The organism is Pseudomonas sp. PDM18 (genome assembly GCF_014852585.1).
Lineage (GTDB): Bacteria > Pseudomonadota > Gammaproteobacteria > Pseudomonadales > Pseudomonadaceae > Pseudomonas.
Map to the genome: position 1 here is coordinate 57,394 of NZ_JACVBX010000014.1, position 57,080 is coordinate 114,473.

Annotated in this window: 50 protein-coding genes (2 of these 50 only partly in view); 26 read left to right on the forward strand and 24 right to left on the reverse strand. The window is 65.5% G+C overall.

Annotated elements, in window-relative coordinates; translation table 11 throughout:
- Positions 1–1,008, reverse strand: partial view of a glycine-betaine demethylase subunit GbcA gene (gene gbcA, locus IB274_RS24490; protein ID WP_192435447.1) — the 5' portion only. The gene continues 282 nt to the left of window position 1, outside the view; the window shows 1,008 of its 1,290 coding nt (coding positions 1–1,008); it begins with the start codon at positions 1,006–1,008; its stop codon lies beyond the left edge, outside the window.
- Positions 1,009–1,434: 426 nt separating this feature from the next.
- On the opposite strand from gbcA, the gene gbcB reads away from it, so the two are divergent.
- Positions 1,435–2,538: a glycine-betaine demethylase subunit GbcB gene (gene gbcB / locus IB274_RS24495; protein ID WP_192435448.1), complete on the forward strand. Its 1,104-nt coding sequence runs from the start codon at positions 1,435–1,437 to the stop codon at positions 2,536–2,538.
- Between the two features lie 235 nt (positions 2,539–2,773).
- On the opposite strand, the gene fusA is transcribed toward gbcB, so the two are convergent.
- Positions 2,774–4,822, reverse strand: coding sequence for an elongation factor G (gene fusA, locus IB274_RS24500; protein WP_192435449.1), 2,049 nt, complete (start codon positions 4,820–4,822; stop codon positions 2,774–2,776).
- A gap of 911 nt (positions 4,823–5,733) precedes the next feature.
- Here fusA and IB274_RS24505 point away from each other — a divergent pair.
- A complete protein-coding gene (locus IB274_RS24505; RefSeq protein WP_017521552.1) occupies positions 5,734–6,051 on the forward strand; it encodes a heavy metal-binding domain-containing protein in 318 nt (105 codons plus the stop codon).
- Between the two features lie 185 nt (positions 6,052–6,236).
- Here the strand turns inward: IB274_RS24505 and IB274_RS24510 are convergent, their stop codons facing one another.
- The 3 genes from IB274_RS24510 to IB274_RS24520 form a co-directional block, all read right to left on the reverse strand.
- Positions 6,237–7,280 (reverse strand): low specificity L-threonine aldolase, encoded by a 1,044-nt coding sequence (locus IB274_RS24510; protein WP_192435450.1) that lies wholly within the window; start codon positions 7,278–7,280, stop codon positions 6,237–6,239.
- Between the two features lie 106 nt (positions 7,281–7,386).
- Positions 7,387–8,067, reverse strand: a complete 681-nt coding sequence (locus IB274_RS24515) for a hypothetical protein (RefSeq protein ID WP_192435451.1) — start codon at positions 8,065–8,067, stop codon at positions 7,387–7,389.
- 64 nt (positions 8,068–8,131) lie between these two features.
- The gene (locus IB274_RS24520; protein ID WP_192435452.1) at positions 8,132–8,659 is read right to left on the reverse strand and encodes a hypothetical protein; all 528 of its coding nucleotides are present in this window, start codon (positions 8,657–8,659) and stop codon (positions 8,132–8,134) included.
- 241 nt (positions 8,660–8,900) lie between these two features.
- Here IB274_RS24520 and glyA point away from each other — a divergent pair, with 241 nt between their 5' ends.
- From glyA to yegQ, 8 genes are all read left to right on the forward strand, one after another.
- Positions 8,901–10,154, forward strand: a complete 1,254-nt coding sequence (gene glyA / locus IB274_RS24525; protein ID WP_192435453.1) for a serine hydroxymethyltransferase — start codon at positions 8,901–8,903, stop codon at positions 10,152–10,154.
- 124 nt (positions 10,155–10,278) lie between these two features.
- Positions 10,279–11,529, forward strand: coding sequence for a sarcosine oxidase subunit beta (locus IB274_RS24530; protein ID WP_017521546.1), 1,251 nt, complete (start codon positions 10,279–10,281; stop codon positions 11,527–11,529).
- Between the two features lie 13 nt (positions 11,530–11,542).
- The gene (locus tag IB274_RS24535) at positions 11,543–11,869 is read left to right on the forward strand and encodes a sarcosine oxidase subunit delta (RefSeq protein ID WP_138213629.1); all 327 of its coding nucleotides are present in this window, start codon (positions 11,543–11,545) and stop codon (positions 11,867–11,869) included.
- Entirely contained in the window at positions 11,869–14,889 is a 3,021-nt protein-coding gene (locus IB274_RS24540) for a sarcosine oxidase subunit alpha (protein ID WP_192435454.1), read from the forward strand. Before IB274_RS24535 ends, IB274_RS24540 begins: the two co-directional genes overlap by 1 nt.
- A gap of 172 nt (positions 14,890–15,061) precedes the next feature.
- Positions 15,062–15,697, forward strand: a complete 636-nt coding sequence (locus IB274_RS24545) for a sarcosine oxidase subunit gamma (RefSeq protein WP_192435455.1) — start codon at positions 15,062–15,064, stop codon at positions 15,695–15,697.
- Positions 15,698–15,792: 95 nt separating this feature from the next.
- On the forward strand, positions 15,793–16,650 hold the full coding sequence (locus IB274_RS24550) for a formyltetrahydrofolate deformylase (RefSeq protein WP_081519116.1): 858 nt from the start codon (positions 15,793–15,795) through the stop codon (positions 16,648–16,650).
- 330 nt (positions 16,651–16,980) lie between these two features.
- Positions 16,981–18,180 carry a formaldehyde dehydrogenase, glutathione-independent gene (gene fdhA, locus IB274_RS24555; protein ID WP_192435456.1) on the forward strand — a complete coding sequence of 400 codons (1,200 nt, stop codon included), beginning with the start codon at positions 16,981–16,983 and terminating at the stop codon, positions 18,178–18,180.
- 431 nt (positions 18,181–18,611) lie between these two features.
- Positions 18,612–20,015, forward strand: a complete 1,404-nt coding sequence (yegQ, locus tag IB274_RS24560; RefSeq protein WP_192435457.1) for a tRNA 5-hydroxyuridine modification protein YegQ — start codon at positions 18,612–18,614, stop codon at positions 20,013–20,015.
- Between the two features lie 98 nt (positions 20,016–20,113).
- Here the strand turns inward: yegQ and IB274_RS24565 are convergent, their stop codons facing one another.
- Positions 20,114–20,821 carry a DUF3142 domain-containing protein gene (locus IB274_RS24565; RefSeq protein ID WP_192435458.1) on the reverse strand — a complete coding sequence of 236 codons (708 nt, stop codon included), beginning with the start codon at positions 20,819–20,821 and terminating at the stop codon, positions 20,114–20,116.
- Between the two features lie 5 nt (positions 20,822–20,826).
- On the reverse strand, positions 20,827–23,004 hold the full coding sequence (locus IB274_RS24570) for an outer membrane assembly lipoprotein YfiO (protein WP_192435459.1): 2,178 nt from the start codon (positions 23,002–23,004) through the stop codon (positions 20,827–20,829).
- Between the two features lie 303 nt (positions 23,005–23,307).
- Here IB274_RS24570 and nirK point away from each other — a divergent pair, with 303 nt between their 5' ends.
- The 6 genes from nirK to IB274_RS24600 all read left to right on the forward strand — a co-directional run bounded on the left by nirK (position 23,308) and on the right by IB274_RS24600 (position 27,818).
- Positions 23,308–24,399, forward strand: a complete 1,092-nt coding sequence (gene nirK, locus IB274_RS24575) for a copper-containing nitrite reductase (protein WP_412548448.1) — start codon at positions 23,308–23,310, stop codon at positions 24,397–24,399.
- 66 nt (positions 24,400–24,465) lie between these two features.
- Positions 24,466–25,278, forward strand: coding sequence for an SUMF1/EgtB/PvdO family nonheme iron enzyme (locus IB274_RS24580; protein ID WP_192435461.1), 813 nt, complete (start codon positions 24,466–24,468; stop codon positions 25,276–25,278).
- Positions 25,279–25,343: 65 nt separating this feature from the next.
- Positions 25,344–26,072, forward strand: coding sequence for a Crp/Fnr family transcriptional regulator (locus IB274_RS24585; RefSeq protein WP_318652920.1), 729 nt, complete (start codon positions 25,344–25,346; stop codon positions 26,070–26,072).
- Between the two features lie 96 nt (positions 26,073–26,168).
- Entirely contained in the window at positions 26,169–26,840 is a 672-nt protein-coding gene (ytfE, locus tag IB274_RS24590; RefSeq protein WP_192435462.1) for an iron-sulfur cluster repair protein YtfE, read from the forward strand.
- 108 nt (positions 26,841–26,948) lie between these two features.
- On the forward strand, positions 26,949–27,632 hold the full coding sequence (locus tag IB274_RS24595; protein ID WP_192435521.1) for a Crp/Fnr family transcriptional regulator: 684 nt from the start codon (positions 26,949–26,951) through the stop codon (positions 27,630–27,632).
- Between the two features lie 3 nt (positions 27,633–27,635).
- Positions 27,636–27,818, forward strand: coding sequence for a protein DnrP (locus IB274_RS24600; protein ID WP_192435463.1), 183 nt, complete (start codon positions 27,636–27,638; stop codon positions 27,816–27,818).
- Between the two features lie 121 nt (positions 27,819–27,939).
- Here IB274_RS24600 and IB274_RS24605 read toward each other — a convergent pair whose 3' ends face one another.
- From IB274_RS24605 to IB274_RS24630, 6 genes are all read right to left on the reverse strand, one after another.
- Positions 27,940–29,787, reverse strand: a complete 1,848-nt coding sequence (locus IB274_RS24605; protein WP_192435464.1) for a nitric oxide reductase activation protein NorD — start codon at positions 29,785–29,787, stop codon at positions 27,940–27,942.
- Positions 29,788–30,019: 232 nt separating this feature from the next.
- Positions 30,020–31,444 (reverse strand): cbb3-type cytochrome c oxidase subunit I, encoded by a 1,425-nt coding sequence (locus IB274_RS24610; protein WP_081519088.1) that lies wholly within the window; start codon positions 31,442–31,444, stop codon positions 30,020–30,022.
- A 2-nt stretch (positions 31,445–31,446) separates the two neighbouring features.
- Positions 31,447–31,887 (reverse strand): c-type cytochrome, encoded by a 441-nt coding sequence (locus IB274_RS24615; protein ID WP_045213987.1) that lies wholly within the window; start codon positions 31,885–31,887, stop codon positions 31,447–31,449.
- Between the two features lie 113 nt (positions 31,888–32,000).
- Positions 32,001–32,249: a cytochrome C oxidase subunit IV family protein gene (locus IB274_RS24620; RefSeq protein WP_192435465.1), complete on the reverse strand. Its 249-nt coding sequence runs from the start codon at positions 32,247–32,249 to the stop codon at positions 32,001–32,003.
- Positions 32,246–32,839 carry a cytochrome c oxidase subunit 3 gene (locus IB274_RS24625; protein ID WP_192435466.1) on the reverse strand — a complete coding sequence of 198 codons (594 nt, stop codon included), beginning with the start codon at positions 32,837–32,839 and terminating at the stop codon, positions 32,246–32,248. The genes IB274_RS24620 and IB274_RS24625 overlap by 4 nt, the downstream gene beginning before the upstream one ends.
- On the reverse strand, positions 32,823–33,620 hold the full coding sequence (locus IB274_RS24630; protein WP_192435467.1) for a CbbQ/NirQ/NorQ/GpvN family protein: 798 nt from the start codon (positions 33,618–33,620) through the stop codon (positions 32,823–32,825). Before IB274_RS24630 ends, IB274_RS24625 begins: the two co-directional genes overlap by 17 nt.
- 197 nt (positions 33,621–33,817) lie before the next feature.
- Here IB274_RS24630 and IB274_RS24635 point away from each other — a divergent pair, with 197 nt between their 5' ends.
- Positions 33,818–34,123, forward strand: a complete 306-nt coding sequence (locus IB274_RS24635; protein ID WP_192435468.1) for a c-type cytochrome — start codon at positions 33,818–33,820, stop codon at positions 34,121–34,123.
- 39 nt (positions 34,124–34,162) lie between these two features.
- On the opposite strand, the gene IB274_RS24640 is transcribed toward IB274_RS24635, so the two are convergent.
- The gene (locus tag IB274_RS24640) at positions 34,163–37,006 is read right to left on the reverse strand and encodes an EAL domain-containing protein (protein WP_192435469.1); all 2,844 of its coding nucleotides are present in this window, start codon (positions 37,004–37,006) and stop codon (positions 34,163–34,165) included.
- 176 nt (positions 37,007–37,182) lie between these two features.
- Between IB274_RS24640 and uvrD the strand changes: the two genes are divergently transcribed.
- Positions 37,183–39,363: a DNA helicase II gene (gene uvrD / locus IB274_RS24645; RefSeq protein ID WP_081519077.1), complete on the forward strand. Its 2,181-nt coding sequence runs from the start codon at positions 37,183–37,185 to the stop codon at positions 39,361–39,363.
- A 136-nt stretch (positions 39,364–39,499) separates the two neighbouring features.
- Here the strand turns inward: uvrD and IB274_RS24650 are convergent, their stop codons facing one another.
- Positions 39,500–41,392, reverse strand: a complete 1,893-nt coding sequence (locus IB274_RS24650) for a sulfatase (RefSeq protein WP_192435470.1) — start codon at positions 41,390–41,392, stop codon at positions 39,500–39,502.
- Between the two features lie 18 nt (positions 41,393–41,410).
- Here IB274_RS24650 and IB274_RS24655 point away from each other — a divergent pair, with 18 nt between their 5' ends.
- Complete coding sequence (locus tag IB274_RS24655; protein WP_225615010.1) at positions 41,411–42,202, forward strand: 2OG-Fe(II) oxygenase; 792 nt, start codon at positions 41,411–41,413, stop codon at positions 42,200–42,202.
- 6 nt (positions 42,203–42,208) lie between these two features.
- Here the strand turns inward: IB274_RS24655 and IB274_RS24660 are convergent, their stop codons facing one another.
- From IB274_RS24660 to IB274_RS24685, 6 genes are read right to left on the reverse strand one after another with little or no spacing between them, the layout of a single operon-like run.
- Positions 42,209–43,366: an acyltransferase family protein gene (locus IB274_RS24660; protein WP_192435471.1), complete on the reverse strand. Its 1,158-nt coding sequence runs from the start codon at positions 43,364–43,366 to the stop codon at positions 42,209–42,211.
- A gap of 3 nt (positions 43,367–43,369) precedes the next feature.
- On the reverse strand, positions 43,370–44,125 hold the full coding sequence (locus IB274_RS24665; protein WP_192435472.1) for a class I SAM-dependent methyltransferase: 756 nt from the start codon (positions 44,123–44,125) through the stop codon (positions 43,370–43,372).
- Entirely contained in the window at positions 44,122–45,207 is a 1,086-nt protein-coding gene (locus tag IB274_RS24670) for an acyltransferase family protein (RefSeq protein WP_192435473.1), read from the reverse strand. Before IB274_RS24670 ends, IB274_RS24665 begins: the two co-directional genes overlap by 4 nt.
- A 5-nt stretch (positions 45,208–45,212) precedes the next feature.
- Positions 45,213–46,208 carry a glycosyltransferase gene (locus tag IB274_RS24675; RefSeq protein WP_192435474.1) on the reverse strand — a complete coding sequence of 332 codons (996 nt, stop codon included), beginning with the start codon at positions 46,206–46,208 and terminating at the stop codon, positions 45,213–45,215.
- Complete coding sequence (locus IB274_RS24680) at positions 46,205–47,128, reverse strand: glycosyltransferase (RefSeq protein WP_192435475.1); 924 nt, start codon at positions 47,126–47,128, stop codon at positions 46,205–46,207. Before IB274_RS24680 ends, IB274_RS24675 begins: the two co-directional genes overlap by 4 nt.
- A 15-nt stretch (positions 47,129–47,143) precedes the next feature.
- Positions 47,144–47,881, reverse strand: coding sequence for a sulfotransferase (locus IB274_RS24685; RefSeq protein WP_225615011.1), 738 nt, complete (start codon positions 47,879–47,881; stop codon positions 47,144–47,146).
- A 122-nt stretch (positions 47,882–48,003) separates the two neighbouring features.
- Between IB274_RS24685 and IB274_RS24690 the strand changes: the two genes are divergently transcribed.
- Together IB274_RS24690 and IB274_RS24695 are read left to right on the forward strand one after the other, a co-directional pair.
- Complete coding sequence (locus IB274_RS24690) at positions 48,004–48,759, forward strand: ABC transporter permease (RefSeq protein WP_192435476.1); 756 nt, start codon at positions 48,004–48,006, stop codon at positions 48,757–48,759.
- Between the two features lie 8 nt (positions 48,760–48,767).
- Positions 48,768–49,538: an ABC transporter ATP-binding protein gene (locus IB274_RS24695; RefSeq protein ID WP_192435477.1), complete on the forward strand. Its 771-nt coding sequence runs from the start codon at positions 48,768–48,770 to the stop codon at positions 49,536–49,538.
- Between the two features lie 12 nt (positions 49,539–49,550).
- On the opposite strand, the gene IB274_RS24700 is transcribed toward IB274_RS24695, so the two are convergent.
- A complete protein-coding gene (locus tag IB274_RS24700) occupies positions 49,551–51,311 on the reverse strand; it encodes a cation:proton antiporter (RefSeq protein WP_192435478.1) in 1,761 nt (586 codons plus the stop codon).
- A gap of 259 nt (positions 51,312–51,570) precedes the next feature.
- Between IB274_RS24700 and IB274_RS24705 the strand changes: the two genes are divergently transcribed.
- From IB274_RS24705 to IB274_RS24715, 3 genes are all read left to right on the forward strand, one after another.
- Complete coding sequence (locus tag IB274_RS24705) at positions 51,571–52,455, forward strand: Tim44 domain-containing protein (protein WP_138213587.1); 885 nt, start codon at positions 51,571–51,573, stop codon at positions 52,453–52,455.
- 193 nt (positions 52,456–52,648) lie between these two features.
- Positions 52,649–53,050 carry an SMI1/KNR4 family protein gene (locus IB274_RS24710; protein WP_017521499.1) on the forward strand — a complete coding sequence of 134 codons (402 nt, stop codon included), beginning with the start codon at positions 52,649–52,651 and terminating at the stop codon, positions 53,048–53,050.
- 103 nt (positions 53,051–53,153) lie between these two features.
- On the forward strand, positions 53,154–53,366 hold the full coding sequence (locus IB274_RS24715; protein ID WP_017521498.1) for a YgdI/YgdR family lipoprotein: 213 nt from the start codon (positions 53,154–53,156) through the stop codon (positions 53,364–53,366).
- A 7-nt stretch (positions 53,367–53,373) separates the two neighbouring features.
- Here the strand turns inward: IB274_RS24715 and IB274_RS24720 are convergent, their stop codons facing one another.
- Both IB274_RS24720 and IB274_RS24725 read right to left on the reverse strand, forming a co-directional pair.
- Positions 53,374–54,039, reverse strand: coding sequence for a GntR family transcriptional regulator (locus IB274_RS24720; protein ID WP_192435479.1), 666 nt, complete (start codon positions 54,037–54,039; stop codon positions 53,374–53,376).
- A 74-nt stretch (positions 54,040–54,113) separates the two neighbouring features.
- The gene (locus IB274_RS24725; RefSeq protein WP_192435480.1) at positions 54,114–54,902 is read right to left on the reverse strand and encodes an SDR family NAD(P)-dependent oxidoreductase; all 789 of its coding nucleotides are present in this window, start codon (positions 54,900–54,902) and stop codon (positions 54,114–54,116) included.
- 127 nt (positions 54,903–55,029) lie between these two features.
- Between IB274_RS24725 and IB274_RS24730 the strand changes: the two genes are divergently transcribed.
- Together IB274_RS24730 and IB274_RS24735 are read left to right on the forward strand one after the other, a co-directional pair.
- The gene (locus tag IB274_RS24730) at positions 55,030–56,424 is read left to right on the forward strand and encodes an aspartate aminotransferase family protein (protein ID WP_192435481.1); all 1,395 of its coding nucleotides are present in this window, start codon (positions 55,030–55,032) and stop codon (positions 56,422–56,424) included.
- 79 nt (positions 56,425–56,503) lie between these two features.
- Positions 56,504–57,080: the 5' end (the start) of a glutamine synthetase family protein gene (locus tag IB274_RS24735; RefSeq protein ID WP_192435482.1), read on the forward strand. The gene runs 791 nt beyond the window's last position; 577 of the gene's 1,368 nt are visible here — the first part of the coding sequence; its start codon is at positions 56,504–56,506; its stop codon lies off the right edge, out of view.

Here is a 57,080-nt window from a genome sequence, read left to right on the forward strand (position 1 = left end):
CTGCGCGCTGATCGGCCACACGGTGAAGACGATCATGTGGTCGCCCATGCAGTGGTTCCACGAGTGCGGCAGATGCAGGATGCGCATCGAGCCCAGGTCCGGATTCTGGATGCGGCCCATGAGCTTCTTGCTGCCCTGCTTGCCGTCCATGGTCATGGACACGGTGCCCTGCAGCAGCGGCATGCGCACGATGCGGTTGCGCAGGCCGAAGCTTTCGTGGGCATAGGGAATCTTCTCGGCTTCCCAGGCCGTGGTGCAGGCGGCGACCTGGTCCTTGAACGCCTGGCTGGCGCGCGGGTCGGTGACGTCGTCCCACTCCAGCAGGGTGTTCAGCAGCTCAGGGTGCGAACCGTTGCAGTGGTAACACTCACGGTTGTTCTCCAGCACCAGCTTCCAGTTGGCCTTTTCCATCAGCGTGGTCTGCACCGCGACCTTGGTGTTCTCCATGTCATACGGCTCCATGTAGTGCTCAAGCGTACGCAGGAAGTCATCGATGGCCGGCGGGTTCTCCGACAGCGAGATGAAGATGTAGCCGCCGGCGGTCTTCACGTTCACCGGCTTGAGGCTGTAGTCCTTCATGTCGAAGTCAGCGCCCATCTCGGTGCCGGCGAACAGCAGGCGGCCGTCCAGCTCGTAGGTCCACTGGTGGTAGGGGCAGACCAGCTTGGCGACTTTGCCCTTGTCGCTGACGCACAGGCGCGAGCCGCGGTGGCGGCAGACGTTGTGGAAGGCGTGGATCTTGCCCTCGGCGCCGCGCAGGACGATCACCGGGTTGTCGCCGATCTGCAGGGTGAGGAAGTTGCCCTTGGCGGGGATCTCGCAGGTCATGCCGGCGATCAGCCACTCCTTGTGGAAGATCTCCTGCATGTCCAGCTGGAACAGGCGCTCGTCGTTGTAGAAGGGCTGCGGCAGCGAGAAGCTGTGGTCGCGGCTGCGCAGCATCTCGGCGGTGGCCTTGCGGGCCGGTTCCAGCGGGTCGCCCAGACTCAGGGTAGTGGTGACGTCCATTGCTAGTCCTCATGCCGCAGCCCGGTCGGGCTGCAGGCGGAAATAAGTGGCTGATACGGTTTGCCACGCAGGGCATGTGCGGCGGGTGCCAGGCGCGCCGAGTGCGCCGTTTCCCGCCGTCTCGCTCAACCTTGGGGGTTGCTCGGCATGGAGCTGAGTGTGGGGCCGCAACCCCGAATTACCCTTATCCATGGGCGACACGGCCAGATCATTTCCCGACGCGCAAGGGCACGTGCCAGGCGGCAGGTCGCGATAAGCATGCAAATGTCGCTGGCAGGTAAATGCAGCGGCCATCCTCGTGCACACAATCCGCTCCATCAGGCATGCCGACAGGCCCCGTGCTTTCTACGCTCAGACAACGTAGGCAAGCGGGCCCCGGCGCTGCCCCATCAGGCCCAGCACGGCCCGCGTGCGCGGAGAGACAGCATGTCGACGAACAACTTCCTCAATCCGGTGAACACCCAGACCTGGGCCAACGGGCGCCACCTGGTGCGCTGCGTGAAGGCCATCCAGGAAACCTGGGATGTGCGCACCTTCTGCTTCATGGCCGACGCGCCGATCATGTTCTTCTTCAAACCGGGGCAGTTCGTCACCTTGGAGCTGGAGATCGACGGCCAGCCGATCATGCGCTCCTACACCATCTCCAGCTCGCCCTCGGTGCCCTACAGCTTCTCCATCACCATCAAGCGCGTGCCCGGCGGCAAGGTCTCGAACTGGCTGCATGACAACCTCAAGGAAGGCGACCAGATCCCGGTGCACGGGCCGGTGGGCAACTTCAACGCCATCGACTTCCCGGCCGAGAAGGTGCTGTTCCTCTCCGGCGGCGTCGGCATCACCCCGGTGATGTCCATGTCGCGCTGGTTCTTCGACACCAACGGCAACGTCGACATGGTCTTCGTACACAGCGCGCGCACGCCCAAGGACATCATCTACCACCGCGAGCTGGAGCACATGAACTCGCGGATCAACAACTTCAAGCTGTACCTGGTCTGCGAGAAGTACGAGATGGGCGAGTCCTGGGCCGGCTACCGGGGCTTCCTGAACAAGGCGATGCTGCAGCTGATGGCGCCGGACTTCCTCGAGCGCGAAGTCTTCTGCTGCGGCCCGACGCCTTACATGCACGCGGTCAAGCGCCTGCTCGAAGCCGAGGGCTACGACATGTCGCGCTACCATGAGGAGGCCTTCGGCCCGACCCCGCCGGAAGTCCGCGCCGAGGTGAAGGAACTGGCCGCCGAAGCCGCCGAGGCGCCAGCCGTGCCCCTGGCCGAGCAGAACCTGGTGGAATTCTGCGAAACCGGCAAGAGCATCCGCGTGGCGCCGGGCGAGACCGTCCACGCCGCCGCCGCGCAACTCGGCCTGCACATTCCCAAGGCCTGCGGCATGGGCATCTGCGGCACCTGCAAGGTGATGAAGCGCTCCGGCGAGGTGGAGATGGAACATAACGGCGGAATCACCGACGAAGACGTCGCCGAGGGCTACATCCTGTCTTGCTGCAGCGTGCCCAAGGGCGACGTGGTGATCGAATACTGATCACAGCCTGCCCCCACCTGCCACACATGTTACCCACTGAGTTATCCACAGGCTGGAGGTATCCCGAGGCAAGCTCGGAGACACCTCTGGCCGACTCGTCTGGCCGCTTCGATCCCACCCGCAACCCGCATGCCACGTGGCTTCCGCCTTTCCAGCAGACACGCCGGACAGGCGCGCGCCAAGGCCCAACCACAGGCCTTTTCGGGCAGCGGCTGCGACGAATATCCACATTCGCTCAGTCTTCTTCCGGGACCGCCTTGTAGCCACTCGACAGGCGTTGCTGCACGTCTTGTGGGACGGCGCTGTAATGGCTGGAGGAAAGGCTGTAGAGGCCCTGGCCGGCGGTGATGGATTTCAGCCGGTTGGCGTAGCCATCCAGCTCCGCCAGCGGCACCTGCCCGCGCACCAGTGCGACGCTGGCCGAGAGGGATTCGGTGCCCAGCACCTGGCCACGCCGGCCGGTGAGGTCGGCGGTGATATCGCCCAGATGGGAATCCGGCGTCGTCACCTCGATCTGCATCACCGGCTCCAGCACGATGCCGCCGGCATTGCGCAGCGCATCGAGCATAGCCTTGCGCCCGGCGGCCTGGAAGGCGATGTCCTTGGAGTCCACCGAGTGGCTCTTGCCGTCGAAGACCGTGACCTTCACGTCCTCCACCGGGAAGCCAGCCAGCGGCCCGGCCGCCAGCGCCGAGCGCACGCCTTTCTCCACCGAGGGGATGAAGTTGCCGGGAATCACCCCGCCCTTGATCGCGTCGACGAAGGCGAAGCCCTCGCCGCGCGGCAGCGGCTCGATGCGCAGGAATACCTCGCCGAACTGCCCCGCGCCGCCAGTCTGCTTCTTATGCCGGCTGTGACCTTCGGCGCTGCGGGTCGCCGTTTCGCGGTAAGGCACGCTGGGCGCGCGGGTCTGCACTTCCAGCTTGTACTGCCCGGCCATGCGTTCGAGCAGATAACGCAAGTGCATCTCGCCCATACCGCGCAGCACGGTTTCCTGGGTGGAGGCGTTGTAGTCCAGGCGCACGCAGGGGTCTTCGGCCTGCAGGCGCTGGAGGATTTCCGCCAGGCGCTGCTCATCGCCGCGCCGGCTCGCCTCGATGGCCAGGCCCTGCATGGGCGTGGGGAAATCCAGCGGCTTGAGGTGGATGTGGTCTTCGTCGTGGGAGTCGTGCAGCACCACGCCGTACTCCAGTTCATCGACCTTGCTCAGCGCCCCGAAGTCACCGGGGATCAGCCATGGCGCCTCCTCGTGCTTCTTTCCCTGCAGGCGCAACAGATGGCCGACCTTGAACGGCTTGCGCCCGTCGCCGGCGAACAGCTGCATCTCCCGGCGAATCGTGCCCTGGTGCACGCGGAACACTGCGAGGCGGCCGACAAAGGGGTCGATCACCACCTTGAACACGTGGGCCAGCACATGGGCGGCCGGGTCGGGGCTGGATTTCACCGGGTGCTCGGCGCCCTTGTCGTCGGTGCGCAGGAACAGCGGCGGGTTGCCCTCGGTGGGGTTCGGCGCGAGGCGCGCGAGGATGTTCGCCAGCTCCGGCACGCCGGCGCCGGTACGTGCGGAAACGAAACACAGCGGAATCAGGTGGCCTTCGCGCAGGGCACGCTCGAAGGGTTCGTGCAGCGCCTCGGGCGCCACCTCGCCTTCCTCCAGGTAATGCGCCATCAACGCCTCGTCCACTTCCACCACCTGGTCCACCAGCGCCTGGTGCGCCTCGGCCACCGAGGAGAAGTCCGCCTCGCCGTCGGGATTGAAGAAACAATCCACAACGCGGGCGCCGCCCTCGGCAGGCAAGTTGATGGGCAGTACCTCCTTGCCGAACGACTCGCGCAAACCCGCCAGCAGGCCCGGCAGGTCGATGCGCTCGGCATCGATCTTGTTTACCACCAGCATCCGGCACAACCCGCGCTCGCCGGCCCAGTCCATCATGTGGCGGGTGCTCAGCTCGATGCCGCTTTGCGCATTGACCACCACCAGCGCGGTTTCCACCGCCGCCAGTGCCGGCAGTGCGTGGCCGATGAAATCGGGATAGCCGGGGGTGTCGATCAGCCGGACCTGCGCGCCCTCATGCTCGAAGTGCGCCAGGGCGGCGGCGAGGGAGTGATGGTATTCGCGCTCCAGCGGATCGGAGTCGCACAGGGTGTCGCCGCGCTCCAGCGAGCCCATGCTGGGAATGGCGCCGCTGTGCTGCAGCAACGCTTCGGCAAGCAGGGTCTTGCCGCTGTCGCCATGGCCGACCAGGGCCACGGTGCGGATCTGTTCCACCGAGTAACTGGACATGCTGAATCTCCCGCCCCCAGGGTGAGTGAAGTATAGGCAGCAGGCCCTGCGCCCCTGGACAAATATTGAGCAGCCCGACGCGAGCCAGCCACGGCGGGGCTCGCAGCGATTCATCCACAACCCGCCCACAAGTTCCTGGCAGAACGCTGCACAGCCAATGTGGAAAACCCAGCGGAAAATATGCTGTAAGCCAGTAACGGCGGGACTTTCGTCGATTGATCAAAAAACGTACCAAGCCAACGAAGGCGCGCCCCGCGTGGCCTGCAGCGATCTGGGTACAGGTTGTCAACACCTTCTGCGAGGTTCGCCCCACAGGCATTGTGGAAAGTTTCGCGCAGCCTGCGCCACTGGGGAAAAGTCGCTCTGGATCAGTCTCTTACATCCTTCGCTGGTCAATCTTTGAGCAACATTCCGGAAGCCGCGCAGGGCATGGCGCCGGCGAAGTTTTCCACAGGCGGCGCACAAGTGGGTCAACACAAACCGGGGATAGCGGTGGAAGGATCGTGCACAGGAAACTCGCTGCAATCGATACACAGGCTCGCAAGTGATTGAAAAAGCGCGACTGATCAGAAAACAGCCAGCTTCAGGGAAGCCCCGCCCCATCGGTTCCGCAGCCACCTCCAAACAGTTTTTCCACAGGTTGGACAAGCATGCCTCCACAGCGGCTGTGGAGATCTCCACATCTCCCTCATCCACCTCTGAAAGCCAGGAATGACGGGGCTTATTTGAAATCCTGAGGCGATTTTCGGCTGTTCATGAAAGTGCCACGCCGCCGTCATCTTCCACCCCTTTATCCACAGCTTTATCACAAGGTTGCCCCCGGATTCTCGGCAAATGCTGAAACACAGCCGACGCGGCGTTCAGAGGGGGGCGGAGCTATGCTGGATTTCCCCCAGCAGAGGAGCCAACCCATGATCCTGACCACCACGCCCACCATCGAGGGCAAGACCATCCAGGAATACCGCGGCATCGTGGTTGGCGAGGCGATCCTCGGCGCCAACGTGTTCCGCGACCTGTTCGCCGGCCTGCGCGACATCATCGGCGGCCGCTCCGGGGCATACGAGAAGGAACTGGGCAGGGCGCGGGAGATCGCCTTCGAGGAGCTGCAGGAGCGCGCGCAGGAGCTGGGCGCCAATGCCGTAGTCGGCATCGACCTGGATTACGAGGTCGTGGGGCAGAACGGCAGCATGCTGATGGTCAGCGTGAGCGGGACGGCAGTGCGTATCTGACGTCGGGGGTAGCTGTAGGAGCGCACCATGCGCGCGATCGCGGGCATGGCGCGCTCCTACAGGCATTGGTCAAATCTTGAGCAGGATAATGCAGGCCATGCCAACAGTGGCCTGCAGGCATTCATCCACAGGTTGGCGACAGCTTGCGCGAGCAACCGTCCCCAGCGCCTGGGGACAACTCAGGCTCAGGCGCCCATGACTTTGCGGATGTCCGCCGCCAGTTCCTCGACGCGGGCGGTCTCGGTATCCCACGAGCACATGAAGCGGGCGCCGCCGGCGCCGATGAAGGTATAGAAGCGCCAGCCCAGCTGACGCAGGGCTTCCAGAGCGGGTTCGGACATCTGCAGGAATACGCCGTTGGCTTCCACCGGGAACATCAGCTGCACGCCCGGTACATCGGCGACGCGCTCGGCCAGCAGTTGTGCACAGCGGTTGGCGTGGCTGGCGTAATGCATCCAGGCGTCGTCCTGCAGCACCCCGACCCAAGGCGCGGCGAGGAAGCGCATCTTCGAGGCCAGTTGGCCGGCCTGCTTGCAGCGGTAGTCGAAGCCTTCGGCCAGTTCGCGATTGAAGAACAGGATGGCCTCGCCCACCGCCATGCCGTTCTTGGTCCCGCCGAAGCAGAGCACTTCGACGCCGGCCTTCCAGGTCAGCTCGGCCGGGGTCGCGCCGAGGAAGGCGCAGGCATTGGAGAAGCGCGCACCGTCCATGTGCAGGTGCAGGCCCAGTTCGCGGCAGGTGGCACTGAGCGCCTGCAGCTCGTCCGGGCGGTAGACGGTGCCGACCTCGGTGGCCTGGGTGATGGTGACCACGCGCGCCTTCGGGTAGTGGATGTCCTGCCGCTTCAGGGCGATCTCGCGGATCGCCTCCGGAGTCAGCTTGCCCTGGGCGTCAGTGCGCGCCAGCAGCAGCTTGGAGCCGTTGGAGAAGAACTCCGGCGCGCCGCACTCGTCAGTCTCGACGTGGGCGGTCTCGGCGCAGATCACGCTGTGGTAGCTCTGGCACAGCGCCGCCAGGGCCAGGGAGTTGGCCGCGGTGCCGTTGAAGGCGAAGAAGACTTCGCAGTCGGTCTCGAACAGCTCGCGGAAGTAGTCGGACGCGCGGGCGGTCCACTGGTCGTCGCCGTAGGCGCGTTCGTGGCCGCGGTTGGCTTCGGCCATGGCCGCCCAGGCTTCGGGGCAGATGCCGGAATAGTTGTCGCTGGCGAACTGTTGGGTGTTGTCGGTCATGGTGCGGCCTCGGAAAACGTTGTACGTCAGGCAGCAGCGTAGCAACGGATAGTCGCTTGCCGCCGGAGGGCGCAGGCCTCCCGCTGACGGGAGGCCGCGGGAGGGATCAGGGCAGCTTGGTCAGCGCCATCTGCTCGGAGATCGGCACGAACAGCTCGCGCAGGGACTGGGCAGTGCCGCCGTTGGGCTTGTCCGGGGAGACCATGTTGAGCACGTAGCGCCCCTTGATCAGGCCGGTCAGGCTGGACTCGCCGGCCTTGTCGTCCGGGCCCGGCACGCTGATCGCCAGCGGGTCGCCCATGCGGGTGCTGTCGATCACCGGCAGGTACTGCTCGCCGCCGAACTGCGCGGCGGTGCCGTTCTGCAGCGCGGCTTGGCGGGCCTGGTTGAGCAGCGAGACGTTCTTCGCGGTGGTGTCGCGCAGCTTGGCCTGGGCGGCGAGGTACTGCTTGGCAACCTCGCCCTGCTGGTCGGCGCCGGGCGCCGGCAGGCCGGTATCGGTCAGGGTCACGACCAGATGCTGGCTGCCATCGGCCTTGCCATAGACGATGGTGGCGTCGTCGTAGCCGCACTCGCGGGACAGGTAGGGATAGCCGTAGATGGCCTTGGTCGGCGGCAGCGCCTTCTCCAGCACATGACCGGTGCAGCTGTCGCCGGCCGGGGTGGCCGTGGCGGCGCTGCTGGCGGCTTCGGGCGCTTCGGCCTTGGCGGGTTTGCTGTCGTCACCACAGCCCTGCAGCGTCGCGGTGAGCAGCAGGGCGGAAAGCAGAGTCAGGGAGCGGTTCATGGCGTCCTCGCATTTCGAAGAGGCGCAGTTTAGTCCCTTGGCCGGATGGTTCCTATCGGTAGCTTCATTGCGAAGGTTTGCAGACCCAGCGCCCCTGCCTATCGTCGTAGCCGGCATCGATCACCGCCACTCCGGCGCCGCGCGCTTCCAGGCAGAAGGTCTTCATGAAGGTCGCCCGCTGGCCGTCCCCGGCACTGTCGTGCCCGCCGAGGGTGACGTTGTACAGACCAGGCTGCAGAGGCCGCGCGGGGGTTTTCTCGCGGAAACCGGGAATCGCCTGGCCGTAGGCGAAGCAGGTGTCGCTGCGTAGCGACACGCCCTGGGTGGGTTCGATGCTGGCCGACGCCCAGAACGGCTCGTAGGGCTCGCGCGCGACTTCGATGGAGTGCACCGCCACCTGCCGCGCATCCACCTGCAGCGTGCGGTTGAAGAACAGGCCGGGCGACTTGAATGCCGCGCCGCCGAAGCACAGCGTCCGGCCCTGCACCCAGACCCGCGCGTCGCCGTCGAACAGGCGCGACATGCCCCAGGCCGACAAAGCCGGCGCCAGCAGCGCAAGGCACAGCGAACCACATAAGAAGAAGCGCTTCATCGGGCAGGGCTCCGCGGGCCGCGCCGTCCTGGCGCGGGCATGTCGCATTCTGACCAGCCGTCGCGTGCAATTCCACGCACGCGGTCGCTTTTGCGCCGTTCACGGCATGTCGCAAACGCACCTACCCGCGACGTGCGCAGGCATCTGGGCTGACGGGGCCAGTCATACCATCGCTTCCAAGGGGGCCAGCTCGCGCCCCGCACCAGCCATGGCGCCCCACCGCGCCGCAGGGAGACCAGCGATGTTCAGCAAGCAAGACCAGATCCAGGGCTATGACGACGAACTGCTCGCGGCGATGGATGCCGAGGAAGCGCGCCAGGAGGACCACCTCGAGCTGATCGCTTCGGAGAACTACACCAGCAAGCGCGTCATGCAGGCTCAGGGCAGCGGGCTGACCAACAAGTACGCCGAAGGCTATCCGGGCAAGCGATACTACGGTGGCTGCGAGCATGTGGATAAAGTCGAGCAGCTGGCCATCGATCGCGCCAAGCAGCTGTTCGGCGCCGACTACGCCAACGTCCAGCCGCACTCAGGCTCCTCGGCCAACTCCGCGGTGTACCTGGCGCTGATCAATGCCGGCGACACCATCCTGGGCATGAGCCTGGCCCACGGCGGCCACCTGACCCACGGCGCCAAGGTGTCGTCCTCGGGCAAGCTGTACAACGCCGTGCAGTATGGCCTGAACACCGACACCGGGCTGATCGACTACGACGAGGTCGAGCGCCTGGCCGTGGAACACAAGCCGAAGATGATCGTCGCCGGCTTCTCCGCCTACTCCAAGACCCTCGACTTCCCGCGCTTCCGCGCCATCGCCGACAAGGTCGGAGCGCTGCTGTTCGTCGACATGGCCCACGTCGCCGGCCTGGTCGCCGCAGGCCTGTACCCGAACCCGCTGCCCTACGCCGACGTGGTCACCACCACCACCCACAAGACCCTGCGCGGCCCGCGCGGCGGCCTGATCCTGGCGAAATCCAACGAAGAGATCGAGAAGAAGCTCAACTCCGCCGTCTTCCCCGGCGCCCAGGGCGGCCCGCTGATGCATGTGATCGCCGCCAAGGCGGTGTGCTTCAAGGAGGCGCTGGAGCCCGGCTTCAAGGACTACCAGGCCCAGGTGCTCAGGAACGCCCAGGCCATGGCTTCGGTGTTCATCGAGCGCGGCTACGACGTGGTCTCCGGTGGCACCGACAACCACCTGATGCTGATCAGCCTGGTGAAGCAGGGCCTGACCGGCAAGGAAGCGGACGCCGCCCTGGGCCGTGTCGGCATCACGGTGAACAAGAACGCCGTGCCGAACGATCCGCAGAGCCCGTTCGTCACCTCCGGCATCCGCATCGGCACCCCGGCGGTGACTACCCGTGGCCTGAAGGAAGAACAGTGCCGCGAGCTGGCCGGCTGGATCAGCGACGTGCTGGACCACCTGGGCGACGCCGACGTGGAGGCCAAGGTGGCCACCCAGGTCGCGGGCCTGTGCGCGGACTTCCCGGTCTACCGCTGATTTTGTAGGAGCGAGCTTGCTCGCGAACCCGCCCCGCCGCGAGGCCATTCGCGAGCAAGAGCTAGGCGCCCCCCCTCGGTCCTACGAAGAGCGGCACCGCGACTAGAGATTTCAGGAGCACCCCATGCAACGCTACTCCGGCTTCGGCCTGTTCAAGCATTCCCTGAGCCACCACGAGAACTGGCAGCGCATGTGGCGCACGCCCACGCCCAAGCCGGTGTATGACGTGGTCATCGTCGGCGGCGGCGGGCACGGCCTGGCCACGGCCTACTATCTGGCCAAGGAGCACGGCATCACCAACGTCGCGGTGGTCGAGAAGGGCTGGCTAGGCGGCGGCAACACCGCGCGCAACACCACCATCGTGCGTTCCAATTACCTGTGGGACGAGTCGGCGCTGCTCTACGAACACGCCATGAAACTGTGGGAAGGCCTGTCCCAGGACCTCAACTACAACGTCATGTTCTCCCAGCGTGGGGTCTACAACCTCTGCCACACCCTGCAGGACATGCGCGACGGCGAACGCCGCGTCAGCGCCAACCGCCTCAACGGCGTGGACGGTGAACTGCTCAACGCCCAGCAGGTGGCCGAAGAGATTCCCTACCTGAACTGCACCAAAAGCGCCCGCTACCCGGTCATGGGTTCCACCGTCCAGCGTCGTGGTGGCGTGGCCCGTCACGATGCCGTGGCCTGGGGCTTCGCCCGCGCCGCCGACGCCCTGGGCGTGGACCTGATCCAGCAGACCGAAGTGATCGGCTTCCGCAAGCAGGACGGCGTGGTCATCGGCGTCGAAACCAACCGCGGCTTCATCGGCGCCAAGCGCGTCGGCGTGGTCACCGCCGGCAACTCCGGGCACATGGCCAAGCTCGCCGGCTTCCGCCTGCCGATCGAATCACACCCGCTGCAGGCGCTGGTTTCCGAGCCGCTGAAACCCATCATCGACAGCGTGATCATGTCCAACGCCGTGCATGGCTACATCAGCCAGTCGGACAAGGGCGACCTGGTCATCGGCGCCGGCATCGACGGCTACAACGGCTACGGCCAGCGCGGTTCCTACCCGGTGATCGAGCACACCCTGCAAGCCATCGTCGAGATGTTCCCAGTGCTCTCGCGCGTGCGCATGAACCGCCAGTGGGGCGGCATCGTCGACACCACCCCGGACGCCTGCCCGATCATCGGCAAGACCCCGGTGAAGAACCTGTTCTTCAACTGCGGCTGGGGCACCGGCGGCTTCAAGGCTACTCCCGGCTCGGGCAACGTTTTCGCCGCCACTCTCGCCAAGGGCGAGCCGCATCCGCTGGCCGCGCCCTTCTCCATCGAACGCTTCCACACCGGCGCGCTGATCGACGAACACGGCGCTGCTGCCGTCGCGCACTAAGAGGGCACACATCATGCTGAATATCTTCTGCCCCCATTGCGGCGAGCTGCGTTCCGAAGAGGAATTCCACGCCAAGGGCCAGGCGCACATCCCGCGCCCCCTCGACCCGTCCGCCTGCACCGACGCCGAGTGGGGCGAGTACATGTTCTTCCGCGATAACCCGCGCGGCATCCACCACGAGCTGTGGGTGCACGCCGCCGGCTGCCGCCAGTACTTCAACGTCACCCGCCACACCGTGACCTACGAAATCCTGGAAACCTACAAGATCGGCGAAAAACCGAGCATCACCGCCGAATCCGAGAAGAAATCCGCCGTCCAGCCCGCCGTGGAGAAGGCCTAATGAGCCAGATCAATCGCCTGTCCCGTGGCGGTCGCATCGACCGCAACAAGCCGCTCACCTTCAGCTTCAACGGCCAGAGCTACCAGGGTTTCGCCGGTGACACCCTGGCCGCCGCGCTGCTGGCCAACGGCGTCGATATCCTCGGCCGCAGCTTCAAGTACTCGCGCCCGCGCGGCATCGTCGCCGCCGGCGCCGAAGAGCCCAACGCCATCCTGCAGATCGGCTCGCGCGAATCCACCCAGGTGCCCAACGTGCGCGCCACCCAGCAGGCCCTGTACAGCGGCCTGGTGGCGACCGCCACCAACGGCTGGCCGAACGTGCAGAACGACCTCATGGGGATCTTCGGCAAGGTCGGCGGCAAACTGATGCCGCCCGGCTTCTACTACAAGACCTTCATGTACCCGCAGTCCATGTGGCTGACCTACGAGAAGTACATCCGCAAGGCCGCAGGCCTGGGCCGTGCGCCCACCGAAGTGGACCCGGACAGCTACGACTGGATGAACCACCACGCCGACGTGCTGATCGTCGGCGCCGGCCCCGCCGGCCTCGCGGCCGCCCTGGCCGCCTCGCGCAGCGGTGCGCGGGTGATCCTCGCCGATGAACAGGAAGAGTTCGGCGGCAGCCTGCTCGACACCCGCGAGACCCTCGACGGCAAGCCGGCCGAGGAGTGGGTGGCCAAGGCCATCGCCGAGCTGCAGGGGAACCCGGACGTGATCCTGCTGCCACGCTCCACGGTCAACGGCTACCACGACCACAACTTCCTCACCATCCACGAGCGCCGCACTGACCATATCGGCGAAACCGCCCCGCTGGGCCAGGTGCGCATGCGCGTACACCGGGTCCGCGCCAACCGCGTGGTGCTCGCCGCCGGCGCCCACGAGCGCCCGCTGGTCTACGGCAACAACGACGTGCCGGGCAACATGCTCGCCGGCGCCGTCTCCACCTATGTACGCCGCTACGGCGTGGCACCGGGCAAGAAGCTGGTGCTGTCCACCAACAACGACTACGCCTACCGCGTCGCCCTGGACTGGCAGGAAGCCGGTCTGCAGGTGGTCGCCATCGCCGACGCCCGCCCCAATCCGCGCGGCGAGTGGGTCGAGGAAGCGCGCAAGCGCGGTATGCGCGTCATCACCGGCAGCGCCGTGATCGAGGCACGCGGCAGCAAACGCGTGACCGGTGCGAAGGTCGCCTCCATCGACACCTTCCGCCACAAGGTCAATGCGCCCGGTGAGTGGCTGGACTGCGACCTCATCGCCAGCTCCGGCGGCTACAGCCCGGTGGTGCACCTGGCTTCGCACCTGGGCGGCAAGCCGGAATGGCGTGAGGACATCCTCGCCTTCGTTCCCGGCCTGGCCTTCCAGAAGCGCATCTGCGCCGGTGCGGTGAACGGCGTGTTCCGCCTCGCCGATGCCCTGGCCGACGGCTACCAGGCCGGCAGCCAGGCGGCTGTCGACGGCGGCTTCAAGTCCGTCGCCGGCGAGCTGCCGGTGGTGGCCGAGCGTGCCGAGGACGCCACCCTGGCGCTGTTCCAGGTGCCCCATGAAAAAACCACGGCGCGGGCGCCCAAGCAGTTCGTCGACACCCAGAACGACGTCACCGCCGCCGCCATCGAACTGGCCTGCCGCGAGGGCTTCGAGTCCATCGAGCACGTCAAGCGCTACACCGCGCTGGGCTTCGGCACCGACCAGGGCAAGCTGGGCAACATCAACGGCCTGGCCATCGCCGCCCGCGCCCAGGGCAAGAGCATCGCCGACACCGGCACCACCATGTTCCGCCCGAACTACACCCCGGTGACCTTCGGCGCCGTCGCCGGCCGTCACTGCGGCCACCTGTTCGAGCCGGTGCGCTTCACCGCCCTGCACGCCTGGCACGTGAAGAACGGCGCCGAGTTCGAAGACGTCGGCCAGTGGAAGCGCCCGTGGTACTTCCCCAAGCGTGGCGAAGACATGCACGCCGCCGTGGCCCGCGAGTGCCGCGCCGTGCGTGATTCGGTCGGCCTGCTGGACGCCTCGACCCTGGGCAAGATCGACATCCAGGGCCCGGACGCCCGCGAGTTTCTCAACCGCGTCTACACCAACGCCTGGACCAAGCTGGACGTGGGCAAGGCCCGCTATGGCCTGATGTGCAAGGAAGACGGCATGGTCTTCGACGATGGCGTCACCGCCTGCCTGGCCGACAACCACTTCGTCATGACCACCACCACCGGCGGCGCTGCCCGCGTCATGGAGTGGCTGGAGCTGTACCACCAGACCGAATGGCCGGAGCTGAAGGTGTACTTCACCTCGGTCACCGACCACTGGGCCACCCTCACCCTGTCCGGCCCCAACAGCCGCAAGCTGCTGGCCGAGGTCACCGACATCGACCTGGACAAGGACGCCTTCCCCTTCATGACCTGGAAGGAAGGCAAGGTCGCCGGCGTACCGGCGCGGGTGTTCCGCATCTCCTTCACCGGCGAGCTGTCGTACGAGGTGAACATCCAGGCCAACTACGCCATGGGTGTGCTGGAGGCCATCGTCGCCGCCGGCGCCAAGTACAACCTGACGCCGTACGGCACCGAGACCATGCACGTCCTGCGCGCCGAGAAGGGCTTCATTATCGTCGGCCAGGACACCGACGCCTCGGTCACCCCGGACGACCTGAACATGGGCTGGGCGGTGGGTCGCACCAAGCCGTTCTCCTGGATCGGCTGGCGCGGCATGAACCGCGCCGACTGCCAGCGCGAAGACCGCAAGCAGCTGGTTGGCCTCAAGCCCACCAACCCGATGGACCTGCTGCCCGAGGGCGCGCAACTGCTGTTCACCCCGCAGCACACGATTCCCGCGACCATGGTCGGCCACGTCACCTCCAGCTATATGAGCAGCACCCTGGGCTACAGCTTCGCCCTGGCCGTGGTGAAGGGCGGCATCAAGCGCCTGGGCGAGAAGGTCTACGCCCCGCTGCCGGATGGTCGCGTGATCGAAGCGGAAATCTGCAGCTCGGTGTTCTACGACCCGAAAGGCGAACGGCAGAACGTGGATTGATTCGGAGCCGCCGGCTGCCCTCACCCTAACCCTCTCCCAGAGGGAGAGGGGACAGTTCGGAGCCGCCGGCGAGCACGACACTCACAGCACACTCAGCTCGGTCCCCTCTCCCTCCGGGAGAGGGCTGGGGTGAGGGGAAACAGGCGATAAGCGCCCCCAAGGTGAACAGAACATGAGCAAAGCCAATCTCTACGAACAGCGCCCCGCAGACGGCATCCAGGCCGAATCGCCCCTGCACCACGCCGAGCTGGACAAGCTCGCCGCACGCAAGGTGGCCAACGCCGGCGTGACCCTGCGCGAGAAGAAATTCCTCGGCCACCTGACCCTGCGTGGCGACGCCCACGACCCGGCATTCGCCGGCGGCGTGCACAAGGCCCTGGGCCTGGAGCTGCCGGTGGCCCTGGGCCTGGTGGCCAAGGGCGAGACCTCGCTGCAGTGGCTCGGCCCGGACGAGTGGCTGCTGATTGTCCCCGGCGGCGAGGAGTTCGCCGTTGAACAGCGCCTGCGCGAGGCGCTGGGCGAAGAGCTGCACTACTCGGTGATCAACGTCAGCGGCGGGCAGACTCTGCTGGAGCTCGAAGGTGCCAAGGTCCGCGAAGTGCTGATGAAGTCCACCGGGTACGACGTGCACCCGAGCAACTTCCCGGTGGGCAAGGCGGTGGGCACCAATTTCGCCAAGTCCCAGCTGGTGATCCGCCATACCGGCGAGCACACCTGGGAGCTGGTGGTGCGCCGCAGCTTCTCCGACTACTTCTGGCTGTGGCTGCAGGACGCCTGTGCGGAGTACGGCCTGCAGGTAGCGGCGTAAGAAATGCGCTTCCCCCTCTCCCTCCGGGAGAGGGCCGGGGTGAGGGAAGCCCCACTCCAACCTCTCCAGCGAGAGGAAAACTTCGGAGCCTGACCATGAGCCGCACCCCCGAAACCTGGATCCTCACCGCCGACAGCCCGAGCCTGCTGGGCACGGTGGACGTGGTCACGCGCTACCTGTTCGAACAGAGCTGCTACGTCACCGAGCACCACTCCTTCGACGACCGCCTGGCGCAGCGCTTCTTCATCCGCATCGAATTCCGCGCCGGCGACGGCTTCGACGAAGCCGCCTTCCGCGCCGGCCTCGCCGACCGCGTCTCGCCCTTCCAGATGAATGTCGAACTGACCCCGCCGGGCTACCGCAGCAAGGTGGTGATCATGGTATCCAAGGCCGACCACTGCCTGAACGACCTGCTCTACCGCCAGCGCATCGGCCAGCTGCCGATGGACGTGGTGGCGGTGGTCTCCAACCACCCGGACCTGGAACCGCTGGCGCGCTGGCACGGCATCCCCTACCACCACTTCGCCCTCGACCCCAACGACAAGGGCGCGCAGGAGGCGAAGGTCTGGCAGGTGATCGAGGAGACCGGCGCCGAGCTGGTGATTCTCGCCCGCTACATGCAGGTGCTGTCCCCCGAGCTGTGCCGCCGTCTGGACGGCTGGGCGATCAACATCCACCACTCGCTGCTGCCCGGTTTCAAGGGCGCCAAGCCCTATCACCAAGCCTACCAGAAGGGCGTGAAGCTGGTCGGCGCCACCGCCCACTACATCAACAACGACCTCGACGAGGGCCCGATCATCGCCCAGGGCGTCGAGCCCGTGGACCACTCCCACTACCCCGAGGACCTGATCGCCAAGGGCCGCGACGTGGAGTGCCTGACCCTGGCGAAAGCCGTGGGCTACCACATCGAGAAACGCGTCTTCCTGAACGCCAACCGGACGGTGGTGCTGTAAGTGCCGCCTTCGTAGGGCGGATAACGCCGCAGGCGTTATCCGCCATGACACCCGAACGGCGGATGGATGGAGCTCATCCGCCCTACATGTCTGGAGCGGCCGGTGAAACCGGTGCCCAGCTGATGTACCGAACAACCCCCTCTCGCCTCAGGGAGAGGGTTGGGGAGAGGGTTGGGGAGAGGGTCCTGAGCCCGCTCCCAAGCACCGAGCAACACCGACAGACCGCCGGCTGCCAATTCCCGGCCCTGTCGCGCAACACACGACATCCCAGTGCAAAACCGCGAGCCGCAAGGCCCGCCTTTGTACCCACAAACACAATGAGGAATGCGTATGTCTGGCAATCGTGGTGTGGTTTATCTCGGCCCGGGCAAGGTCGAAGTTCAGAACATCCCCTATCCGAAGATGCAGGACCCGCAGGGCAAGCAGATCGACCACGGGGTGATCCTGCGCGTCGTTTCCACCAACATCTGCGGCTCCGACCAGCACATGGTCCGTGGCCGTACCACAGCGCCCGAAGGCCTGGTGCTGGGCCACGAGATCACCGGCGAAGTGGTAGAGATCGGCCGTGGCGTGGAAACCATGAAAATCGGCGACCTGGTCTCGGTGCCGTTCAACGTCGCCTGTGGCCACTGCCGCACCTGCAAGGAGCAGCACACCGGCGTCTGCCTGACGGTCAACCCGGCTCGCGCCGGCGGCGCCTACGGCTACGTCGACATGGGCGGCTGGGTCGGCGGCCAGGCCGAGTACGTGATGGTCCCGTACGCTGACTTCAACCTGCTGCGCCTGCCCAACCGCGACGCGGCGATGGAGAAGATCCGCGACCTGACCTGCCTCTCCGACATTCTCCCCACCGGCTACCACGGTGCGGTGACGGCCGGCGTCGGTCCGGGCAGCACCGTCTACATCGCCGGTGCCGGTCCGGTCGGCCTCGCCGCCGCCGCTTCGGCCCGCCTGCTGGGCGCCGCCGTGGTGATCGTCGGTGACGTCAACCCGACCCGCCTGGCGCACGCCAAGGCGCAGGGCTTCGAAATCGCCGACCTGTCCAAGGACACCCCGCTGCACGAGCAGATCGCCGATCTGCTGGGCGAGCCGGAAGTGGACTGCGCGGTCGACGCGGTCGGCTTCGAGGCCCGCGGTCACGGTCATTCGGGCTCGCAGCACGAGGCTCCGGCCACCGTGCTGAACTCGCTGATGGGGGTGGTGCGGGTGGCCGGCAAGATCGGCATTCCTGGCCTCTACGTCACCGAGGACCCGGGCGCGGTGGACGCGGCCGCCAAGCAGGGCTCGCTGAGCATCCGCTTCGGCCTGGGCTGGGCCAAGTCGCACAGCTTCCACACCGGCCAGACCCCGGTGATGAAGTACAACCGCCAACTGATGCAGGCAATCATGTGGGACCGCATCAAGATCGCCGACGTCGTCGGGGTGGAAGTCATAACCCTGGACCAAGCGCCCAAAGGCTATGGCGAGTTCGACGCCGGCGTTCCGAAGAAATTCGTCATCGACCCGCACAACCTGTTCCGCGCCGCCTGACGGCGCACCCGCCCCCGGCCGCGGCTCCACTTCCGCGGCCGTCTCTCCAGGGGAGCCGCAAGGCTCCCTTTTTTTCTGCCCGCGCGGCATGGACCTGGAGGAGCGCGCCATGCGTGCGATCACGGGCATGGCGCGCTCCCCGGTGAAGTTCTGCGCGGGGGCGGCGCTCTTCCCCGCCCTGGCTGCGCGCCCCGCTCCGAAGTGAGGGGGGAAATCCAAGGCACGAACGATCAGGGGAAGGCACTTGCTGCTATATCGAGTTTCCCGGGAACGCCATTCGAGGAATGGGTATCACAGCGGGCTCACCCTATGAAGAGCAGGACGGCAAACGTCGCGGGAAACGGATAGCGCATCCGTTGACTTCGCTCAGCACGCGCAAGCCCCGGATTTCCTAGAGTGGCGGCCTTTTTCCCACTACCCGCTGCGCCGCCATGCTCCCCACGCCGTTTTCCCCCGAACTGCTCTGCCCCGCCGGCTCGCTGAAGAGCCTGCGCCACGCCTTTGCCTATGGCGCCGATGCCGTCTACGCCGGCCAACCACGCTATAGCCTGCGGGTGCGCAACAACGAATTCGACCACGCCAACCTCGCCACCGGCATCCACGAGGCCCACGCTCAGGGCAAGCGCCTATACGTGGTGGTCAATATCGCCCCGCACAACGCCAAGCTGAAGACCTTCCTGCAGGATGTCGAGTCGGTGATCGCCCTCGGCCCGGATGCGCTGATCATGTCCGATCCCGGCCTGATCATGCTGGTTCGCCAGCATTTCCCCGAGGTTGATATCCACCTCTCGGTGCAGGCCAATGCGGTGAACTGGGCCAGCGTGGAGTTCTGGCGCCAGCAGGGGCTCAAGCGGGTGATCCTGTCCCGCGAGCTGTCGCTGGAGGAAATCGGCGAGATTCGCGAGCGCGTGCCGGACATGGAACTGGAAGTCTTCGTCCATGGCGCGCTGTGCATGGCCTACTCCGGGCGCTGCCTGCTGTCGGGCTATATCAACCGCCGCGACCCTAACCAGGGGACCTGCACCAACGCCTGTCGCTGGGAATACCAGACCCACGCCGCCCATGAAGACGAGCTGGGCCACGCGGTGCGCGACGTCCAACCGACCCTGGGCATCGGCGCGCCGACGAAGGAAATCGTCCTGCTCGAAGAAGGCAACCGCCCCGGCGAGCTGATGGAGGCCTACGAAGACGAGCACGGCACCTACATCATGAATTCCAAGGACCTGCGCGCCATCCAGCACGTACAACGTTTGACGCAGATGGGCGTGCATTCGCTGAAGATCGAGGGTCGGACCAAGTCCCACTACTATGTCGCCCGTACCGCCCAGGCCTACCGCAAGGCCATCGACGACGCCGTCGCCGGGCGCGCCTTCGACCTCGGCCTGATGGACACCCTGGAGTCCCTCGCCCACCGCGGCTACACCGAGGGCTTCCTGCGCCGCCACGTGCACGACGAATACCAGAACTACCAGTACGGCCACTCGCTGTCCGAGCGCCAGCAATTCGTTGGAGAGTTCACCGGCGAACGGCGTAACGGCCTCGCCGAGGTGCGAGTGAAGAACCGCTTCGAGATGGGCGACAGCGTTGAGCTGATGACCCCGGCGGGCAACCGCACCTTCCGCCTGGATGCGCTGGAGAGCAACCGCGGCGAGTCCATCAGCGTTGCGCCCGGCGACGGGCATGTGGTCTACCTCCCGGTGCCCGAGGAGCTGGACCTGCAATACGCGCTGCTGATGCGCAACCTGAAGGGCGGCTCGACCCGCGATGCCCGGGAACCGGCGGCAGCCGGCGGTTGCGGGAGCGATTGCGGAAAGTGCGGGTGTGGCGGGAACTGACTGACCGCAGGAGTTTCCCTGCAGGAGCGGGCCATGCCCGTGATCGCGCCCGTGGGGCGCCCGTGCAGGGGAGCCCTGCCCAATTCCGACCTGCGCTGCTAAGGGTTCTGCAGAAACACCACATACCCCTGGAACCACCGGCTTTCAGCCAGGTAATCCGGCGCCTGCCACTGCCCGTACTGCGCCAGCCCGATGCGGAAAGGCAACTGCAGTCGCGCCACGCGCGGCAAATAGGCCTGGTAGTTGGGGATGGTCTGGCGCCCCTGGTAGGTCTGCACCACCACTTCGTCCACCACGCCGGCCAGACGGTTGATGGTTTCAGGCGCAGCGTTGCTGCCCCAGTCCATGAGCCCGGTGATGCTCAGTTTGCAGTCCTTGGGGAGACGCGTGCGCAGGTCCTGCAGGAAGTCGACGTACTCGTGCAGATAGCGCGTGCGCGCATCGAAATCGATCTGCACGCCGACCACTGGATTGCCCGCAGCGCGCCAGCGGCGCAGTTGCGAGAGGAGGGTGCGATAGATGTCTTCGCTCCAGCGCAGGGTATGGGCGCGGTAGACCACCCAGACCTCGCCCTGCTTCAGGCGCGGGATGGCGATGCCCTGGGCGATCAACCGCGCGCGGCCATCGCTATGGCGCGACGCACTGACCTGCCCCTGCAGGACATAGAGAGTGCGTGCCTGGGCCAGCACGGGCTGGGGTGCAACGCCGCTCCAGAGCCAGAAGGCATCGTGGTTCGCGGCGTCCACTACGGCCGCCGGGGCGTTGCTCGCGAGCAACGCCAGCGCCAGGGCCAACACGCGCCGCACGGCGCTTACCAGTAGTACTTCAGCGATTTCGCCCAGGGCGTGGCGGAGTACTGGCCCTTGAGGGTGCGGAACCACTGCTTGCGCTGCGACGGGGCGATGTCCTGGCTTCCGCAGCCGTTGTAGCCACTGGGGGCGAAACAGTTGATGGCGCGGAACAGCGCGTAAGCGCGGTCCTCCTCCACGGCCTGCTTGTCGGCGATGACCTTGAGGTAGCCGTCCATGCGCGAGTAGGGCGTACCGGCGAACAGCGATTCGCCGCCGCCCAGCTCGCGCTCGCTGGGCTGGGTATCCAGCGGGAAGCCGTCCAGGCCGTTGCGCAGGATGAATTCCCCGAGGCAGTTCAGCGCCTTGGGCGGCTGCGGGTTCTGCAGCAGGTCACGGGCAACGTCGACGATCGCCGGGCATTCGTAGCCGCTGTCGTTCTTGCCGCCCGGCCACTGGAACAGCGACAGCGGCATGCTGCCGTAGAGGTAGCCGATGCTGGCGCCTAGCGGCTTGCCGCTGCCGTCAGTGGGCAATAGCGCGAGATCGTCGATATAGGCCTGGTACTGGCCGTGCAGCAGGTCCTTGTAGAGCAGCGCGAACAGCGCGGTATCGCGCTCCTCCACCGAGATGCTGGTGGATTTGGCTTGCTGGCGCAGCAGGTCAGGGCCGGCGACGTGGCGCAGGAGAATCTCGCGAATGATCGGCGTATGCACCGGCGAGCCTTCGGCGAAGACCTTCACCAGGCGGTCGCTGCGCTCGTAGTTGAAAGCCAGCGCCAGCTCCAGTTGATCGCGCTGCAACGGCTGCTCGGCCAGCGGCAGCAGGCGCAGCCAGAGTTTCTCCGCGGCGATCCAGTCGTTGCCGGCCTCCAGGGCAAAACCGCGCAGGGTCTGCTGGCTGAAGGCGAGGTAGTCGAGCTTGGCCGGCAGTTCCTCGGGCAGGAATTTCAGCGCTTCGGCAGGCTTTTCCTCGACGTACAGCAGGTAGGCGGCTGTCAGGTAGTCGTGCAGGCCGGGGTACTTCGCGAACAGGTCCTTCTGCGCCGCCAGGCCGGCGGCGTCGAGGGCGCGAGGCTCGTTGGGTTCGTGGTGGCGCATCTGCATCAGGTCGAGCACCGCCAGCAGGCGTGCGTCGCGCACATCGGCCGGGTGGGCGGTGACCAGCAGCTTGTTGTCGACTTCCTGCACCAGTTGGGCGAGATCGTCGGCGTCCTCGCGGGCAAACAGCTCGGAGTACTCACCGGCCAGCCGGCTCTCATCGCTCATCAGCCAGTAAACGCGGCGCGTCAGGCCCTGGGCCGAAGCACTGTACCGACCCTGTGGATAAGCCTTGAGGTAGTCGCCCAGGGCGGTTTCGGCCTGGGCGAGGATCTTCTTGTCCACCTTGCGCAGGTCCGGGTAGCCCATCTCGTCGAAGGCGTTCTGCTGCGCCTGATTGAGCAGGGCGCGGGCGACCATGTAGCGCGAGGTTTCCTTCAACCAGGGCTGGTCACTGCCCTGCAGAGCGCGGAAGGATTTCAGCGCATCGCCGAAACGACCGCTGTAGAAGTCCGCGGCGCCCTTGAGATAGCTGCGGTAGGCCTTGGCCTGCGCGTTCTGCAGGTCACCCGGCAGCAGCACACTGAGCTGGGTTTCGTCCCACTGGCAGGCGCCCAGCAGGGTCAGGCGCGCACGGGCCAGGCCCTGGCGTTCGGCGGCGGAAAGGCTGTCGACCAGCAGCAGCTGGCTGAGGAAGTCCTGGGCGGTGCCCGCGTTGTTGCTGCGGCAGCGGCTGCCTTCACCGCTGGCGAAGCTGTCGGCGGAGGACTGCACGGCATCCGCCGGCAGGCCGATGCGCGCGGCGAGGTCGGCCAGCGGTGCGGTGCTGGCAGCGCTGGAGCTGTCGGTCGAATCCCCTGGCGCGGCGCCTTCCAGCCAGCGCGCCAGCGGGAACGGCACCTGGCCGTAGCCCAGTTGCTGCTCATCGTCGGTCAGCGCGCGGTTGGGAATGCTGGCCTGGCCCGCGTCGGCCAGCAGCAGCTGCAGGTTGACCCGGCTGTCGTTGCCCGGGCTGAGGAACGGCAGGCTGTTGCACACGTCCAGAGAATCACGCTTGAGGTTCCAGCTCGGGTAGCAGGAGTCGTCGCTGCTCGCGCGCGCTTCCTGCACGCCAAGGCAGCCGGTGATCAGGGCCAGCAGGGTCAGTCCGTACAGACGCATGAATGATCCTTGTCCGTTGGAGCCCGCACGCCGGGCCGGAAATCAGAGCAGGGAGAATCTTACCTCGCCGCGTCCACTCTTGCCCGCCCGCATGGGTACAAGACTGTAAACGCGATCTACCGCACAGCAGAGCCTGCGACACGTTGTCCAGCTGATTCCTTCTTTGTTCCGGCTCAAAGAAGGAATTTGCCGACCGGGTATTTCTGTAGCCAACGACAGTTCGTCGATTACGGAGAGTTACCCATGTTTGATCAGGAAGAGATTTCGCTTTCCCGCCGCACCCTGCTGGCCGGCGCCGTGGTGCTGGGCGTTACCGGCAGCATGCTCGGCAGCGGCAAGGCCTTGGCTGACGGGGAGGCCGCGCCGAAGAACATGGGTGCGGCCGCGGACCTCTCGAAGCTGGAGCACGTCCAGATCGAGCTGGTCGCTCCGCCCTTCGTCCATGCCCATGAACAGCGCGCCAAGGGCAAGCCCAAGGTCGTGCAGTTCCGCATGGTGATCGAGGAGAAGAAGCTGGTCATCGACGACGATGGCACCGAGATCCACGCCATGACCTTCAACGGCTCGGTGCCCGGCCCGATGATGGTGGTACACCAGGACGACTACCTGGAGCTCACCCTGGTCAACCCGGCGACCAACACCCTGACCCACAACATCGACTTCCATGCCTCCACCGGCGCCCTGGGCGGCGGCGCGCTGACCCTCATCCAGCCCGGCGAGGAAGTGAAGCTGCGCTTTCGCGCGACCCGCCCCGGCGTGTTCGTCTACCACTGCGCGCCGGGCGGCGCGATGATCCCCTGGCACGTGGTCTCGGGCATGAACGGCGCGATCATGGTGCTGCCGCGCGACGGCCTGAAGGACCGCGAAGGCAAGTCCCTGAAGTACGACAAGGTGGTCTACATCGGCGAGCAGGACTACTACGTCCCGCGCGACAAGGACGGCAAGTTCAAGCGCTACGGCACGCCGATGGAAAGCTACAACGACATGCAGGAAGTCATGAAGGGACTGATCCCCAGTCACATCGTGTTCAACGGCAAGGTCGGCGCCCTCACCGGCAAGAACGCGCTCAAGGCCAACGTCGGCGAGACCGTGCTGATCGTCCACTCCCAGGCCAACCGCGATACCCGCCCGCACCTCATCGGCGGCCATGGCGACCACGTCTGGGCCACCGGCAAGTTCCACAACCCGCCGGAGGAAGACCTGGAAACCTGGTTCATCCCAGGCGGCGCGGCCGGCGCTGCGCTGTACACCTTCCTGCAGCCGGGCCTGTACACCTACCTCAACCACAACCTCATCGAGGCTGTGCTGCTGGGCGCCGCGGCGCACATCCAGGTCGAAGGCCAATGGAACAACGACCTGATGAGCCAGATCCAGCCGCCAACTGCGATCAAGTAAGCCCCGAGGCCGGCCCCTCCCGGGCCGGCCCTTATCCAGTAAACGATATGGGCGACCGGGCCAACCATGCGCAAGACCCTCCTGATCGGCGTCCCCGTCGCACTGCTGCTGGGCGGGGCCTTCCTCCTGCTACGGCCGCAGTACGCACCGGAGCTCGCGCCGCAAACCGTGCGGCTCGAACCCCGCGACTTCGACTTCCGCCCGGCGGGCGACTACTGGCTGGAGAAACAGGCAGTGGACGCGCCGTCGCAGCGTGAACACCTCGCCCCGCGCTTTGAAGTCATGAAATTCCAGGTCAGCCAGGGCGAATACGCCCGCTGCGTAGCCGAGGGCGATTGCCTGGCACTGGACAACAGCGCTCCCCGCGACGACCTGCCGCTGACCGGTGCCAGCCTGCTGGACGCGCAGCTCTACGCCGACTGGCTGTCGCGGCGCACCGGCCAGCAGTGGCGGCTGCCCACCGACCGCGAGTGGGCCTTCTTCGCCGGCACGCGCTGGGCCGACGATGCCCTGCGCATCGAAGACGACGATGGCAGCAACCCCGCCCGGCGCTGGCTGGCGCGCTATCGTCTGGAAGCGGAAACCCGCACCAGCGCCTCGGCGCTGCCTCAGGCGCGTGGCAACCACGGTCTCAACGAGTACGGCGTGGCTGACCTGGGCGGCAACGTCTGGGAATGGACCCAGAGCTGCCACCAGCGGGTCAACCTCGACGCCCAGGGCGCCCAGACCCACCGCGCCGAGTACTGCTCGATCCGCATTGCCGAAGGGCGTCACCGCGCGGCGATCAACGATTTCGTCCGCGATGCCCGCGGCGGCGGCTGCAGCGCCGGCCAGCCACCGGATAACCTCGGCTTCCGCCTGGTCAGAGACATCCCTTGATTCCCCTCAAGTTTCGCCGCAGCGCTTAACCGTTATGCTGCGGCGAACCGACGGGAATCACTGCCGTGACCGCTGATATCTCGCTGAACCGCGCCTGGCTGGGCAGCTTGCCGCCATTTGCCAACAGCAGCCGCGAGGAACAGGACGACATCCTCCGCCAGGCCAGCATCCTGCGCCTGAACAGTGGTGTGGCCGTGTTCGAGCAAGGCTCGCCAGCGACCAGCTTCTACCTGCTGGTGCACGGCCGGCTGAAAGCCACCCAGCTCACCGGCGACGGCCAGCGCGTGCTGGTGCGTGTGGTCAATCCGGGCGATCTGTTCGGCTTCGTCCGCGCCCTCGGCCGGCGCGACTACCCCGCGACCGCCACGGCCAGCCAGGACAGCCTGGTCCTGGCCTGGCCCACCGGCCAGTGGGAACCCCTGCTCGCCCGCCACCCCGGCTTCGCCCTGAACACCGTGCAGGCCATCGGCGAGCGCCTGCAGGAAGCCCACGTGCGCTTCTGCGAATTGGCCACCGAAGAGGTCGAACGGCGCGTCGCCCACACCGTGCTGCGCCTGGTGCAGCAGTCCGGCCGACCGGAGACCGACGGCATCCGTATCGATTTCCCGGTCACCCGCCAGGACATCGCCGAGATGACCGGCACCACCCTGCACACCGTCTCGCGCATCCTCAGCGCCTGGGAAGACCGCGGCCTGGTGGTCGGTGGCCGGCAGAAGCTGCTGGTGTGCGACCCGCAGCAACTGATGCGGGTGGCCGGTGGCGACGAGCGGGAAGTGGCGCACGACGGCGCTTGACTGCAATCAAGGAGAGCGGCGCGCCCATTTCCCTAGACTCACCACCACCGCCACGACGACTGCGGCCGCCGTGCCCCACTCCACCCGAGGCCCGCCATGACCGACAACCTCACCGAGCGCACCCTGAGCGACCTGGCCTTCAGCCTGCCGGGCAGCTCCGCGCTGTTCCACGACTACAAGCTCGACTTCTGCTGCGCCGGCCAGCGCAGCCTGGCCGAAGCCGCCAGCGAACAGGGCTTCGACGCCCAGCGCATCGCCGCCGAACTACAGTCGCTGCCCCCCGCCAACGATCAGACCGACTGGCGCCTGAGCAGCAACGACCAGCTGATCGACCACATCCTCGAGCGCTATCACAAGGTCCACCGCGAACAGCTGCCGGCGCTGATACCGCTGGCCGAGCGCGTCGAGAAGACCCACGCCGCCCATCCGCAATGCCCCGCCGGGCTGACCGCGCACCTGAAGAAGATGCAGGAAGAGCTGGAATGGCACATGTGCAAGGAGGAAAGCGTACTGTTCCCCTGGCTGCGCCAGGGCATCCCGCTGACCCACGTGCAGGGCCCGATCGGCGTGATGCGCCATGAGCACGACGAACACTCGCAGTCCCTCGCCGCGCTGGCCGATCTGACCGACGACCTCACCGTACCGGCGGACGGCTGCAACAGCTGGCGCCGCCTCTACAGCGGCCTGGAAGAACTGCGCCGCGACCTGATGCAGCACATCCACCTGGAGAACAACCTGCTGTTCCTGGGCGCCAACCACCCGGCCTGAGTGCCGGACCGGGAGCCAGGAGGGCGACCAGTGACAGCTTGTCTCACCACGCCACCCAGCGGCATCGCGCATACTGGCGGGATCGTCCCCGCCCAGGAGCGCTCCGCCATGCTCGCGCATCGCGTCCACCACCAGATTCTGTGCGGCCACCATCTGTTCAACGTGCTCAACGAAGAACAGCTGGAACAACTGCTCGCTACCAGCACGCTGCTCAACCTGGAAAAAGGCGACAAGCTGTTCCTTCAGGGGGAGCCTGCGCATTGCTTCTACTTCGTGATTTCCGGGGCGGTGAAGATCTACCGTTTGACACCGGAGGGACAGGAAAAGGTGCTGGAGGTCGTCGGCAGCCGGCAGACCTTCGCCGAAGCCATGATGCTGATGGACACCTCCGACTACGTGGCCTCGGCCCAGGCGCTGGAACCCACGCAGGTTTACCGCTTCGCCAACCGCACCTACATGGAGTTGCTGCACAGCAACCCGCAGTTGCCCTTCTCCCTGCTCGCCACCCTCTGCGTACGCCTGCACCGGCGGATCAACGAGATCGAGACGCTGTCGCTGAAGAACTCCACCCACCGCGTGGTGCGCTACCTGATCACCCAGCTCAACCGCCATGGCAACCAGGACAGCCGCTTCGAGCTGCCGATGGCCAAGCAACTGGTGGCCGGGCACCTGTCGATCCAGCCGGAGACTTTCTCCCGCGTGCTGCGGCGTCTGATCGACGAGAAGATCATCGACCTCAATGGCCGCACGGTGCAGGTGCTCGACGTCGCGCGGCTGGAACAGTTCGAGTAAGCCATGCGCCAGTGCCTGTACTGCCAGCAAGAGAGCCCCGAGGACGCTGCGGAATGCCCGCAATGCGGGATGCCCCTGCCGGTGGATCAGGAACTGGCGAAGCAGCGCCGGCTGCGGCGCTTTGCCTGGTACTGCGTCATCCTCGCGGTGTTCTGCGGGGTGATGATGGTGTGGTTGCCGCGCTGAACTCCCTCCAATCCGCTTTTGCTTTTCGTAGGACCGACGGGGACGCCCAGTCCTCGCTCGCGAGGCAGGCCCGCTGCGGGGTTCGGTTCGCGAGCAAGCTCGCTCCTACACAAAAACGTCATCACCCCTGCCGGCGGGTGATCTGCCGGTAGAGCTGCGGCAACTGCACCGGCAGCTGCGCCGGATTGTTGATCAGCAGATAGCCCTGACTACCGAACAGATGCGGCAGGTAGTCCGCGGCCTCGCGGTCGATGGTGATGCAGAACGGCACCAGCCCCGCGCGACGGGCTTCGAGCACGGCCTGGCGCGTGTCCTCGATGCCGTAGCGCCCCTCATACAGGTCCAGGTCATTGGGCTTGCCGTCGGTGAGGATCAGCAGCACCCGCTGGCGCTCCTTACGCTCCAGCAAAAGCTGCGTGGCTTGGCGGATCGCCGCGCCCATGCGCGTGTAGTAGCCCGGCCGCAGGGCGCGGATGCGCCCGCGCACCACATCGTTGTGGCGCTCGTCGAAGGTCTTCAGCTGGGTCAGGCGCACCTGCTGGCGACGCAGCGAGGAGAACCCGTACAGCGCGAAACGATCCCCCACCGCCTGCAGCGCCTCGCCGAACAGCAGCAGGCTGTCGCTGATCAGATCGATCACCCGGTGGTCGTTGTCGATGTGCGCGTCGGTGGACATCGACAGGTCCGCCAGCACCAGGCAGGCAAGGTCGCGGCGGGTCTGCCGGCGCTCGAGGAACAGCCCGGGCTCACTGCAGGCGCCGAGGCGCCGCTCGACGCTGAAGTCCAGCCAGGCTTCCAGGTCCAGCTCCGCGCCCTGGGGTTGCCGGCGCAGCCACTGCGGTTGCTGACGCAGGCTCTCGAACTGACGGCGCAAGCGCCGCGCTATCGGCGCCAGGGAGTCGGGCAGCGGCGCAGGTTCCGCGTCGCGCGGCAGCATCAACTGCAGGCAGACGTGCTCGTCGATCAGTTGCTGGCGGCGGTAGTCCCATTCCGGCAGGCGAATGCCCTCGCCCAGCGGCACGTCGTCGAAGTCGGCGGCCGGCAGGTCGAGGTCGAGCTTCAGCCCGCCGCCCTTCTTCTGCCGTTGTCGGGACATGCTCAGGTGATCGAGGTCGTCGGCGACCTTCGCCGCGTCGAGGTCCTCGCTGTCGTCGCCGGCGCGATCCAGTTCGATGTGCTCGGACCAGCTGAACAGGTTTTCCAGGCGGAACAGCAGCAGGCCGCCGCGACCGGGGTCCTGCTCGACCCGCTCGGCGCGCTTGCGTGCCAGGCCCTTGGCTTCGCTGTGGGCGGAGCGGCCGTGCTCGTCGCCATCGATCAGGTCGGTGTGCTGCGGCGCCGCCAGTCGTTGCGGCGGGTAGAGCCACAGCGGCACTGGCCAGGGTGCTTTTTCACTGCGCGGCAGGCGCTCGACGCTGCCCGGATCGCGCAGCGCCCGTTGCAGCGCAAGCTCCAGTTCCGCTTCCGCCGGTGGCAGATGAGCGGGGTCGGGACGCAGGCCGAGCAGCGCTTCCACCAGTCGACGGTAGCGCGGGCGCAGCAGCGGGTAGCGCTCCAGCACGGCGCAGGTCCAGGCCTGGTTGTCGCGCGCCCAGTGGCACATCGGCTGGCTATGGGCCGCGAGCAGCGCCAGCCAGCGGTAGAGTTCGCGGTTCAGTTCGGCGTCGGGGTACACCGTCAGCTGCGCGGGCAATCGCAGGGAGTCGGCGTCGAACCAGGCCACCGGCAATTGCTGGCAAGTGCCGGCCACCTGCTGCAGCAGGCTGCGGCGCACCAGCAGTTCGCGGGCGCTGGCCGCTTCCACGCCGACCCCGGCCTCGCCGCCGGTGCCGCGGAACAGCAGCAGCAGACTGCGCCGCACTTCCTCCAGGCTGACGGCCGCCTCTTCGAACTCCGGGCTGGCGCGGCGCGTGATGAAGCGGTGCCAGACGCGGCCAAAGCTTTCTTCGATTTCGAGGTGGATGGTCATGGCTGGGCTCCGCGATTGAGATATGCCGTAGCACGGACGGTCCCCTCTCCCTCTGGGAGAGGGTTAGGGTGAGGGTGCTACCGGCCTCTCCAGCGCTGGGCGCTACCCTCACCCCCGCCCTCTCCCAAAGGGAGAGGGAGTAGATCGTGCCAATGGACGATCAAGAGTCATCCTGAAACTTGCGCAAAAAAGGCCCGCCGCAAAGCGGACGGGCCCGGGTGGACGGTATCGATCAGCTCACCTGAGCCGCGCCGGAAGCAACGGCCACGCGGCCGCGCTGGCGGAAGCTCAGCAGGTAGCAGATCAGCCCGATGAAGAAACCAACACCGGAGTACAGGCGCAGCCAGAAGAAGATCTTCAGCTGGTCGACAGTGGCCATGAACGGCATGGCGGCGCCATCGGCGGGCATGCGCTGCAGCCAGACCTGGACGATACCGGCGGCGGTGAGCATCAGGGTGATCAGCAGCATGGAGATGGTCATCAGCCAGAAGCCCCAGATCTCCAGGCTCTGTGCACGGGCGTCAGGCGCTTCGCCGATACCCCGCAGGCGCGGCATGGCGTAGCTGATCATGGTCATGACGATCATCGCGTAGGCGCCGTAGAAGGCCAGGTGGCCGTGGGCGGCGGTGAGCTGCGAGCCGTGGGTGTAGTAGTTCACCGGAGCCAGGGTGTGCAGGAAGCCCCACACGCCGGCGCCGAGGAAGGCGGTCACGGTGGTGCCCAGGGCCCACAGCGCGGCGGCCTTGTTCGGGTGCTCGCGGCGACGACGGTTCACCATGTTGAAGGCGAACAGCACCATGGCGAAGAACGGCAGCGGCTCCAGCGCGGAGAAGATCGAACCCAGCCACAGCCAGACCTGCGGCGCGCCGATCCAGAAGAAGTGGTGGCCGGTGCCGATGATGCCGGTGATCAGGGCCATGGCGATGATCACGTAGAGCCATTTCTCCACGACCTCGCGGTCGACGCCGGTGATCTTGATCAGCACGAAGGCCAGCATCGCGCCCATGATCAGTTCCCACACGCCTTCCACCCACAGGTGCACGACCCACCACCAGTAGTACTTATCGCGGGACAGGTTTTCCGGGTTGTAGAAGGAGAACAGGAAGAACACCGCCAGGCCTACAAGGCCGGTCATCATCACCACGCTGACGGCGGTCTTGCGGCCTTTCAACATTGTCATGCCGATGTTGAAGAGGAAGCCCAGCGCCACCACCACGATGCCCATCTTGGTGATCGTCGGCTGCTCGAGGAACTCCCGGCCCATGGTCGGCAGCAGCTCGTTGTGGGTCAGCTTCGCCAGGCCCGCGTAGGGCACCAACAGGTAGCCCAGGATGGTCAGCACGCCGGCGATGGCGAACACCCAGAACAGCACGATGGCCAGTTTCGGGCTGTACAGCTCGCGGTCGGCCTCTTCGGGGATCAGGTAGTAGGCCGCGCCCATGAAGGCGAACAGCAGCCAGACGATCAGCAGGTTGGTGTGCACCATCCGCGCGACGTTGAAGGGGATCGCCGGGAACAGGAAGTCACCGACCACGTACTGCATGCCCATGATCAGCCCGAAGACGATCTGCCCGACGAAGAGCATCAGGGCGAACACGAAGTACGGCTTGGCCACCGACTGCGAGGCGAATTTCAGATAGGGATTGCCCGGGTTCATGTTCAACCCTCCTTGTTCGGCGGCCATTTGTTGGTGTCGATCTTCGATGTCCACAGCAGGAACGCCGCGAGGTCAGTGACCTCCTGGTCGCTCAGGTGGAACTGCGGCATCTGCCGGCGACCGGGCACGCCCAGCGGCTGCATCTTCATCCAGGCCGCGAGGAAGCTGCCGAAGGCCGCGTCACCGCCACGGCGGACCGCTACGTTGCCCAGCTCCGGCGCGAAGTAGGCACCTTCGCCGAGGATCGAATGGCAACCCACACAGTTGTTCTGCTCCCACACCAGCTTGCCGCGAACCACCGATTCGGTGAGCTCACTCTGGTTGGTGCGCTTGGGGAAGGTGGTTTCGGTGTGATAGGTAAGCGCGAGGAACACCAGGAAGAAGAAAACGCCTCCTCCCAGGTAGATGTTCCTCGCCATCCCTTTGGTAAATGTCTCTGACATGGGGCCCTCCTAGGTCACGGTCGGCGCCATTGTAGGAAGCGACCCAGGACCTCTCGCTTGATGGCAATCAAGAAAGACCAATGCTTCCAGTCAGGTATTTTTTCGAAGAAAAATCAGGGAGTTGCGTGTAGTGCCAGAACCACTCCGGTGACCACCAGCGGCCAGCCGAGCAGCAGCGCTTGCCACAGGCGCGGGGCGCGGTTCAGCTCCATGAAACGCAGCGCGATGATCCAGGCCTTGCCCAGGCCCAGCAGCAGGATCGCCGCCACCGGCAGCAGCAAGTCGGATGCATGGTGACCGAGCCAGACCGAGGCGACGGACATCGGCAGCGTCAGCAGCCACGCAAGCAGCAACGTCTTCATGAACCAGGCGCCAGCACGTAGACCAGCGGGAACAGCACGACCCAGACCAGGTCGACCATGTGCCAATACAACGCGCCGGACTCCAGCCCGCCCAGGGCGTCGCTGCGGTAGGCGCCGCGCAGGCAACGCAGGGTCATCCAGCCGAGGATCACCAACCCCAGCAGCACGTGCAGGAAGTGGAAGCCGGTGATCAGCCAGAACAGGGTGAAGAAGGTGCTGTACTCCAGGTCCAGCCCACGCGCAGCAAGGTGATGGTATTCACCGGACTTCAGCACCACATGGGCCAGCCCCAGCAACACGGCGAAACTCAATAGGGCAGCCGCACGGCGCTGCCGGCCGTGGCGCACCTGCTCCACCGCCATCGCCGCGCAGAAGCCGGCGGTAAGCAGGGTCAGGGTCAGCGCCAGGGCGGTGGACAGGTCCAGCTGCGCGCGCCCGGCGCGAAAGCCTTCGACGTCCAGATGCTGGGTCACGGCGAAGACGATGATGAGGATGGCGAAGACGGTCAGCTCGGCGAGAATGAAGAACCACATCGCCAGGTCGCCCGGCAGGTGCCGGGCGCTGAGCGTCGCCTCAGGCGAAGTGGACATCGACCAGGTCCATCAGCGCGGCGACCGTGGCCTCGTCGTCCGACAGCGGCTCGGCGAGCCCGGCGCGGCAGGCATCACGCGGCGCCACGCCGGCCTGCAGTAGGCGCGCGGTGAGTACCAGCAGGCGCGTCGAGCAGACCTCTTCCAGCTCTTGCCGGCCCAGGCGACGCAGGGCCACGCCCAGTTGCGCCAGGCGCTGCGCCAGCTCGGAAGAAGCACCGGCCTCGCGGGCGATGATGCCGGCTTCCACGTCCGGCGTCGGGTAATCGAAGCGCAGGGCGACGAAGCGCTGGCGCGTACTGGGTTTCATGCCCTTCAGCAGGTTCTGATAGCCGGGGTTGTAGGACACCACCAGCATGAAGCCCGGCGGCGCCACCAGGGATTCACCGGTGCGCTCGATGAACAGCTCGCGGCGATCGTCAGCCAGCGGGTGCAGCACCACGACGGTGTCCTGCCGCGCTTCCACCACCTCGTCCAGGTAGCAGATGCCGCCCTCGCGCACCGCGCGGGTCAGCGGGCCGTCCTGCCACCAGGTGCCATCGCTGCCGATCAGGTGGCGGCCGACCAGGTCCGCCGCCGACAGGTCGTCGTGGCAGGCCACGGTGTACAGCGGCAGATTCAGCCGCTGCGCCATGTGCTGGACAAAGCGCGTCTTGCCGCAGCCGGTCGGGCCCTTGATCAGCACTGGCATGCCCTGGGCGGAGGCGTGGGTGAACAGCGCCACCTCGTTGCCGGTCGCCTGGTAGAAGAGCGGCTCGATGTTCTGGGCGGGGGCGTTCATGGCGAGATATCTCTGCGGGAAGTCTTGCCAGGCAAACTAATCAGCCAGCCTCCCTCCCTCAAGCGCGGCGAGAGGAGTTCTTGATTGCCATCAAGCCAGGGCCGCTCGGGCCGCTCCTAGAATCGCCGCAGAAGCCGGGCGGGAAGCCGGCGAAAACGATCGGCGCCTCGAGGCGCCAAGCCTGAGGAGAGACGTTCATGAACAAAGCCCTGGTTGCCCTGCTGTTCGGCGGCTTGCTGGTGCAGACCACCGCGATGGCCAGTACCGGCGAGGAGCTGTTCAAGGCCAAGGCCTGCGTAGCCTGTCACGCCGTCAACAAGTCGGTGGTCGGCCCGGCCTTCAAGGAAGTCGCGGCGAAGTACGGTGCCGATGGCGTGGCGCACATCAGCAACAGCATCAAGACCGGCAGCAAGGGCGTCTGGGGGCCTATCCCGATGCCGGCGAACGCCGTCAGCCCGGACGAGGCCAAGACCCTCGCCGAGTGGATCGTCACCCTCAAGTAATCCATTGCGGGCGATTCACGCCCCGCGCGACCGGCACGTTCAGAGCCGGTCGCTTCTCTCCAGCATTGCCAGGCAGGCATCCGCCGGCACCGGCTGGCTGATCAGGTAGCCCTGGATCTCGTCGCAACCGTGGGCACGCAGGAAGCGCAGCTGTTCGGCGTGCTCGACACCCTCCGCCACCACCTTCAGCTCCAGGCTGTGCGCCATGGCGATGATCGCGCGGGTGATCGCCGCATCCTCGCCGCGTTCGGACAGGTCGCGGATGAAGGTCTGGTCGATCTTCACGTAGTCCACCGGGAAGCGCTTGAGGTAGCTGAGCGAGGAATAGCCGGTGCCGAAGTCGTCGATAGCCAGCTTCACCCCCATTTCGCGCAGTTGGCGGAAGGTCGTTGTGACGCTCTCGACATTGTCCAGCAGTTGGCTTTCGGTGAGCTCCAGCTCCAGCAGGTGCGACGGCAGGCCGGTGTCCTCCAGCACGGTCCGCACCAGGTCGACCAGGTTGCCGGTGCGCAACTGGTGCACCGAGAGGTTGACCGACACCCGCAGCTCGCGGCCCTGAAGCTGCCAGGCGCGTGCCTGCTTGCAGGCGCGGCGCAGGACGAACTCGCCGATAGCGCCGATCAGCCCGGTTTCCTCGGCCAGGCCGATGAAATCGCCGGGCGGCACCATGCCCATCTCCGGGTGCCGCCAGCGCACCAGCGCCTCGGCGCTGTCCAGGCGCTCGTTGGCAAGGTTCAGCTTGGGCTGGTAGTGCACGTCCAGCTGGCCTTCGTCGATGGCCTTGCGCAGGCGGGTTTCCAGCTGCAGACGCTCCAGGGTGCAGGCCTGCAGGTTGTCGGTGAAGAATTGGAAGGTGTTGCCGCCCAGGTGCTTGGCATGCTGCATGGCCATGTTCGCCTGGCTCATCAGCGCGGAGATTTCCCAGGCGTTGTCCGGCAACAGACTGATGCCGACCGAGGCGCTGATTACCAGCTCGTGGCCGCCGACGGTCATCGGCGTGCGCAGCTTGGCCAGCAGACGGCTGGACAGCCGCGCCAAGGCGGCGAGGCTGGCGTAGGAGTCGATCAGTACGGCGAATTCGTCGCCGGACAGCCGGGCGATGGTGTCGGCCTCGGGCACGGTCTGGGTCATGCGCCGCGACATCTGCCGCAGCAACTGGTCGGCGACTTCGTGGCCGAGGCTGTCGTTGAGCAGCTTGAAGCGGTCCAGGTCGATCAGCAGCAATGCCGCCGTGCGACCTTCCTGGCGCGCGCGCTGGCTGGCCTCATGCAGGCGTTCCTTGAACAGCGTACGGTTGGCCAGCCCGGTGAGTTCGTCGTAGTGCGACAGGTAGCGCAGGCGCTCCTCGGCGTCGCGGCGAGCGGTGAGGTCGGCGAAGAAGCCGACCACGTGGGCGACCTGCCCGCGTCCGTCACGCACCACATTCAGTTGCAGCCATTGCGGGTACAACTCGCCGTTCTTTCGCGTTTCGATCAGCTCGCCCTGCCAGGTGCCCAGGCGCTCCAGATCGGCACGGATCGACTGGTAACGGCGCAGGGCCTCCGCCGACCCCATCAGCCGAGCGACGTTGTGCCCCAACACTTCCTCGCGGCGATAGCCGGTAAGACGGGTGAAGGCCTCATTGAGGGCGATCAACCGGTAATCCGGGTCGAGGATGATGATGCCTTCGCTGGCGGCCTCGAACACCGTGGCCGCCAGGCGCTGTTCTTCCTCGCGCAGCTTGCGCGGGGAGATATCGGCGCGGGTGCCAACCATCCGCGTGACCTGTCCGCGGTCGTCGCGCTCCATCACCCGGCCACGGTCTTCCACCCAGACCCAGTGGCCGGCGGCGTGGCGCACGCGGTATTCGATGCGGTAGCCGTCGGTGCGGCCCTTGAGATGCTCGACCAGTGCGCGGCGCAGCAGCGGCAGGTCATCGGGGTGCAGGCGCGGACGCAGGTCGTTGCGCACGCTCTTCACCGCGTCCTGGGTAATCCCGAAGATTTCTTCCAGGTGTGAGTGGTGCACTTCGTCAGTCAGCAGGTTCCAGTCCCACAGGCCCATTTCGCTGGCTTCCAGCGCCAGGGCCAGGCGTGCCTCGGTGTGGCTCAGTTGAGCGCTGCCCGCCTCGACCCGCTCCTGCAGGGCATCGCGGGCGCGGCAGAGTTCGCGTTCGGCGCGACGGCGCTGCTCGACTTCGCGTTCCAGATCCTGGTTCAGCGCCTCGGTCTGCGCCTTGGCGCGCTCCAGGTGCGCCACCAGCGCCTGGGCCTGGAAACGTCGCAGCAGGCCGACATGCACCACCCGATGAATCTGCCACGCCACCACCAGCAGCGCGGCCAGCAGGATCACCCCGAGCACGCCCCAGCCTTGCTGCAGCGGGTTATCGCTGATCAATAAATAGGCAATGGATGGAAAAAGGCAGGGCAAGGCGAAGGTCAGGAAGGCCGGCAGGCTAACCGCGTAGGCAACGCTGGCGGAGAGGATCGCCGCGGCGATCAGGCCGAATACCAGAGATTGCTGGAGGAAGGCGTCCGGCGGCACCAGGGCTATGGCGGCGAAAGCGAGAGTCAGCCCCGAGGCGCCGGCGCCGAACAGGAAGGTACGCTGCCAGTGCGGGCTGGCCTGGCGTTCGGCAGGAGCGGCGTTGAAGGCAGACACCTGGATCAGCCGCAGCACGGCCAACAGCACGAGCGAAACCAGCCAGCCGGCTAGCAACCCCGGTTTCACGTAATCCCACAGCAATCCGGCGCAGGCCAGGCCGTTGAGCAGCATGAGCAAGGTCGGCACCCGCGAGCCCTGATAGAGCAGGCGCGTGCGTTCGACGGCAATTTCGTGAGCGTACTGCTGGCGGATCTCGGCATGGCTCACCGGGATCGCCGAAGGCTCTACATAAGCGGTCATAGGCGTTTTTCTTGTAGGTGTCAGGCCTAGGCGTCGGCGGAGCATACCCGAGGAGGTAGCCCCGCCCAAGCAGGATGATGGCAATTGGCTGCGTACCCGCCCAACTTTCGTCGGGAAGACGCCGGACGGCAGGCGGGTTTGCCGGGGAAAACCGCCCGTCGGTAGAATGCCGCCCCATGAACGATGACATCTCCTACCTGCTCAACTCCCTCAATGACCCGCAGCGCCAGGCCGTGGCCGCGCCGCTGGGGCGCCAGCGCGTGCTCGCTGGCGCCGGGTCCGGCAAGACCCGCGTGCTGGTGCACCGTATCGCCTGGCTGATCCAGGTCGAGAACGCCTCGCCGCACAGCATCCTGGCCGTGACCTTCACCAACAAGGCCGCCGCCGAGATGCGCGCGCGGATCGAGCAGCTGCTGGGGATCAACCCGGCCGGCATGTGGGTCGGCACCTTCCACGGCCTGGCGCACCGCCTGCTGCGCGCGCACTGGCAGGAAGCCGGATTGCCGGAGAACTTCCAGATTCTCGACAGCGACGACCAGCTGCGCCTGGTCAAGCGCGTGGTGCGCGAACTGGGCCTCGACGAGCAGCGCTGGCCCCCGCGGCAGGCGCAGTGGTTCATCAACGGCCAGAAGGACGAGGGCAACCGCCCGCAGAACATCCAGGCCGGCGGCGACCTGTACCTGGCGACCATGGTCAGCGTCTACCAGGCCTACGAAGAGGCCTGCGCCCGCGCCGGTGTCGTCGACTTCGCCGAGCTGCTGCTGCGCTCGCTGGACCTCTGGCGCGACCGTCCGAGCCTGCTGGAGCACTACCAGCGGCGCTTCCGCCACATCCTGGTGGACGAGTTCCAGGACACCAACGCCGTCCAGTACGCCTGGCTGCGCTTCCTCGGCAAGGGCGGCGAGAGCCTGATGGTGGTAGGCGACGACGACCAGTCGATCTACGGCTGGCGCGGCGCGAAGATCGAGAACATCCAGCAGTTCGGCGATGACTTCGCCGGCACCGAGGACATCCGTCTGGAGCAGAACTACCGCTCCACCGGCACCATCCTCAAGGCTGCCAACGCGCTGATCGCCAACAACAGCGGGCGCCTGGGCAAGGAACTGTGGACCGACGGCGTCGACGGCGACCCGATCACCCTGTACTCGGGCTTCAACGAGCACGACGAGGCGCGCTACATCGTCGAGACCATCGAGGACGCCCTGCGCAAGGACGGCCTCAAGCGCAGCGACATCGCCATTCTCTACCGCTCCAACGCCCAGTCCCGCGTGCTCGAAGAGGCGCTGCTGCGCGAGAAGATTCCCTACCGCATCTACGGCGGCCAGCGCTTCTTCGAGCGTGCCGAGATCAAGAACGCCCTGGCCTACCTGCGCCTGATCCGCCTGCGCGACGACGACGCCGCGCTGGAGCGGGTGATCAACGTGCCGCCGCGCGGCATCGGCGAGAAGACCGTCGAGGCGATCCGCAACGCCGCACGCCACAACGGCACCTCGATGTGGCGCGCGATCAACGACGTGATCGCCGCCAAGGCCGTGGCCGGCCGCGCCGCCAGTGCGCTCAATGTGTTCCTGGAAACCGTCGACCTGTTGGCGGTGAAGGTCGAGGGCCTGCCGCTGCACCAGATGACCCAGATCGTCATCGAGCAGTCCGGCCTGATCACCTACCACAAGGAAGAGAAGGGCGAGAAAGGCCAGGCCCGGGTAGAAAACCTGGAAGAACTGGTCAGCGCCGCCCGCGCCTTCGAAACCCCGGACGACGAGGACACTCCGCCGCTGGTGGCCTTCCTCGACCACACCGCGCTGGAGTCCGGCGACACCCAGGCCGATGCCTTCGAGGACAGCGTGCAGCTGATGACGCTGCACAGCGCCAAGGGCCTGGAATTCCCGCTGGTGTTCCTCGCCGGCGTGGAAGAAGGCCTGTTCCCGCACAAGATGAGCCTGGAGGAGCCCGGCCGCCTGGAAGAAGAACGCCGCCTGGCCTACGTAGGCATCACCCGCGCCATGCACCGTCTGGTCATGACCTACGCGGAAACTCGCCGCCTGTACGGCAGCGAGACCTACAACAAGGTCTCGCGCTTCGTCCGCGAAATCCCGCCGAGCCTGATCCAGGAAGTGCGACTGTCCAACTCGGTGAGCCGTCCGCTGTCGGGCAACCAGCGCAGCGGCAACCTGTTCAGCGGCGCCAGCGTACCGGACACCCCGTTCAGCCTCGGCCAGTCCGTGCGCCACCCGCTGTTCGGCGACGGCGTGATCCTCAACTTCGAAGGCTCCGGCGCCCAGGCACGGGTGCAGGTGAACTTCGACAGCGAGGGCAGCAAGTGGCTGATGATGGGGTATGCGAAGCTGGAGGCGATCTGATCCCACCTCACGCCGCACTCAACCTGTAGGCGAACTCCATCGACTTGAATCGCGGCATGACCCGCCCCTGCGGCGGAGCCGGGCCGGGCCATGCCCGCCGCCTTCTGTTCCGACCGGAGGGCTCGCTCCGAATCGATCACCGTCCCGGGCAGATGGCCTGGTCCATGTCGCCAAGGGCGTAGCCATCCTGTTGCGGCATGAGGAACTTGCCGACCAGCAACGGCCGGCCGATCCTTCCGGCATAGCGATCCATCCCGGAGCTCGATGCACCGACGTAGGTCGGCTGCGTCATCGCTTCGACCGTTGCCACGCGCGGCATGGGCTGGTCGGCGGTCAAAGCCGTCTTGCCGTTGACGTAGATCACCAGCTTGCCTTCCTCCTTGCCCGGGAAGGGGAAAGTCGAGACCGGCTTGATGTTGAAAGTGGTCACTACGGCGTTACAACCTTCCCGCCAGTTCACCGGGCTACCCTCGAAGCGGCTGCCGCCGTGAGTCACCACCAGACGGCCCCGCTCCAGGACGAGGCTCCAGAGGCCAGGCTGTTCCACAAGTACCTGGCGCCCCATGCCGACACTGCGGATAGCTCCCAGACCGAGGCTATAGCCGCCGAACACGGGCGAACGCTGATAGTCCCGTCCGCTCAGATAAGCCGGTGCCGCGCCTTCGGCAGGGTGCCACTCTAGGGGAACCGGGCGCGCGTGGCGCTCCCAACGGCGGATCAGATCGGAGGCCTCTTCCTTGCTGAAGGGCTTCAGCGTCGACAGGACGGTCTTCGCACCATCCACAGGGCCGGAAACCGAACGGCTCTCCAACTGCGAGAACAGGTTGCGATAGAACAGCCCTCGCCCCGGAATATGCCCGCCGTAAGTCATGCCCCATCTCATCACATCTGCCGCCCAGTACAGCTCGTCGACCTCGGGCAAGGGCGCGCCGGATTCAAGCTGCGGGGAAAGGTCGCGCCCGCTCAGTCCCGCAGGCGCCTTGCCGCCGACCATTCCGATCAGCGTCGGATAAAGATCGGTGATCCGCGAAATGCCGATCACGTCCCGGTCATTGGTGTGCCCCGGCCAGATCATCATCAGCGGAGCCCGCACGCCGCCCTCGAAATAAGTGGCCTTGGTGCCGGTCAGCGGATAATTACTGTCGCGCGCAATGTTCGGACTGCCGTTATCGCTGGTAAACACGATCAGGGTGTTGTCCAACTGTCCGCTGGCCTTGAGCGCGTCGAGCAATCGGGCAACGTTATGGTCGAGTTGCTTGAGTACAGCGAGGTAGCGCCCCGCCTCGGTATCGGGAAACTGCTGGCGATAGGTTTGCGAAGGCTCGAAAGGATGGTGGGGCGATAGCAGCCAGAGATTGATGAACCAGGGCTTGCCCGCTACCTGCCCCTGGTCGATCAGCGAGATGGCCTGGTCGGTCAGCAGGTCGTCAAGGTGCCCCTTGTACTGGATCGGCGGGCCGTCGTCGCGCTCCAGCCACGGATCATTGAAGGTGGGCTTGCGCCGGATCAGTTGCCCCTGAGCATCCGGGCCCTGCAGAACGAAATGGTTGAGCATGCCGAACCAGTCATCGAAACCCTGGTGGTTCGGACGAATCTGCAGATACTCCAGCCCTTCTCCGACATGCCACTTGCCAAGATGGTGAGTGCTGTAACCCAGCGCACGCAGTGACTTGGGGAGGGTTTCCAGATCGGGTGAAAGCCCCAGGCCATCGGGCTCGAAGCCGATCCCAACCGGGTCCCGGCCGGTCATCAGCGCGGCGCGGCTGACCGAGCAGGTGCTATCGGTATAGTGCTGCCGGAAACGCAGCGACTGGCGGCTGAGCTGGTCCAGAGTAGGCGTCGGTGCCTGACCGTCTCCCCAGGAGGCGATGTCGTTGTTACCCAGGTCGTCGGCGAGGATGAAGAGAATATTGGGTTTCTCGGCTTGATCCTGAGCATTGCTCACGGGGACCATGGCAAGCAGAATCAGCCAGGCAATGACAAGTCGGGTCGTGAGCGCAGACGCCGCTCGCGTGGAAAAGAACAACATTCAGTGAATCCCCGAAAAATGCTTAAGAATCTTTTCGCGCCAAAGAGCAACGGCAATATCAGCGCCCCATCCCATGGACTGCTGCTGGATTATCGCGCGCTGATGGCCGGGGTTGCCGACCAGGCACCGCACTATGCGGGCAATGCCCCCTTCCCGCATATCGTCATCGACAACTTTCTCCCGCCCGCCACCTTCTCCAGGCTGCTCGAAGAGTACCCGCACGACCAGGCCGATCCGCTGTGGAACAATGCGACCCACACCGACAAGGCCAGCGGCGAGTACGTGCAGAAGGACAAGCGCAATATCCGCGATCCCCTGCGCATGCCGCCGACCTATCGTCAGCTGTTCTGGGAGCTCAACTCCCACGGTTTCCTCGACTACTTGTCGCAGCTCAGTGGCATCGCCAACCTGATCCCTGACCCGAACCTGCGTGGTGCCGGGATTCACCAGATCGCCCGCGGCGGATTCCTCAAGGTGCACACCGACTTCGCCACTCACCGGGATTTCGGCCTGGACCGCCGACTGAACGTGCTGATCTACCTGAACGAAGAGTGGCCCGACAGCTATGGCGGCCACCTCGAGCTCTGGGACACGGAGATGGCCGGCCCCCCTCGGCGTGTGCTGCCGATCGCCAACCGCTGTGTGGTATTCAGCACGACCGCCAGCTCGTTCCATGGGCACCCACATCCCCTCACCTGCCCGGAGGACGTCTATCGCCGCTCCCTGGCACTGTACTACTACACCAACGGCCGCCCCGAAGGCGAAGCTCAACCCGGCTTCGCCACCCACTGGCGTGATGTTCCCGCCTGACTGCAATCAGGCGTCAGCGGCACGACGCGCCCAGGGGGCGCGTCCAGAATAGGTCGCCAGGTGCGACTTCAGACGCAGGAAGGGCATCTCTACCAGTCGATAGCTCAGCCATGCCAGGGCCCAGGACAACACCAGGCTCAAGGCAATGCGCATCAGGTAGACGTCGGCATTCGCGTCCAGCGTCAAGCCGGTAGCTTTCAATGGATACAGGCAATAGAACTGCACCGGCACATGGATCAGGTAGAGCGAGTAGGAAATCCGTCCAAAATGATCGGCCAGCGGATTGACCAGCATCGCCTTGATCCGCCAGCTCAGCGCCAGCAACCCGAGCATCACGCCGCCCCAGAGCAACGACTCGATGTTGTGGTACATCGGCAAGGCTTGCAGGGCATTGCGCTCTCCGCTCAGGGAAAACCACAACCACAGGCGCACCAGCCCCAGCAGGCAGGCCGTCAGCAGGCCGAAGGCCACGAAGGAGCGACGGCTCAACCAGGCGTATCCCGCGCTCAGGCTGAATCCGGCACAGAGCGCTCCCACCAGGAAAGCACCCGCGCGACCGAACAAGGAGTTCTCCCAGGGATTGGTCGGCGACAGCCAGCCCGGCGAATGGAACAGGTAGACGTGGGCCGCGGCCCAGGCCAGCAGCGCGCCTCCCACCAGCCAGCGCCCGGCGCGAAAGCGCACTAACCACATGACCCAGGGCAGCAACAGGTAAAACTGGATCTCGGTACACAGCGACCACCAGGGCACGCTGAAGGGGAAGGCCTGGAAACCTATCGGGATGAACAGCAGAGCCTTGAGCGCGACCACCTTCTGCGTCATGAACCAGGCCAGCAGCACTGCCGCGTAATAAAGCGGCACGATGCGGAAGAAACGTGCCGAGTAGAAGCGCCGGATGCTCACCTGCTGTCCGTTTCGCAACCCCTGCAGAAACGGCCGCGCCAACAGGAACCCGCTGAGCACGAAGAACAGGGTGACGCCGGTATTTCCGCCCCCCAGCAGGGTAACCCAGGCAGGGTTGTCCGGGCGCCCTGCCAGGCCGAGGACTCCAAAGTAGTGGAAGCCCACCACCAGGAGAATCGCCCAGCCCCGCAGCGACTCCAGCTCTGGCAGGTAGCTGCCCGGCTGGCGCAGGCCGGCAGGAGAGTCGGAGCGCTCGCTCATGCCTCAGTTCGCCGGCTGCTGCTGGCCCTGGGTGAGGCGCTTGAGTTTGCGGGTGTTCTCCAGATGCTTGCTGGCATGCACGTAGAAAGCACGCAAACCGGCCCCCTCATCGGCCTTGGCGTCCTTGAACAGAAGCTTGATCAGCGAGTGGTCATTGCTGCGATCGCCGCCGGGCTTGCGCAGCACGCCCAGGCCGAAGCCGTGGTTGAAGGTGAAGGTCTCGTGCTGGTCGCGGGTCTCGTCCCAGAACTTCCAGGCGCCGAAGTCCTGTACGCGGGCCATGACATCGTGGAACAGGATGATGCCGCCCGGTTTCACCTTGGGATACCAGTTGGCGAAGTCGGCGCTGACCGCCTCGTAGGTGTGGAAACCATCGATGTGCAGCAACTCGATGGTGTCGTCGTCGAAGTGCTTGAGGGCATCCTCGAAGAACATCCGCATCAGGTAGGAGAAGCCGTGGTAGTTCTGGCGGTTATGGTTGTTCACCGCATTGAATACCGATTCGTCGTACTTGTCGGTGTGGGCATCGCCCTCGAAGGTGTCGACGGCGTAGCAGACGCCATCGATCTCGTTCTCCTTCATGGCCTGGCAGAAGGTGAAGTAGGACAGGCCCTTGTGCGTGCCCAGTTCCACCAGCAGCCTGGGTCGCAGCGCAGCCACTATGTCGTAGCCGAACGGCAGGTGGTCAATCCAAGTGCTGAAGACCATGTGCAGCGGCTCGAAGTGGCGCACCGATGGCGGCATATAAACAGAAGTCATACCGGCAAAGCCTCCGAATATTTAGTTTTAGAAGAGTACCGATTCTTCAGTGAGAGGACTGGTTTTTCGATCAGGCAGTAACTCAGGTGGGCCAGCGCAAGCGCCAGCGCCAGGCCCAGAAGCAGCCTTGGCCAGACCGGTGCGCCGGCAGCATTGCCATATGACAGGCAAGCCACCAGCACCGGCTGGTGAATCAGGTAGAGCGAATAGGAAATCCGCCCGAGATAGCGCAATGGTCGGCCGGGCAGACCACCGCCAAGGCCTGGCGTCGATAGCATCACCCAGGCTACGGCGCCCCAGAGCAGGCTTTCCGGAAGCACGATCCAAGGCTGCCGCCAGGAGAACTCGACGACACCGTGCTCTACGGTGATCTGCAGGAAGATGGCCAGCACAACGACAAGCAGGAGCAACACACTTGCTCCTGAAGCGGTACTCAGCGTTGGCAGTCGTTGTTTGGTCAGTAGCCAGCCGATTCCCATGCCCAGCAGGAACACCGGCAGCTTCCCTGCCAGGGACAGGGCCCAGTAGATGTTGCCCAGCAGTCCGAAGGAAACCCAGCGCAAGGTGACAGCAATGAACAGCGCGAGCCAGATCAGCAGTGCGCCCGCGGCCAGCCGGCGATCAAATCCTAGTACCAGAAAGAACAGCGGCAGGAACAGGTAGAACTGGACCTCCGTGGCGAGGCTCCACCAGACATTGCTGAATACGCCAACGTCATAGCCCCAGGCGAGGAACACCATCGCAGCGGGCAGCTGCTCGTAACGCCCGGTGACCAGCACGGCCACCAGCACCGCCAGATAATACGGCGGAAGAATCCTCAGGGCCCGCTGCAAGGCGTAACGCTTCAGGTCCATTGTCCGGCGTTCGCTTAACGCCAGGAAAAAAGGGCGCGACACCAGAATTCCGCTGAGCAGGAAGAACAGGCTGACACCACTGTTCCCTGCATAGACGTAGGCCAGCCAGTAGCTGCCACCGGCAGGCGGGACGAAACCAAAGGCTGCGGTCACCCCGTGGTAGAGCACCACAAGCAGTATGGCGACACCGCGCAGGTCGTCGAGCACCGCAATCCTTGCGTCGGCCATGACAGTCAGCGCCTGGCCTCGGCGCTCTTCTGCAGATCATCCTGGAAGGGATGCTCACCGCGCGCCGCAAAGCGTCCGAATCGATCCTGCGCCCGCTCCGCCGAGCGTTGCAGATAGCGCTGTGCCGGCGCCTTCACCTTGCCCAGCAGAATCGGCTCGACCGTCGGCGAGCGGAAGGGCTCACCGAGCAGCTCGCACAGCTGCTCCTTCTGCAACTCCAGAATCCTATCGCGCCCGGTCACCTCCGACGTGGTCACGCCACCGTGCAACTGATGGAACGAGCCCTCACCCGCCAGCATGAACAGCTGGGTTCGCGGATGCACGGCCAGAGCGCGATAGATGAACAGATTGAGGGCCCCTCCACCGGGCATGTCGAAGCGTTCGTCTGCATTGCCGACTTCGGCCAGCCTCTGGGCGGAAACGAACAGGCAATTACACTCCATGAATGGCTGGAAGAATCCGTTGGGATTCGCGCCACTCCAGCAGGAAATCTCGAACAGCCGATAACCCTGGTTGCGCCAGTCGATCTTCTCCAGCAGCGCCCGCTCGGCATCCTCGCTGTAACCACGGCTGAGATGGAACTGCTGCTCATCCTCGCCAAGGTGGTAGCCCGGCACTACGACCAAGGCATCCTCATTCATGCGCAGGGCCATCAATGCATAGTGGAGCACTCCGGGAGTCACCATCCGCGCGCCGTCGATCATCAGGCCGATGAAACTTCCCCGCGCCTGCGCAATACCGAAATTGATCGAGGGTGCCGGCGATACGCCCTGTTCATCGCGCAGGTAGTAGCGGAAGTTGCCGGGCAGGCGCGCGATGGCCTCGGCATCCATGTTCCGCTGTGAGCGGTTCTCCACCAGAATCACTTCGTAGTCGTCGGAATCGACGCCCTGCTGGTAGTCCGGTGCCAGGCTGAGCAAGGTATTGAACGCCTGGCGCGGCATGTCGTAGGCGATGACGATGATCGACAGCAGCGGACGCCGCTCATGTAACAGGCTCATACCGCCTGTACCCGGCTCAGCGAATGGTTGAGGAAGCGGAAGATGTGCGGGTGTGCCGAGCCCAGCAGGATCGGCTGCACGCTAGGCGGATTGCGGTTCTCGCCGCGGATCTGCTTGTCCTGCTCGTCAAGCAGCTTGTAGACGCGCTCGCGCTCCTCGCGCAGCGTGCCGGTGGTCACTCCGCCATGGAACTGGTGGAACGAGCCCTCGCTGTAGAGCAGGTAGAACGGCGTATTCGGGTATTCCAGCAGACGCTTGTAGAGGTCCAGGTTGGCATTGCCGCCGCCGAAGTCGTTGTAGCGCGGATTCACCCCGCCCAGCGCCTTCCATTTGCGCATCGACATGCCGATGAAGTTGCTTTCGTAGTTGGCCTGGAAGAAGCCGCCCTGGCACGAGCCACTGAGCACTGCGATGTCGAAGAGGCGGTAACCGTTGCTGGGCCACTCGATGCTCTGCAGCAGCACCTGTTCGGCATCTTCGTTGTAGCCCTCGTTCACCGCGACCTGCTGAAGTTTGTGGCCGATGTGGTAGCCAGGCACGGAGACCGCCGCCTCCGCATCGAGACGGAAAGCGTCCAAGGCATGACGCAGCACACCGGGCGAGAGCATGCGCGCGCCGTCGATCATGATCGCGACGTGACTGCCGCGGGCCTGAGCCGCGCCGAAGTTGATCGCGTGCACCGGCGTACGCTCGGTTTCGTTGCGATGGAAATAGCGCACGTTGCCTGCGTGCCGGGTGGCACGCTCGCGCCCCAGCAGCCGGTCGGAATGGTTCTCGACGACTATGACTTCATAGTCACGCTCGTTCACACCATGCTGGTAGGCAGGGCTGAGCGACTGCAGCGTCTTCTCGGCCTGATCTGGCATCTTGTAGACAATGACCACGACGCTCAGACGCGGCGCGCGACGAAAGATGGGCATGACACAACCCCCGGATCAGTGAGCGATGGCTTTGAGAGCCCGGTACATGGCATCCAGCTCGGGCGCGAGTGCCTCGTCGCCGTGCCGATGATGTTTGAGTTCGGAACTGAAGAAGCGCTCCGTGGCTGGCGGCTGCAGGCCAAAGCCACGCAGCACCTCGTCCAGCTGACGGTGCAGGCTTTCCTCGTCCTGGTCGAAGCACAGCACCGGGAATTTCACCCGTGCGTGCAGTTCGAGCAGACGGGCGTTGTAGGCCTTCCACAGGCCCAGGGCCTGTTCACGCGGCATGCCGCCACGGGCCTGGAGGGAGTCGGCGACCGCCGAAGGGTGGCGGAAGATGCCGACAAAACGCAGCTGCGGGATGAGCTCCAGCCAGCCTTCGACGGCCAGGAGTGCGCGCGGGTCCTTGAACCCCCAGCGTTTCACACCGTCATAACCGTCGATCAGCTCGCGGGCAGCGACGTATTCGGCCTCGGTCCAGATCGGCGCCACGCTGGGCGGATTGTCCCAGGCATGGCCACGGGCGGCGAGCAACGCATCGTGGAACGCGACAATATCGCCGTTCTCGCGGTTGCCCTTCAGATTGTGGGGATTCCAGGTGCTGTGCTTGCCCAGCTCCAGGCCGGACTCCTGCAGGGAGCCAGTGAGGAAGCTGGTGCCGCTGCGGTGCATGCCAACCACCATCAGCACTAGGTCTTCAGCGGGCTGGGGAGCTTTGCGGGAGGAACCGAACAAGACATCAAATAGGCGCATACCAGCTCTTTTTTCTTATGTTTGGGCGATGATCCGCACAGATTGCGCCGCAATCGGCACGCAGGCTTGCTGCGACGCATTGTGTTTAAATACCCCACCCTTTTCAATCCAACAAGAAAGACATGAAGCACAGGGACATCATTCTATTCGGCGTCTACAGCGACCTGCGCACCGAAGTGGCGCGGCGTTTCCTCGGATTCCTCTGGTGGATCCTCGAGCCCGTGATGTACATGGGCGCCTTCTACATTGTCTTCGGCCTGGCCCTGGGCCACAGCCGTCCCGGCTATGTCCCGCTGCTGCTCAGCGGCATGGTCGCCTGGAAATGGTTCGATGGCTCGGTGCGCCAGGCCAGCAACGCCATCCAGGCGAACGCCGGCCTGATCCAGCAGATCCACGTGCCCAAATACGTGTTCGCGCTGATCCCGGTGCTGAGCAACACGTTCAAGTTTCTGATCATCCTCACCCTGCTGATCCTCTCGCTGCTGCTCGCCGGCTACCGCCCATCGGTGGAGTGGCTGGCTCTGCCGGTGCTGATCCTCAACCAGCTGCTGTTCATCATAGGCTTCGGCTTCCTGCTCGCCTCGGTATTGCCCTTCGTGCCGGACCTGCGCCAGGTGGTGGACAACTTCCTGATGCTGATGATGTTCATGTCCGGGGTGTTCTTCAGCATCCACGAGATCCCCGCCTCCATGGCACCACTGCTGAATCTCAATCCGATGACGGTGATGATCACCGCCTTCCGCGACGTGCTGCTGCACAACCAGTGGCCGACCTGGGGCGAACAACTCTACGTGCTGTCGGTCGCTGTCCCGTTCCTGTCCTTGGCGCTGTGGGTCCTGCACCGCAACGAGCGCAAGTACCCCAAGCTTCTGTTCTGAGGTGATGCATGTCCGGTGACCTGATTCTCCAGGCCGAGCACGTCGGCCTGTCCTACCGGCAGCGGGTCGGGATGCTGCGCTACGAATCGTTCTGGGCCCTGCAGGACGTCAGTTTCGAACTCTACGAAGGCGAAACCCTCGGGGTGATCGGCAACAATGGTGCGGGCAAGAGCACGCTGCTGCGCATGATCGCCGGCATAGTCGAACCCGACCGCGGCACCCTGCAGCGCAGCAAACCTCTCAATGCCAGCCTGCTGGCGCTGAACGTCGGCTTCAAGCCCGAGCTGTCCGGGCGCGACAACGTGGTCATCAGCGGCCTGCTGCTGGGCATGAAGCTCGCCGACATCCGCCGGCAGATGGATGACATCCGTGAATTCAGCGACCTGGGTGACTTCTTCGAACGGCCGGTGGGCACCTACTCGACGGGAATGCGCGCCCGCCTGGGCTTCGCCGTGGCGATCCACGCCAACCCGGATATCCTGCTGATCGACGAGGTGCTTGGTGTTGGCGACCAGGCCTTCCGCGAGAAATCCCACGCAGCCATGAAGACCAAGATCAAGGAAGGCAAGACCGTGATTCTGGTTTCGCACAGCATGGAGGCAATCAAGGAGCTCTGCCACCGGGCACTCTGGATCGAACGGGGACGGTCGGTACTCTGCGGCGAGGCTAGTGAAGTCGTGGGCCAATACCATGAGGCCGTCCGGATTGCGGTTCGCGACATGCAGAAGCTTGAACGCGAGCAGTCAGCCAAAAAGCAGGATCTCGAGCCCGTCCAATGAAAGCCGGCGGGCTCAGTGATGCCCGCCGCCGCTCTGCTCGAAGGTCTCGATCAGCGCCACCTGCATCCGCGAATGCACGCGGATGAACCAGCGCCAGAACACCGCGATCACCAAGGCGGCGATCAGCGCCACCACCACCAGCAGTTCGCCCGGCGGCAGGATGCTCGAACTGAGCGCCGCCAGCAGCAGCATCATGCCGCCCAGCGACAGCAGCGGGATCAGCTCGGAAATCACCCGGCGTACGCGGGCCGTATGGCGCCCGGCGCTCTCCGCCTTCACGCCCATCTCCGCCAGCAGCATCGCCAGCGCCTTGAGCTTGCGGTAGGCGGCGATCAGGAACGGCAGTGACAGCAGCAACGCGGCGCCCCAGATCAGCGCCTTGTGCAGCGCCTCGTGCTCGACGAACTGCGCCAGCCACTGCGACAGGCGGTCGGCGAAGAACGCCAGGCCGAAGAAGATCGCGATCACCAGCGTCAGGTTGACCCCGACCTGCAGCAGGATGCGCCGGATCATCCCGGCAAGTATCGCCTTGTCGCCGCGCGGCTTGATACTGCGCAGCCATTCGCCGTACAGGCTGAACACCCGCACCATGGGCGATGGCAGGCTGCGGCCCAGGTACAGCGCCAGCGGGTCGGCCGAACGGATCAGGTAGGGCGTCAGCAGTGTGGTGATAGCCGACACGCCGACCACCACCGGATAAAGGAAGTCGCTGGTCACGCCCAGGCTCATGCCCAGCGCGGCGATGATGAAGGAGAACTCGCCGATCTGCGAAAGGCCCATGCCGACGCGCATCGAGGTGCGCCCGTCGTTGCCGGCGATGAATGCGCCAGCACCGCAGGACACCAGCTTGCCGGCGACCACCACCAGGGTGATTACCAGGATCGGCGCGGCGTAGTCCACCAGCACCTTGGGATCGATGGTCAGGCCGATGGCGACGAAGAAGATCGCGCTGAACATGTCACGCACCGGCTCCATCAGGCGTTCGATCTGGATCAGCTGGCGCGACTCGGCCATGATCGCGCCGATCAGGAAGGCGCCCAGGATCATGCTGTATTCGAGCTTCACCACCAGCAGGCAGAAGCCGAAGCACAGGCCCAGCACCGTCACCAGCAGCATCTCGTTGCTTTCGAATTTCGCCACGTAGGCCAGCAGGCGCGGCACCAGCAGGATGCCGACGACCAGCGCGACGACCATGAACAGGCTGAGCTTGCCGACCGTGGAGAACACCTGGTCGGCCTCCACCGTGCCGCTCACGGCGATGCCGGAGAACAGGGCGATGATGCCGATGCCGAGGATGTCCTCGATGATCAGCACGCCGAAAATCAACTGGGCGAAACGTTCGTTCTTCATCTTCAGGTCGCCCAGGACCTTGATGATGATGGTGGTCGAGGACATCGCCAGGATCGCGCCGAGGAACAGCGAATCCATGGTGCTCCAGTCGAACAGGCGGCCGATCTCGAAGCCGGCCCAGATCATCAGGGTGATTTCCAGGAACGCGGCGATGAACGCCGTGGCGCCGACCTGGAACAGCTTGCGCAGGGAAAACTCCAGCCCCAGGCAGAACATCAGGAAGATCACCCCCAGCTCGGCGAGGGTCTTGATCGTTTCCTCGTCGTGCACCAGGGCGAACGGCGGGGTGTGCGGACCGATGATCACCCCGGCGATGATGTAGCCCAGCACCACCGGCTGCTTGAAGCGGTGGCAGAGGATGGTGACGAAACCGGCGATCAGCATGATCACCGCGAGGTCCTGGATGAAGTCGATGGCATGCATGGTCGGCGGTCCTCGCGGCGGGCTGGTCAGGGGGATCGCGCGGCTGACGGCCTCGCTCAGCGAAGCCTACCATCCGAGTCCTCCGACAGGCGGTTCTGAAAGAATCAGTAACAGACTGATTTGGAAAGGGATTCATCCGCCCCCATATCAGAGGTCCGCCCGATACAGGGCAACAGCACGAAACAAAATCCGGCTGGCCCTCATCGGCACCCACCGGCAACATGACGTGCGTCGTATACCAACCAAGAGAATGACAACCATGAAGCGCTTTCTCAGCCTTGCCATGGCTTTCTGTGTCGCCGTGACGCTCAGCCTCGACGTCAACGCCGCCAAGCGTTTCGGTGGTGGCAAGAGCATGGGCTCGGCGCCAAGCCACCAGACCCGCCAGGCGCAACCCAATGCCGCCCCGAACTCCCCGACCGCTGCCGGCCCGGCCGCAACCGGTGCCGCCGCAGGCGCTGCCGGCGCCGCTGCCAAGAGCGGCGCTTCGCGCTGGCTCGGACCGCTGGCCGGCCTCGCCGCCGGTGGCCTGCTTGCCTCCATGTTCATGGGCGACGGCTTCCAGGGCATGCAGTTCCTCGACATCCTGATCATCGCGCTGATCGCGTTCATCGCCTTCCGCTTCATCGCCTCCCGTCGCCGCCAGCAGCAGGGCAATCAGCCCGCCATGGCCGGTGGACATGCGCCGATGCAGCGCGAAATGCCGGCCGCCCCGCCGTCGATCTTCGGTGGTGCGTCCCGTCCGGTGATGGACAGCCGCCCGGTGATCAACGCGCCGAGCTGGTTCGACGAGACCCGTTTCGTCGCCGCCGCCCGCGAGCACTTCATGTCCCTGCAACAGCACTGGGACGCCAACGAGATGGACAAGATCGCCGAGTTCGTCACCCCGCAGATGCTGCAGTTCCTCAAGCAGGAGCGCGCTGACCTGGGCGAGGGCTACCAGTCCACCTACATCGACAACCTCGACGTGCAGCTCGAGGGCGTGGACGACCAGGCCGAGAAGACCATCGCCACCCTGACCTTCAGCGGCGTGTCGAAGTCCTCGCGCTTCGACCAGGGCGAGCCCTTCAGCGAAAGCTGGCGCATGGAGCGTCCGCAGGGCGAGAACCAGCCCTGGCTGGTGGCGGGCATCCGTCAGAACTGATCCTGCGCGCGACACAGAAAAAGCCCGGCGATTGCCGGGCTTTTTCGTTTCTGCAGCCATCGGGGAATAACAGCACAGCCGTGGCTGCGGGCCCGCCGCTCGTCCGGACGGCACCGGCTCAGTGGTCTTGCGCGAATTGCCGGCTACTACTGTATAAAGCGCGCCATTCGTCGAATTCAAAGAGGCCCCGCCTGTGGAAGATGTGATCGAGAAACTGCGTGAAGCGAACGAGCCGGTTCCGGTACCGCTGGAACTGCCCGACGAAGAACTGCTGGTGGAAATCGAAGAAGCGTTGCTGATCGGCATTCCGTCGGAATTCCGTGAGTTCCTTCTGCTGGTCAGTGACGTCGTCTATGGGCGACTGGAGCCGGTCACCGTGGCCGATCCGCAGTCCCACACTTACCTGCCGGAGGTGGCCGCCGTGGCCTGGGCCAGTGGCCTGCCGCGCGAGCTGATTCCGCTCTGCGCCGATGGTGACGACTACTACGCGGTCGCCGAGGACGGCGAGGTAATCCTCTGGGCCGACGGCGAGCTCACCGAGGAAACCTGGGACTCGGTGTGGACTTGGGCACGCGACGTATGGCTCGATACTTGAGGGGGGGTATCGGAATTTCCTGAAACTTCCATGGTCACACAGGCAACCCAGCGTACCTCCAGCCCTTGCTGCCCGGGCGGGTACGATGCCCCGTGGAGAAACTATGAAGTTGAAAGCCTTGTTCACCTGCCTGTTGCTGCTCGGCCTCGCCGGATGCGCCGACAAGGCCGTGGTGACGCTGCAGGACGGCAGCGAAATCCTGGTGAAGGATCACTCCGACTACGACAAATACAATGACTATTACGAATTCGAACAGCTCAACGGCGAGACGATCCTGATCAAGAAGGACAACGTCCGCTTCATCAAGACCCCGTAAGGGCGCCCTAGCGCGCCCCGAGCCTTCCTCCGCATTCAAGCTCCAGCAGGTTGAGCAGGTACTGGCCGCAGTAGCCCAGGTCCTGTTCGATGGCTTTGCGCGCGCCAGCGCCATCGCCACGCTCCAGCGCCTGCAGGGTGTCTTCGTGAAAATCGTTCAGGCGCAGCGACAGGTCGGCCTCGGTGAACAACCGGTTGAAGAAAGGCCCGACCTGCAGCCACAGCGCCTCGATCATGCGCAGCAGCGTAGGGTTGCCGCAGGCGCGGTAGAGCGTCAGGTGGAACAGGCTATTGGCTTCCAGGTAGCCGTGGACGTCGCGGGCATTCAGCGCAATTTCCATGCGCTCGGTGCAATTGCGCAGCAACGCCATGTCGGCAGGCTTCAGGTGCCTGGCCGCGTCCTCCACCGCCAGCCCCTCCAGGGATTGCCGCACCTGCAGGATCTGCAGGTAGCGCTCACGGGTCATCACCGGCACCCGTAGCGAGCGCTGCGGCTCGCCCTCCAACGCGCCCTCGGCCACCAGCCGTTGCAGGGCGGCGCGAACCGGCATCGGGCTGGTGCCCCACTCATCGGCCAGGTCGCGGATCTTGAGCCGCTCGCCGGGCTGGAAGCGCCCGCTCAGCAGGGCCTGGCGCAGGTTCTGGTACAGCTGTTCCTGAAGGTTGTCGGCCATCGTGATTCACTCCCGGCCGGCCGGCGGCGCCGGCAGTTGGGCGAAGGTCAGGCTGCAGTCATGCTTCATCTTGCTTATCCCTTGTTCTCGATCAGACAGTTGCCGCCATCCACCACCAGCACTTCGCCGGTGATGTAGCTGGCTTCAGGCGAGGCCAGGAAGGCGATGGCGGCCGCCACCTCCTCCGGTCGCCCGGAACGGCCGAGCGGCGTGCGCCGTCCGGCCTGGATTTCTTCCTCGCTGCTGGAGCCGGTGGCGATCCAGCCCGGCGCCACGCTGTTCACCGTCACCCCGTGGCGCGCCACTTCCAGTGCCAGCCCCATGCTCATGCCGAGCATCCCGGCCTTGGCTGCGCTGTAAGCCGACTCGCCCGGATTGCTGGCGCGCACGCCGGTGGTGGAGCTGACATTGACGATGCGCCCGTAAGCGCGTTCCAGCATCCCCGGCAGCAGCGCGCGGGTGAGCAGGAAAGCGCTGGTCAGGTTGCGCGCCAGCGACAGGTTCCAGCTTGCCAGGTCCATGGCCGCCAGTTCGGCGAAGGGTTCCGGGCTGCCCTGCATGGCCATGCCGGCGTTGTTCACCAGCACGTCTACCCTTCCCCATTGCGCCTGCGCCCACTCGGCCAGGGCGCGGACGTCGTCCTCGCAGGTCAGGTCGGCGGGCAGCGCTCGGGCTTCGAAGCCTTCGGCGCACAGCTCCTGCGCCCGCAGCAGGACGCGCTCGCTACTGGCGGTGAGCAGCAGCTTCACGCCGTTGCGGGCCAGCCGGCGGGCACTGGCGAAGCCAATGCCGGACTCGCTGCCAGCGCCGCTGACCAGGGCGACCTGACCGGCCCAGGCGGGCTCATTCGTGACATCGCTCATGGATATCTTCTTTATCTGTGATCACAGAATTCGTTACAGGGCAGATTATCAGGCAGTCGACGCGCTGTATTGACATTTTTGTGATCACAAATGGAAGATGTGCGAAATAACAAACGAGGTGTGCAACATGACCGCCAGCGGAATCGCCCAACCGGCCGTGGATCTCTTCACCGCCCGCGAGCGCCAGCGCTTCCTGGAACAGAATCCCAAGTCCGTCGCCCTTGCCGAGCGTGCGCACAAGTCGCTGTACGCCGGTGTGCCGATGCACTGGATGGCCGACTGGTCCACGCCCTGCCCGCTGTTCGTCGAACGCGCCCAGGGCGCCCGCTTCTACGACGTGGACGGCCATGACTACGTGGACTTCTGCCTGGGCGATACCGGCAGCATGTTCGGCCATTCGCCGGCACCGATCGCCCGCGCGCTCGCCGAGCAAGGCGCACGCGGCCTGACCACCATGCTGCCTGGCGAAGACGCCGTAGTCTGCGGCGAGCTGCTCGCCGCGCGCTTCGGCCTGCCCTACTGGCAGGTGACCGCCACCGCGACCGACTCCAACCGCTATGTGCTGCGCTGGGCCCGCGCGGTGACCAGGCGCAAGACCCTGCTGGTGTTCGACGGCTGCTACCACGGCACCGTCGACGACGTGATGGTGCGCTACCGCGACGGCGAGACCGTGCACCGCTCCGGCCTGGTCGGCCAGGCCTACGACCTGACCCAGCACAGCCGCTCCATTCCCTTCAACGACGTCGAGGCGCTGGAAGCCGCGCTGGCCCAGGGTGACGTCTGCGCCCTGCTGTGCGAGCCGGCGATGACCAACATCGGCATGGTCCTGCCCGACCCGGGCTTCATGCAGAAGTGCCGCGAGCTGACCCGCCAGTACGGTTCGCTGCTGATCATCGACGAAACCCACACCATCTCCACCAACATCGGTGGCTGCACGAAGCTGTGGAACCTCGACCCGGACTTCTTCGTGGTCGGTAAGCCGATCGCCGGCGGCGTGCCCTGCGGCATCTTCGGTTGCAGCGCGGAGATGGCCGAACGCATGGCCGCGTCGCGCCAGAGCGCCCAGGAAGACAGCCATGGCCACGGCCACAGCGGCATGGGCACCACGCTCTCGGCCAACGCCCTGGCCATGCACTGCATGCGCGCCAACCTGGAGCAGGTGATGACCCAGGCGGCCTACGACCACATGCTGCCGCTGGCCAAGCGCCTCGCTGACGGTTTCCGCCGCCTGATCGCCAAGCACGACCTTAAGTGGTCGGTGACCGAGCTGGGCGCGCGCAGCGAGTTCCAGTTCTGCCCCGTCTCGCCGCGCACCGGCGCCGAGGCCGAAGCGGCCTTCCACGACGAGCTGCAGATGGCCCTGCACCTGTACCTGATCAATCGCGGCATCCTGATCACGCCGTTCCACAACATGACCCTGTGCTGCCCGGACACCACCGCCGCCGACGTGGATCGCCTGATCGAGACCCTCGATGCCGGCATCACCGAGCTGCTGGCGATTCCCGGCGCGCGCGAGGCCTGATCGCCTGCCACCTGCAGGAGCGGACGTGGTTCGCTCCTGCCAGAAGAACAACCCGGCGCACCGCGCCACGAGGACCACCATGCAATTCGCCGATCGTCAGGAAGCCGAAGCCTTCCTCGCCGCCCATCCGGACGTGCGCAGCATCGAACTCTTCATCATCGACTCCAACGGCATCCCGCGCGGCAAGCTGCTGCACCGCGACGAGCTGCTGGCGATCTACGACAACGGCCGCCCGCTGCCCAGCTCGATACTCGCGCTGACCGTGCAGGGCGAAGACGTCGAAGGCACCGGGCTGGTCTGGGAAGTGGCCGACGCCGACTGCTGGACCTACCCCCTGCCCGGCAGCCTGACCCTGCAACCCTGGCGCGCCAACCCCACTGGCCAGCTGCAGGTGAGCATGCACCCGACCCAGGGTTTGCCCGCCACGCCTGCCGATCCACGCCAGGCACTGTCCCGCGTGGTCGACCGGCTGAAGGCCGACGGCTTCCACCCGGTGATGGCGGTGGAGCTGGAGTTCTACCTGCTGGACAAGCAGCGCGATGCCAACGGCCGTCCGCAGCCGGCGCTGCAGATGAACGGCATCCGCCCGGAAGCGCCGCAGGTCTACGGCGTCTATGAGCTGGAGCAGCTGCAGCCATTCCTGGACGACCTCTACG

Bases quoted from the DNA above. Each gene is read 5' to 3' on its own strand.
- gbcB (WP_192435448.1), top strand. From the start codon at position 1,435: ATGTCGACGAACAACTTCCTCAATCCGGTGAACACCCAGACCTGGGCC.
- fusA (WP_192435449.1), bottom strand. From the start codon at position 4,822: ATGTCCAGTTACTCGGTGGAACAGATCCGCACCGTGGCCCTGGTCGGC.
- IB274_RS24505 (WP_017521552.1), top strand. From the start codon at position 5,734: ATGATCCTGACCACCACGCCCACCATCGAGGGCAAGACCATCCAGGAA.
- IB274_RS24510 (WP_192435450.1), bottom strand. From the start codon at position 7,280: ATGACCGACAACACCCAACAGTTCGCCAGCGACAACTATTCCGGCATC.
- IB274_RS24515 (WP_192435451.1), bottom strand. From the start codon at position 8,067: ATGAACCGCTCCCTGACTCTGCTTTCCGCCCTGCTGCTCACCGCGACG.
- IB274_RS24520 (WP_192435452.1), bottom strand. From the start codon at position 8,659: ATGAAGCGCTTCTTCTTATGTGGTTCGCTGTGCCTTGCGCTGCTGGCG.
- glyA (WP_192435453.1), top strand. From the start codon at position 8,901: ATGTTCAGCAAGCAAGACCAGATCCAGGGCTATGACGACGAACTGCTC.
- IB274_RS24530 (WP_017521546.1), top strand. From the start codon at position 10,279: ATGCAACGCTACTCCGGCTTCGGCCTGTTCAAGCATTCCCTGAGCCAC.
- IB274_RS24535 (WP_138213629.1), top strand. From the start codon at position 11,543: ATGCTGAATATCTTCTGCCCCCATTGCGGCGAGCTGCGTTCCGAAGAG.
- IB274_RS24540 (WP_192435454.1), top strand. From the start codon at position 11,869: ATGAGCCAGATCAATCGCCTGTCCCGTGGCGGTCGCATCGACCGCAAC.
- IB274_RS24545 (WP_192435455.1), top strand. From the start codon at position 15,062: ATGAGCAAAGCCAATCTCTACGAACAGCGCCCCGCAGACGGCATCCAG.
- IB274_RS24550 (WP_081519116.1), top strand. From the start codon at position 15,793: ATGAGCCGCACCCCCGAAACCTGGATCCTCACCGCCGACAGCCCGAGC.
- fdhA (WP_192435456.1), top strand. From the start codon at position 16,981: ATGTCTGGCAATCGTGGTGTGGTTTATCTCGGCCCGGGCAAGGTCGAA.
- yegQ (WP_192435457.1), top strand. From the start codon at position 18,612: ATGCTCCCCACGCCGTTTTCCCCCGAACTGCTCTGCCCCGCCGGCTCG.
- IB274_RS24570 (WP_192435459.1), bottom strand. From the start codon at position 23,004: ATGCGTCTGTACGGACTGACCCTGCTGGCCCTGATCACCGGCTGCCTT.
- IB274_RS24580 (WP_192435461.1), top strand. From the start codon at position 24,466: ATGCGCAAGACCCTCCTGATCGGCGTCCCCGTCGCACTGCTGCTGGGC.
- ytfE (WP_192435462.1), top strand. From the start codon at position 26,169: ATGACCGACAACCTCACCGAGCGCACCCTGAGCGACCTGGCCTTCAGC.
- IB274_RS24595 (WP_192435521.1), top strand. From the start codon at position 26,949: ATGCTCGCGCATCGCGTCCACCACCAGATTCTGTGCGGCCACCATCTG.
- IB274_RS24600 (WP_192435463.1), top strand. From the start codon at position 27,636: ATGCGCCAGTGCCTGTACTGCCAGCAAGAGAGCCCCGAGGACGCTGCG.
- IB274_RS24605 (WP_192435464.1), bottom strand. From the start codon at position 29,787: ATGACCATCCACCTCGAAATCGAAGAAAGCTTTGGCCGCGTCTGGCAC.
- IB274_RS24610 (WP_081519088.1), bottom strand. From the start codon at position 31,444: ATGAACCCGGGCAATCCCTATCTGAAATTCGCCTCGCAGTCGGTGGCC.
- IB274_RS24615 (WP_045213987.1), bottom strand. From the start codon at position 31,887: ATGTCAGAGACATTTACCAAAGGGATGGCGAGGAACATCTACCTGGGA.
- IB274_RS24620 (WP_192435465.1), bottom strand. From the start codon at position 32,249: ATGAAGACGTTGCTGCTTGCGTGGCTGCTGACGCTGCCGATGTCCGTC.
- IB274_RS24625 (WP_192435466.1), bottom strand. From the start codon at position 32,839: ATGTCCACTTCGCCTGAGGCGACGCTCAGCGCCCGGCACCTGCCGGGC.
- IB274_RS24630 (WP_192435467.1), bottom strand. From the start codon at position 33,620: ATGAACGCCCCCGCCCAGAACATCGAGCCGCTCTTCTACCAGGCGACC.
- IB274_RS24635 (WP_192435468.1), top strand. From the start codon at position 33,818: ATGAACAAAGCCCTGGTTGCCCTGCTGTTCGGCGGCTTGCTGGTGCAG.
- IB274_RS24640 (WP_192435469.1), bottom strand. From the start codon at position 37,006: ATGACCGCTTATGTAGAGCCTTCGGCGATCCCGGTGAGCCATGCCGAG.
- uvrD (WP_081519077.1), top strand. From the start codon at position 37,183: ATGAACGATGACATCTCCTACCTGCTCAACTCCCTCAATGACCCGCAG.
- IB274_RS24650 (WP_192435470.1), bottom strand. From the start codon at position 41,392: ATGTTGTTCTTTTCCACGCGAGCGGCGTCTGCGCTCACGACCCGACTT.
- IB274_RS24655 (WP_225615010.1), top strand. From the start codon at position 41,411: ATGCTTAAGAATCTTTTCGCGCCAAAGAGCAACGGCAATATCAGCGCC.
- IB274_RS24660 (WP_192435471.1), bottom strand. From the start codon at position 43,366: ATGAGCGAGCGCTCCGACTCTCCTGCCGGCCTGCGCCAGCCGGGCAGC.
- IB274_RS24665 (WP_192435472.1), bottom strand. From the start codon at position 44,125: ATGACTTCTGTTTATATGCCGCCATCGGTGCGCCACTTCGAGCCGCTG.
- IB274_RS24670 (WP_192435473.1), bottom strand. From the start codon at position 45,207: ATGGCCGACGCAAGGATTGCGGTGCTCGACGACCTGCGCGGTGTCGCC.
- IB274_RS24675 (WP_192435474.1), bottom strand. From the start codon at position 46,208: ATGAGCCTGTTACATGAGCGGCGTCCGCTGCTGTCGATCATCGTCATC.
- IB274_RS24680 (WP_192435475.1), bottom strand. From the start codon at position 47,128: ATGCCCATCTTTCGTCGCGCGCCGCGTCTGAGCGTCGTGGTCATTGTC.
- IB274_RS24685 (WP_225615011.1), bottom strand. From the start codon at position 47,881: ATGCGCCTATTTGATGTCTTGTTCGGTTCCTCCCGCAAAGCTCCCCAG.
- IB274_RS24690 (WP_192435476.1), top strand. From the start codon at position 48,004: ATGAAGCACAGGGACATCATTCTATTCGGCGTCTACAGCGACCTGCGC.
- IB274_RS24695 (WP_192435477.1), top strand. From the start codon at position 48,768: ATGTCCGGTGACCTGATTCTCCAGGCCGAGCACGTCGGCCTGTCCTAC.
- IB274_RS24700 (WP_192435478.1), bottom strand. From the start codon at position 51,311: ATGCATGCCATCGACTTCATCCAGGACCTCGCGGTGATCATGCTGATC.
- IB274_RS24705 (WP_138213587.1), top strand. From the start codon at position 51,571: ATGAAGCGCTTTCTCAGCCTTGCCATGGCTTTCTGTGTCGCCGTGACG.
- IB274_RS24715 (WP_017521498.1), top strand. From the start codon at position 53,154: ATGAAGTTGAAAGCCTTGTTCACCTGCCTGTTGCTGCTCGGCCTCGCC.
- IB274_RS24720 (WP_192435479.1), bottom strand. From the start codon at position 54,039: ATGGCCGACAACCTTCAGGAACAGCTGTACCAGAACCTGCGCCAGGCC.
- IB274_RS24725 (WP_192435480.1), bottom strand. From the start codon at position 54,902: ATGAGCGATGTCACGAATGAGCCCGCCTGGGCCGGTCAGGTCGCCCTG.
- IB274_RS24730 (WP_192435481.1), top strand. From the start codon at position 55,030: ATGACCGCCAGCGGAATCGCCCAACCGGCCGTGGATCTCTTCACCGCC.